Source organism: Acinetobacter sp. YH12201, assembly GCF_013418145.1.
GTDB lineage: Bacteria > Pseudomonadota > Gammaproteobacteria > Pseudomonadales > Moraxellaceae > Acinetobacter.
In genome coordinates this window covers 1-50,122 of record NZ_VPCP01000013.1, presented here as the reverse complement: position 1 = coordinate 50,122, position 50,122 = coordinate 1, and the positions used below count along the sequence as shown (strand labels likewise).

The 50,122-nt window shown below is 41.1% G+C and carries 48 protein-coding genes, 5 tRNA genes and 6 pseudogenes; 32 read left to right on the top strand and 27 right to left on the bottom strand.

Going from position 1 to position 50,122, the window contains the following annotated elements; genetic code table 11:
• Positions 1 to 96 (top strand): transposase domain-containing protein (locus FTU91_RS04625; RefSeq protein WP_141192730.1); only part of this gene is annotated, 96 nt, incomplete at its 5' end.
• A 149-nt stretch (positions 97 to 245) separates the two neighbouring features.
• On the opposite strand, the gene FTU91_RS04620 is transcribed toward FTU91_RS04625, so the two are convergent.
• Positions 246 to 1,571, bottom strand: a complete 1,326-nt coding sequence (locus FTU91_RS04620) for an integrase arm-type DNA-binding domain-containing protein (RefSeq protein ID WP_180044596.1) — start codon at positions 1,569 to 1,571, stop codon at positions 246 to 248.
• A 169-nt stretch (positions 1,572 to 1,740) separates the two neighbouring features.
• Positions 1,741 to 1,816: transfer RNA gene (locus FTU91_RS04615), tRNA-Arg, on the bottom strand.
• Between the two features lie 179 nt (positions 1,817 to 1,995).
• Between FTU91_RS04615 and FTU91_RS04610 the strand changes: the two genes are divergently transcribed.
• From FTU91_RS04610 to FTU91_RS16545, 7 genes and pseudogenes are all read left to right on the top strand, one after another.
• Positions 1,996 to 2,931, top strand: a complete 936-nt coding sequence (locus FTU91_RS04610; RefSeq protein ID WP_180044597.1) for an ABC transporter ATP-binding protein — start codon at positions 1,996 to 1,998, stop codon at positions 2,929 to 2,931.
• The gene (locus FTU91_RS04605) at positions 2,928 to 3,701 is read left to right on the top strand and encodes an ABC transporter permease (protein WP_086195004.1); all 774 of its coding nucleotides are present in this window, start codon (positions 2,928 to 2,930) and stop codon (positions 3,699 to 3,701) included. The genes FTU91_RS04610 and FTU91_RS04605 overlap by 4 nt, the downstream gene beginning before the upstream one ends.
• Entirely contained in the window at positions 3,701 to 4,516 is an 816-nt protein-coding gene (queF, locus tag FTU91_RS04600) for an NADPH-dependent 7-cyano-7-deazaguanine reductase QueF (RefSeq protein ID WP_180044598.1), read from the top strand. Before FTU91_RS04605 ends, queF begins: the two co-directional genes overlap by 1 nt.
• Before the next feature lie 26 nt (positions 4,517 to 4,542).
• Entirely contained in the window at positions 4,543 to 5,193 is a 651-nt protein-coding gene (locus FTU91_RS04595; protein WP_180044599.1) for a hypothetical protein, read from the top strand.
• Between the two features lie 922 nt (positions 5,194 to 6,115).
• The gene (mltB, locus tag FTU91_RS04590; RefSeq protein ID WP_180044552.1) at positions 6,116 to 7,117 is read left to right on the top strand and encodes a lytic murein transglycosylase B; all 1,002 of its coding nucleotides are present in this window, start codon (positions 6,116 to 6,118) and stop codon (positions 7,115 to 7,117) included.
• 285 nt (positions 7,118 to 7,402) lie between these two features.
• A complete protein-coding gene (locus FTU91_RS04585; protein WP_200224315.1) occupies positions 7,403 to 8,011 on the top strand; it encodes a septal ring lytic transglycosylase RlpA family protein in 609 nt (202 codons plus the stop codon).
• Positions 8,012 to 8,258: 247 nt separating this feature from the next.
• Positions 8,259 to 8,626 (top strand): annotated as a pseudogene (locus FTU91_RS16545) (Mpo1-like protein).
• 156 nt (positions 8,627 to 8,782) lie between these two features.
• On the opposite strand, the pseudogene FTU91_RS04580 reads toward FTU91_RS16545, so the two are convergent.
• The 3 genes and pseudogenes from FTU91_RS04580 to rpsB form a co-directional block, all read right to left on the bottom strand.
• Positions 8,783 to 9,250, bottom strand: a pseudogene (locus tag FTU91_RS04580) (DUF3465 domain-containing protein).
• Between the two features lie 96 nt (positions 9,251 to 9,346).
• On the bottom strand, positions 9,347 to 10,222 hold the full coding sequence (tsf, locus tag FTU91_RS04575; RefSeq protein WP_086194999.1) for a translation elongation factor Ts: 876 nt from the start codon (positions 10,220 to 10,222) through the stop codon (positions 9,347 to 9,349).
• 140 nt (positions 10,223 to 10,362) lie between these two features.
• Entirely contained in the window at positions 10,363 to 11,115 is a 753-nt protein-coding gene (gene rpsB, locus FTU91_RS04570) for a 30S ribosomal protein S2 (protein WP_086175302.1), read from the bottom strand.
• A 207-nt stretch (positions 11,116 to 11,322) separates the two neighbouring features.
• Here rpsB and map point away from each other — a divergent pair, with 207 nt between their 5' ends.
• The 3 genes from map (at position 11,323) to FTU91_RS04555 (ending at position 14,267) form a co-directional block, all read left to right on the top strand.
• Positions 11,323 to 12,150 carry a type I methionyl aminopeptidase gene (map, locus tag FTU91_RS04565; protein WP_180044554.1) on the top strand — a complete coding sequence of 276 codons (828 nt, stop codon included), beginning with the start codon at positions 11,323 to 11,325 and terminating at the stop codon, positions 12,148 to 12,150.
• Between the two features lie 162 nt (positions 12,151 to 12,312).
• Positions 12,313 to 12,732 (top strand): hypothetical protein, encoded by a 420-nt coding sequence (locus FTU91_RS04560; RefSeq protein ID WP_180081151.1) that lies wholly within the window; start codon positions 12,313 to 12,315, stop codon positions 12,730 to 12,732.
• A gap of 308 nt (positions 12,733 to 13,040) precedes the next feature.
• Entirely contained in the window at positions 13,041 to 14,267 is a 1,227-nt protein-coding gene (locus tag FTU91_RS04555) for a pyridoxal phosphate-dependent aminotransferase (protein ID WP_086194996.1), read from the top strand.
• Between the two features lie 125 nt (positions 14,268 to 14,392).
• Here the strand turns inward: FTU91_RS04555 and FTU91_RS04550 are convergent, their stop codons facing one another.
• The gene (locus tag FTU91_RS04550; RefSeq protein ID WP_180042696.1) at positions 14,393 to 15,244 is read right to left on the bottom strand and encodes a DMT family transporter; all 852 of its coding nucleotides are present in this window, start codon (positions 15,242 to 15,244) and stop codon (positions 14,393 to 14,395) included.
• 387 nt (positions 15,245 to 15,631) lie between these two features.
• Between FTU91_RS04550 and FTU91_RS04545 the strand changes: the two are divergent.
• Positions 15,632 to 16,026, top strand: a pseudogene (locus tag FTU91_RS04545) (PaaI family thioesterase).
• Positions 16,027 to 16,122: 96 nt separating this feature from the next.
• Here FTU91_RS04545 and FTU91_RS04540 read toward each other — a convergent pair.
• On the bottom strand, positions 16,123 to 16,581 hold the full coding sequence (locus FTU91_RS04540) for a hypothetical protein (protein ID WP_180042697.1): 459 nt from the start codon (positions 16,579 to 16,581) through the stop codon (positions 16,123 to 16,125).
• A gap of 238 nt (positions 16,582 to 16,819) precedes the next feature.
• On the opposite strand from FTU91_RS04540, the gene FTU91_RS04535 reads away from it, so the two are divergent.
• Positions 16,820 to 16,895, top strand: a tRNA-Asn gene (locus FTU91_RS04535).
• 165 nt (positions 16,896 to 17,060) lie between these two features.
• On the opposite strand, the gene FTU91_RS04530 is transcribed toward FTU91_RS04535, so the two are convergent.
• Positions 17,061 to 18,242 carry a S1C family serine protease gene (locus FTU91_RS04530; protein WP_180042741.1) on the bottom strand — a complete coding sequence of 394 codons (1,182 nt, stop codon included), beginning with the start codon at positions 18,240 to 18,242 and terminating at the stop codon, positions 17,061 to 17,063.
• A 170-nt stretch (positions 18,243 to 18,412) separates the two neighbouring features.
• On the opposite strand from FTU91_RS04530, the gene FTU91_RS04525 reads away from it, so the two are divergent.
• The 7 genes from FTU91_RS04525 to FTU91_RS04495 all read left to right on the top strand — a co-directional run bounded on the left by FTU91_RS04525 (position 18,413) and on the right by FTU91_RS04495 (position 21,447).
• Positions 18,413 to 19,171 (top strand): Nif3-like dinuclear metal center hexameric protein, encoded by a 759-nt coding sequence (locus FTU91_RS04525; RefSeq protein ID WP_180042698.1) that lies wholly within the window; start codon positions 18,413 to 18,415, stop codon positions 19,169 to 19,171.
• Between the two features lie 150 nt (positions 19,172 to 19,321).
• Entirely contained in the window at positions 19,322 to 19,948 is a 627-nt protein-coding gene (locus FTU91_RS04520) for a superoxide dismutase (RefSeq protein WP_086195136.1), read from the top strand.
• A 158-nt stretch (positions 19,949 to 20,106) separates the two neighbouring features.
• Positions 20,107 to 20,182, top strand: a tRNA-Asn gene (locus FTU91_RS04515).
• A 5-nt stretch (positions 20,183 to 20,187) separates the two neighbouring features.
• A tRNA-Asn gene (locus FTU91_RS04510) sits at positions 20,188 to 20,263 on the top strand.
• Between the two features lie 198 nt (positions 20,264 to 20,461).
• Complete coding sequence (locus FTU91_RS04505; protein WP_180042699.1) at positions 20,462 to 20,767, top strand: hypothetical protein; 306 nt, start codon at positions 20,462 to 20,464, stop codon at positions 20,765 to 20,767.
• A 103-nt stretch (positions 20,768 to 20,870) separates the two neighbouring features.
• A tRNA-Asn gene (locus FTU91_RS04500) sits at positions 20,871 to 20,946 on the top strand.
• A 54-nt stretch (positions 20,947 to 21,000) separates the two neighbouring features.
• A complete protein-coding gene (locus FTU91_RS04495) occupies positions 21,001 to 21,447 on the top strand; it encodes a DUF2726 domain-containing protein (protein WP_086195135.1) in 447 nt (148 codons plus the stop codon).
• Positions 21,448 to 21,505: 58 nt separating this feature from the next.
• Here FTU91_RS04495 and FTU91_RS04490 read toward each other — a convergent pair whose 3' ends face one another.
• Positions 21,506 to 21,751, bottom strand: a complete 246-nt coding sequence (locus FTU91_RS04490; protein ID WP_086194990.1) for a hypothetical protein — start codon at positions 21,749 to 21,751, stop codon at positions 21,506 to 21,508.
• 141 nt (positions 21,752 to 21,892) lie between these two features.
• Positions 21,893 to 23,635, bottom strand: coding sequence for an FAD-dependent monooxygenase (locus FTU91_RS04485; RefSeq protein ID WP_180042700.1), 1,743 nt, complete (start codon positions 23,633 to 23,635; stop codon positions 21,893 to 21,895).
• A 188-nt stretch (positions 23,636 to 23,823) separates the two neighbouring features.
• Here FTU91_RS04485 and FTU91_RS04480 point away from each other — a divergent pair, with 188 nt between their 5' ends.
• Positions 23,824 to 24,708, top strand: a complete 885-nt coding sequence (locus FTU91_RS04480) for a LysR family transcriptional regulator (RefSeq protein ID WP_180042701.1) — start codon at positions 23,824 to 23,826, stop codon at positions 24,706 to 24,708.
• 80 nt (positions 24,709 to 24,788) lie between these two features.
• On the opposite strand, the gene ubiA is transcribed toward FTU91_RS04480, so the two are convergent.
• The 4 genes from ubiA to glnA form a co-directional block, all read right to left on the bottom strand.
• Entirely contained in the window at positions 24,789 to 25,667 is an 879-nt protein-coding gene (gene ubiA / locus FTU91_RS04475) for a 4-hydroxybenzoate octaprenyltransferase (protein ID WP_180042702.1), read from the bottom strand.
• A gap of 17 nt (positions 25,668 to 25,684) precedes the next feature.
• Complete coding sequence (locus tag FTU91_RS04470) at positions 25,685 to 26,185, bottom strand: chorismate lyase (protein ID WP_086194986.1); 501 nt, start codon at positions 26,183 to 26,185, stop codon at positions 25,685 to 25,687.
• A gap of 103 nt (positions 26,186 to 26,288) precedes the next feature.
• Positions 26,289 to 26,564 carry a hypothetical protein gene (locus FTU91_RS04465; protein ID WP_180042703.1) on the bottom strand — a complete coding sequence of 92 codons (276 nt, stop codon included), beginning with the start codon at positions 26,562 to 26,564 and terminating at the stop codon, positions 26,289 to 26,291.
• Between the two features lie 92 nt (positions 26,565 to 26,656).
• Complete coding sequence (gene glnA, locus FTU91_RS04460) at positions 26,657 to 28,072, bottom strand: type I glutamate--ammonia ligase (protein WP_171263131.1); 1,416 nt, start codon at positions 28,070 to 28,072, stop codon at positions 26,657 to 26,659.
• A 965-nt stretch (positions 28,073 to 29,037) separates the two neighbouring features.
• On the opposite strand from glnA, the gene FTU91_RS04455 reads away from it, so the two are divergent.
• From FTU91_RS04455 to FTU91_RS04430, 6 genes are all read left to right on the top strand, one after another.
• Positions 29,038 to 29,622 carry an aminodeoxychorismate/anthranilate synthase component II gene (locus FTU91_RS04455; protein WP_218944725.1) on the top strand — a complete coding sequence of 195 codons (585 nt, stop codon included), beginning with the start codon at positions 29,038 to 29,040 and terminating at the stop codon, positions 29,620 to 29,622.
• Positions 29,623 to 29,639: 17 nt separating this feature from the next.
• Positions 29,640 to 30,686: an anthranilate phosphoribosyltransferase gene (trpD, locus tag FTU91_RS04450; protein ID WP_180081149.1), complete on the top strand. Its 1,047-nt coding sequence runs from the start codon at positions 29,640 to 29,642 to the stop codon at positions 30,684 to 30,686.
• An 18-nt stretch (positions 30,687 to 30,704) separates the two neighbouring features.
• Positions 30,705 to 31,511, top strand: coding sequence for an indole-3-glycerol phosphate synthase TrpC (gene trpC, locus FTU91_RS04445; RefSeq protein WP_180081147.1), 807 nt, complete (start codon positions 30,705 to 30,707; stop codon positions 31,509 to 31,511).
• 15 nt (positions 31,512 to 31,526) lie between these two features.
• A complete protein-coding gene (locus tag FTU91_RS04440; RefSeq protein WP_180081145.1) occupies positions 31,527 to 32,216 on the top strand; it encodes a Smr/MutS family protein in 690 nt (229 codons plus the stop codon).
• 94 nt (positions 32,217 to 32,310) lie between these two features.
• Positions 32,311 to 32,859 (top strand): GTP cyclohydrolase I FolE, encoded by a 549-nt coding sequence (gene folE, locus FTU91_RS04435; protein WP_171522021.1) that lies wholly within the window; start codon positions 32,311 to 32,313, stop codon positions 32,857 to 32,859.
• A gap of 116 nt (positions 32,860 to 32,975) precedes the next feature.
• On the top strand, positions 32,976 to 33,335 hold the full coding sequence (locus FTU91_RS04430) for a cupin domain-containing protein (RefSeq protein ID WP_180081143.1): 360 nt from the start codon (positions 32,976 to 32,978) through the stop codon (positions 33,333 to 33,335).
• An 89-nt stretch (positions 33,336 to 33,424) separates the two neighbouring features.
• Here FTU91_RS04430 and FTU91_RS04425 read toward each other — a convergent pair whose 3' ends face one another.
• The 5 genes from FTU91_RS04425 to hemE form a co-directional block, all read right to left on the bottom strand.
• Positions 33,425 to 34,801 carry a diguanylate cyclase gene (locus FTU91_RS04425; protein WP_180081141.1) on the bottom strand — a complete coding sequence of 459 codons (1,377 nt, stop codon included), beginning with the start codon at positions 34,799 to 34,801 and terminating at the stop codon, positions 33,425 to 33,427.
• Between the two features lie 140 nt (positions 34,802 to 34,941).
• Positions 34,942 to 36,843: a DUF4105 domain-containing protein gene (locus tag FTU91_RS04420; RefSeq protein WP_180081139.1), complete on the bottom strand. Its 1,902-nt coding sequence runs from the start codon at positions 36,841 to 36,843 to the stop codon at positions 34,942 to 34,944.
• 86 nt (positions 36,844 to 36,929) lie between these two features.
• Positions 36,930 to 37,400, bottom strand: coding sequence for a DUF3015 family protein (locus FTU91_RS04415; protein ID WP_180081138.1), 471 nt, complete (start codon positions 37,398 to 37,400; stop codon positions 36,930 to 36,932).
• A 146-nt stretch (positions 37,401 to 37,546) separates the two neighbouring features.
• A complete protein-coding gene (locus tag FTU91_RS04410) occupies positions 37,547 to 38,347 on the bottom strand; it encodes a DUF817 family protein (RefSeq protein ID WP_227609596.1) in 801 nt (266 codons plus the stop codon).
• 38 nt (positions 38,348 to 38,385) lie between these two features.
• Positions 38,386 to 39,456, bottom strand: coding sequence for a uroporphyrinogen decarboxylase (gene hemE, locus FTU91_RS04405; protein ID WP_180081134.1), 1,071 nt, complete (start codon positions 39,454 to 39,456; stop codon positions 38,386 to 38,388).
• A 203-nt stretch (positions 39,457 to 39,659) separates the two neighbouring features.
• Between hemE and FTU91_RS04400 the strand changes: the two genes are divergently transcribed.
• The 3 genes from FTU91_RS04400 (at position 39,660) to FTU91_RS04390 (ending at position 43,087) form a co-directional block, all read left to right on the top strand.
• Positions 39,660 to 40,895, top strand: a complete 1,236-nt coding sequence (locus FTU91_RS04400; RefSeq protein ID WP_180081132.1) for a L,D-transpeptidase — start codon at positions 39,660 to 39,662, stop codon at positions 40,893 to 40,895.
• 182 nt (positions 40,896 to 41,077) lie between these two features.
• Positions 41,078 to 41,776, top strand: coding sequence for a pirin-like bicupin family protein (locus FTU91_RS04395; RefSeq protein ID WP_180081130.1), 699 nt, complete (start codon positions 41,078 to 41,080; stop codon positions 41,774 to 41,776).
• A 339-nt stretch (positions 41,777 to 42,115) separates the two neighbouring features.
• Positions 42,116 to 43,087, top strand: coding sequence for a methyltransferase (locus tag FTU91_RS04390; RefSeq protein WP_180081122.1), 972 nt, complete (start codon positions 42,116 to 42,118; stop codon positions 43,085 to 43,087).
• Between the two features lie 225 nt (positions 43,088 to 43,312).
• Here FTU91_RS04390 and FTU91_RS04385 read toward each other — a convergent pair whose 3' ends face one another.
• On the bottom strand, positions 43,313 to 43,762 hold the full coding sequence (locus FTU91_RS04385) for a LysR substrate-binding domain-containing protein (RefSeq protein WP_180081120.1): 450 nt from the start codon (positions 43,760 to 43,762) through the stop codon (positions 43,313 to 43,315).
• 39 nt (positions 43,763 to 43,801) lie between these two features.
• Between FTU91_RS04385 and FTU91_RS16540 the strand changes: the two are divergent.
• Positions 43,802 to 43,948 (top strand): annotated as a pseudogene (locus FTU91_RS16540) (MFS transporter); the annotation flags it as partial.
• Between the two features lie 395 nt (positions 43,949 to 44,343).
• Here the strand turns inward: FTU91_RS16540 and FTU91_RS04380 are convergent.
• The 5 genes and pseudogenes from FTU91_RS04380 to FTU91_RS04360 form a co-directional block, all read right to left on the bottom strand.
• The gene (locus tag FTU91_RS04380; protein ID WP_086194969.1) at positions 44,344 to 44,661 is read right to left on the bottom strand and encodes a hypothetical protein; all 318 of its coding nucleotides are present in this window, start codon (positions 44,659 to 44,661) and stop codon (positions 44,344 to 44,346) included.
• Between the two features lie 127 nt (positions 44,662 to 44,788).
• Positions 44,789 to 44,896: a DUF2474 family protein gene (locus FTU91_RS04375; protein WP_004973777.1), complete on the bottom strand. Its 108-nt coding sequence runs from the start codon at positions 44,894 to 44,896 to the stop codon at positions 44,789 to 44,791.
• A 9-nt stretch (positions 44,897 to 44,905) separates the two neighbouring features.
• A complete protein-coding gene (gene cydB, locus FTU91_RS04370; protein ID WP_180081118.1) occupies positions 44,906 to 45,910 on the bottom strand; it encodes a cytochrome d ubiquinol oxidase subunit II in 1,005 nt (334 codons plus the stop codon).
• Positions 45,907 to 47,352, bottom strand: a pseudogene (locus FTU91_RS04365) (cytochrome ubiquinol oxidase subunit I). The gene cydB and the pseudogene FTU91_RS04365 overlap by 4 nt, the downstream one beginning before the upstream one ends.
• Before the next feature lie 261 nt (positions 47,353 to 47,613).
• Positions 47,614 to 48,021, bottom strand: coding sequence for a DUF2946 domain-containing protein (locus tag FTU91_RS04360; protein WP_180081116.1), 408 nt, complete (start codon positions 48,019 to 48,021; stop codon positions 47,614 to 47,616).
• A gap of 495 nt (positions 48,022 to 48,516) precedes the next feature.
• Between FTU91_RS04360 and FTU91_RS04355 the strand changes: the two genes are divergently transcribed.
• Positions 48,517 to 49,464 (top strand): IS30 family transposase, encoded by a 948-nt coding sequence (locus tag FTU91_RS04355; protein ID WP_092818765.1) that lies wholly within the window; start codon positions 48,517 to 48,519, stop codon positions 49,462 to 49,464.
• Positions 49,465 to 49,500: 36 nt separating this feature from the next.
• Here the strand turns inward: FTU91_RS04355 and FTU91_RS04350 are convergent, their stop codons facing one another.
• Together FTU91_RS04350 and FTU91_RS04345 are read right to left on the bottom strand one after the other, a co-directional pair.
• Entirely contained in the window at positions 49,501 to 49,848 is a 348-nt protein-coding gene (locus FTU91_RS04350; RefSeq protein ID WP_180081115.1) for a rhodanese-like domain-containing protein, read from the bottom strand.
• Between the two features lie 77 nt (positions 49,849 to 49,925).
• A pseudogene (locus FTU91_RS04345) lies at positions 49,926 to 50,122 on the bottom strand (IS701 family transposase); the annotation flags it as partial.

The window sequence follows — 50,122 nt, the reverse complement described above, 5'->3', positions numbered from 1 at the left end:
GCCTATTTAAGCGATGTACTGAAAAGGTTGCCGACACATAAAGTGACCCAGATTGAAGAATTACTGCCACACCGCTGGAAATCCAACTCAAATTAAAAAATGGCGATGGGGTTCAGCGGACGCTTACGTATATTTTACTTTTTTCATCGGGACATTCTCTCAGAAAGTTTGGTCTCCGACAAACCCGGTACGGTTCAGAGTTTCTAGGGAAATATATTAAAATGCAGATTGAGCGATAAGGTTTATCACTTAGCCAGTTTTACGTATTTAAAATTAATCACATCATTGCTTAAAAGCTGCTGCGTGAAGTCATAAGGACTTATAAAGTTGTTCTGATTTGCTTCCAGGTAGTCACTCCACCAATTCAGCATAGCTTTTCGTTCTTCCATGTATTCAGCTTGGTGCGTATATGCTAAACGTACCTGGTCACGTTCTTGGTGGCTCATTTGCTTCTCTACTGCTTCTTTTTGAAATAGAGTGCTTTGCACCAATGCAGAACAAGCCATACCCCTAAAGCCATGCCCGCATATCTCATTATCAGTGTCATACCCTAAACGGCGCAAAGTATTATTAATTGTAGTTTCACTGATGAAGCCTTGAGGGTCGCCGTTTTTGGGAAAGACATTTTTAGTCATGTGGCTGTAGATATAAATCTCATTAAGAATAGAAATGACTTGAGGCGATAAAGGTATCAGATGCTCAGTTTTCATTTTGGCACCACGATTAGAATACTTCTGCCCTTCTATTAATTCCCGCTCTGGTGGTATGGTCCATATCCCCTTTTTAAGATCGAACTCAGTCCAACGAGCAAAACGTACTTCACTAGAACGCGCAAAAGTATGTAAAGTAAACGCCGTGCATAATCTTGTTAATGGATAACCAGTATCACTGTTTAATCGCTGTAATAGTTCAGGCAGTCGCTCAAGTGGCAACTGCGGATAGTGTTTTGCCTTATTGGTCTTAACAAATACATCCTTTAAAAAATAGGATGGGTTTTCTTCTAATAAACCTCTTGAGATTGCATAAGCAAAGATGGCACTAAATCTCTGTCTTGTTTTCTTAAGTACCTCTGTAAATCCTTTTTCCTCAATTGACCGCAAAACCATAACCAAATCTTTAGGCTTCACTTCATCAACAGACTTCTCTCCAATCAAAGGGAATACATACTCTTCTAAATTTCTTAATGCTTTGTTTGCTGTATCGGGTATCCATCTGCCTGTATTGCTGTATTCCTTGTGCCAGTCCCGGGCTATGGCTTCAAAACTAAATGAGTTGTCCTTTTTATACTTTTGGATTTCTTCATATTCGATTGGATCTGTACCCTGTGCCAATAACTTTTCATATTCGCGGCGTTTATCCCTTGCTGACTTTAGGCTTAGTGCTGGAAAGTTGCCCAATGTCATCAATCCATCTTTACCATTGGCTTTTTTATATTTATATCGCCATACCTTAGTGCCACTTTTTCTGACAAATAGAATTAAGCCCTGTCCATCGTATAAAGAATAGTCTTTATCTTGTGGCTTGGCGCTTGTGCATTTGGAATCTGAGAGCGGTGTTATGTGCTTGGCCATAGTCAGAATAAGGATACAAAAGTGGATAGAATCGAATATATCCTCATATATATCCTTATAACTTGCAACTATATCCTTATTTATTTTGTTATATTCTGCTATATTTTTATTATAAAGCCTTATATTTAAAGGCTTTCAGAATATATTTTTGTATGTTTAGCTATTGATTTGGTGCGCTCAGCGGGACTCGAACCCACGCCACAGGCTTCGGAGACCTGTACTCTATCCAGTTGAGCTATGAGCGCGCGATGCACATCATAACAAAAAAAACGGTAAGGTAAAGCAACTATATATAAGTCATCACTTTTTGTGCTTATACTTTGAGCAATGTTCCATTATTGCAACAGACAATTCCTGCTTATTTACTTGGTTTATTCAGCAAGATCACTCACAATACTCCTACTATTCACCAGGTGAGAATTTCATGACTGATGCATTGACCTTGAGGGACGTATCCAAAACCTATCGTAACGGTTTTCAAGCACTAAAAGGAATCAACCTAACGGTACCTGAAGGTGAGTTTTATGCCCTCCTTGGTCCAAATGGTGCGGGTAAATCAACCACCATTAGCATCATTAGCTCACTGACCAAAAAAACCTCCGGTACAGTGGAAATTTTTGGCCATAATCTGGATACCCACCCTTCAGAAGCCAAACAATGCCTGGGTGTCGTACCGCAAGAATTCAACTTTGGTCAGTTTGAAAAAACCTTTGATATTTTGGTGACTCAAGCCGGCTATTACGGTATTCCTAAAAAAATTGCAGAAAGCCGGGCTGAAGAATATTTGGAAAAATTAGGCCTATGGGAAAAACGTGGCATACAGGCACGCATGCTTTCTGGCGGAATGAAACGCCGTTTGATGATCGCCCGTGCCATGATGCATCAACCCCGGCTGCTCATTTTAGATGAACCGACTGCCGGTGTGGATATTGAATTACGTCGTTCCATGTGGGACTTCCTCACTGAAATGAACGAAAAAGGTACATCAATTATTCTGACTACGCATTATCTAGAAGAAGCTGAAATGCTATGCCGTCGCATTGCCATTATCGACCGTGGTGTGATTAAGGAAGATACTAGCATGAAATCTTTCTTAAACCAGCTGAGTGAAGAATCCTTTATTTTTGACCTGGTCGAACCGATTCAACCCATCCATCTGGATATTATTGGCGTGCGTTTTAATTTAATTGATCCAGTGACCTTAGAAGTCACCATGGACAAGGCACATACCTTGAATGAACTGTTCCAACTGCTGGAAGCACAAGGCATTCAAGTACGCAGTATGCGTAACAAGTCGAACCGTCTGGAAGAAATCTTTGTAAAAATGGTGGAAAAAAATCTTGAAGGAGCCGCGCAATGAACTTCAATCAACTCAGTGTTGCGCTCTATACCCTGGTACATAAAGAAGTGCGTCGCTTCATGCGCATCTGGCCACAAACCTTATTGCCACCTGCCATTACCATGAGTTTGTATTTCGTGATTTTTGGCAATTTGGTCGGTTCACGGATTGGCACAATGGGTGGCTTTAGCTACATGCAGTTTATTGTACCCGGCTTGATTATGATGGCGGTGATCACTAACAGTTATGCCAATGTCTCCTCCAGTTTCTTTAGTGCCAAATTCCAGAAAAGCATTGAAGAACTAATTATGAGTCCTGTACCGCTGCACATGATTTTGTGGGGCTATGTAATTGGTGGTGTTTGCCGTGGTGCCTTGGTTGGTATAATTGTCACTGCAATGAGCCTGTTCTTTACTGACTTATATATTACCAACTGGTTCGTCACTATATATACCGTGCTGATTACGTCATTCTTATTTTCATTAGGCGGTTTTATTAATGCTGTTTATGCAAAATCATTTGATGATATTTCGATTATCCCCACTTTTGTACTGACTCCACTGACCTATTTAGGTGGTGTATTCTATGCCATTAGTGCTTTAAGTCCATTTTGGCAAAATCTCTCTTTAATTAACCCGATTGTATATATGGTGAATGCCTTCCGTTTCGGCATTTTAGGTCATAGTGATGTCAATGTTTCCATTTCATTGACTGTAATTACCTTATGTTGTGCCGTACTTTACGGTATAGCTTACTATTTACTTTCTCGTGGTTCAGGAATGCGTGAATAATGAGTGTAGAACATTCTCTATTAGGTAAAGACACCAATTATCCAACAGAATATCAACCCGATATTCTGTTTCCAATTTCACGTGCCACTGCGCGTGAAAAATACGCCCATGTTGAAGGCATTCAACACGGCAAAGACTGGTGGCATGTTTTTGAAATTTCCTGGTTAAATGCGGCTGGCATTCCTCAGGTGGCGATTGGTCGTATCACTCTGCCGGCATCCTCACCCAACCTGATCGAATCAAAATCTCTCAAGCTCTACTTTAATAGTATGAACTTTACCCAATTCGATTCAAAAGAAGCATTTATTGCAACGGTCGAAAAAGATTTATCTGCTGCGGCAGGTGCACCGGTCACGCTGACTTTATTTCAGGTAGATGATCTGGATATTTCCAAACCTGAAGGAATCTGTATTGATGATTTAAGCCCTGAACGCCTGGAAAACCATCCAGATGCGAGTTTATTAACATTAGACACAGAAAATAGTGAACAAGTTGAAGTACAACTTTATTCACATTTACTCCGCAGTAACTGTCCAGTCACCGGCCAGCCAGACTGGGGCACAGTTTTTATACGTTATCAGGGTAAAAAACCTTGTTATCGCAGTATTTTAGCTTATATTATTTCCTACCGTCAGCATAACGGTTTCCACGAACAATGCGTGGAACAGATGTTTGCCGACATCTGGCAAAACCTTGCGCCGGAAAAACTGATGGTATATGCAACTTATACACGTCGTGGCGGATTAGACATCAACCCTTGCCGTGTATCCGATGCGACATGGATGCCTCGCCCCATTCGTTTGGCGCGACAATAAAATGAAGAATATTGAGGTTGTTTAACATGCCATTTTTTGGTTTTATTCCTTCTGCAGAATTATTAACAAGTATTCAAACAGGTCAGGAAAAGAAAAATTCCAGCGAACCGCTATACCCTTTACGCGACAAGACTGCATTGCTGATCAATGATGAAATCATTGATGCTATTTTGACTGAGCTTGTGCGTCGTTTCCCAGCCAGTGATAAACGTGATACCGCTGAAAAACTGGCCGGTTATGTCAAATCAACCGTTGCAGTTTTATTGAAACAGTTGTTGAGTAAATCCTCCAATGATGTAGTAAAACAATCCATTGAGTTTTCACAAAAAAGCCTGTTTAAAGATGCAGCTGGCAATTTCCGTGTAGGTGAACCATTAGATGCCAGTCTGGTGACCAATCTTAAAAATAGTTATGCGGAAATTAAAGCAGGCAATGAGGTAAATAAAGCAGTCTTAACTGAACTTTATAAGCAGTTTGCTGAAGCGACCGTGCGTCATTTCATGAATGACTTTAATAAAACCCTAGATTTGGGCATGATCAAGCGTAAAGCTGCCGATCTGGGTTCTGCTGCAGTGATTAAAGCCGTACATATTGCTGTGGAAAAAATCATTCCGCATCTAACTAAAGGTGAGTTATTGGTACTGGCTGAATATCACGATACCTTATTTCATTCTTGAGCACATTTAACATGATCTAAAACCTGGCAATCGCCAGGTTTTTTATTGCAAAATTTTATTCCCAAACCATAAGTGCAGCACTACTGTCTTTGTGGGTATTTGTCTTGATCAAATTTATAGATGTACTGGGTATTATATAAATTTCAGAAAAGACTTTATGATCTATTCCTCCATCATTTATACAAATAATTTCAATATAAAGTGTTGAGCAAAATTAAATCGTGATTAATTCACTTTTTATACTATTTTAGGGCTTAAATTTTTATCTCTTTCATGTTTTTTATAGCAACAATCATCAAGAAAAATTTCAATTTATGAACTTGTAAGATGGTTGTCTAGCAAGCAGATTCTTGCATGCTTGAATAAGAGATAAAAAAGCAGGAATTCTTCTAAATTTTGTTTTCAAATAGACTTTTTTAGCAATCTGATACAAAGAAGCCATAACAGAACATATTTTTAGCTGACTGGTAAATATTAGATGATTTATTACAATTAAGCATCCATCCAACCAGATACAATGTTCTGATGTTTTTTCAGACAAACACTTCCTGATAATGCAAAATCACTACTAAATTTCATATTCTGGGCTTATATAAAACGTATCATTGCAAACAATATAAAGAACCGAACTGGATCAGCTCAAGCAGACTGAACTTTAATTTGCAGTTCTTCTGCTGAGTATACACAGTACAGTTCAAAGAACTGGCATCAAATACATGGATTTATGCAACAAATAACGTTCTTTGTCTTTTTTTGTATATGAACTTGTGGATACAGCCTTGGTCAATGCTATCTTAACCACTTGAAAAATTCCGTTATCTTTCATGAAATGGATTTTTGGTCACTATATTTGTAATACCGTCTTTTAGCGTCGTGATGTCAATTTACACACACTGATTATGTTTTTGGAACTTTGAGTAATATGTTAAGTATCAACTTTTATAACAGCATTAAACGTCTTCCTTTACTTCTCGGTGCACTTTCCATCACCAGCTTCTGTCAAGCCAACGATTTTTATAATCACCCCGCATATAACAGCTTTAGACAACAAACCATGCAAACTTATAGCTTGAGTGCAGAACAGGTCGATTGGGCCATGAATGGCTCAAAAAACCTGCCTAATATCATCAATATCATGAACCGCCCTGGTGAAAGTAAACCCTGGTATGAATATAAAACCAATTTTATGGCGGAAAGCACCATTCAGCGTGGGGTACGTTTCAAAGCTCAGTATGCCGATACTTTAAACCGCGCTGAACAGCAGTTTGGTGTACCGCAATCGATCATTTTAGGGATTTTAGGGGTAGAAACCGGTTTTGGTGCCAATAAAGGTAATTTCATTACCCGTGATGCCCTAGCAACCTTAGGCTTCGGCTATGAGCGACGTGCCCAGTATTTCCAGGATGAGCTTGCTGCACTGATTGCATGGACCTATAAAGATGGAGTACCTGCCAGCTCAGTCGTTGGCTCTTATGCTGGAGCGATTGGTTATCCTCAATTCATGCCGAGCAACATTAGCAAAATGGGCGTGGACTATGATGGCAATGGACATATTGACTTAAGAAATTCTGCCGTAGATGCTATTGGTTCTATTGCCAACTACTTGGCACAATATGGATGGCAACGCAATCAACCCATCGGCTTTGCCGCCCGCTATACAGGGAATAATCCAGACTCAGTTATTGCAAAAGATTTGGAACAGCCAACACCATATGGCGCTTTAAAAAATCAAGGCATCACACCGATCAATCCGATTGTACAAATTGATGATCTGGATATGGTAAATATTATTCAACTTCAAGATAGTTATGGCCCGATTTATTATATTACCTATCCAAATTTTCAGGTCATTACGACCTACAACAAGAGTCGCATGTATGCTACAGCGGTATGGCAATTAGGTAACGAAATCGTCAGCCGTTAAGACTGGTTTTTACCAAATAATACTAAAGTCAAGATTTATTTTTACTAAATTGTTTATAAAATGGACGTTTTAAATATTATGTTACAATATTGATTAAATTTTAATCTAAAAATGATGATTTTCTGTACTTTTTGTAATTATTTTAATTAAAAAGTAGACAGCTTTAGCTTGGCATGAATATTATCCATCTCGTCAAATGTAGTTGCAAAAGAGAATTAACAGACTTGATCGCTTTTATTTCAATCGCTTAATTGAGATAAAAGAGCAGTCTTTAGGAGTTTAATAATGCATTCCTCGATAAAGTATATTTTAGCCTTAACCACCACCTTTGCCCTGAGTCAGTCTCAAGCAGAATTGGTGCAGTCATCATTTAATACCGATAGTGACAACTCCCGCTTGGCCACGCGTGTATTAAATAAAGATGCTCAAAATTTTAATTCTCACTTTTCAAATTTAAATAGTCTTTCAATCGCTGAACGTTCTGGTGATAAAATTCGTCGCCAAACGATTGCAGCAAAAATTGAAATCCCTACAGACGAGCCTTCAGTGATTGAAAAGCTAAATACTGTTGCATCGAATACAGTACGTAAATTTAGCCAAACTGGTGCAGCTTCTTGGTACGGTCGTCAGTTCCATGGCCGTAAAACTGCAAGTGGTGAAACTTTCGATATGAATGGTTTAACTGCAGCTCACCGTAGCCTGCCATTGAACTGCTATATTCGCGTAACCAATAAAAACAATGGTAAGAGCGTAGTGGTAAAAGTGAACGACCGTGGTCCATTCCATGGTAACCGTGTTCTAGACTTATCTTATGGTGCTGCAAAACAACTTGGTATTACTAATGCAGGTAGTGCAAAAGTAAACATCGAACGTGTGGATGGTCCAAATTCATAAGAGCTTGCCAGACTCCTGATACATTTGACACAAAAGCCACTTCTTGTGGCTTTTTTAATGCCTGACCAAAAGTACCCATCTCCTCAATCTTGTTCACAACACCCCAACATCACCCATCCTTTACAAACAAATATTACTAAGCCGCTCATGTGAGGACTGCTGTCTGGTTTATATTTTATCTTTACAAGAATAAAGCATGGATTGATGGATGTTCATCAACAAAAAGCCGGAGTAAACGAGGAAAGCTATAACAGAATGGTTGAATGAATATAGAGAAAACCATCAGAACAAAATTAACAAAGTCCTTCACTGAGCTTATGTGCTCGCTATTTTATTTTCGATCATTGCTCTTGCTCATTTCAGTGCGTTAATCACCGCCTTAATTTTGATCTTAAGCTTGGTCTTTTTACACGAATAAACTTAGTCCTTGCTGTCGCAATGGCTGCTCTCATTCTAATCATGGCGTGGCTGATTTTTATTTTGCCTATAGGAACAGGATTTTATATTGCGCTTTTCATTTTAGCCTGAATCGGGCAATTTTATAGCCATAAAGTCGAGAGAAAAAAGTCTTCCTTGTTTAAATATCTCGAATTCCTCCTGATTGGCCGCATATGATGCATGAATGCCTACATAATCGAACTACCACCAAAATTTTAAACCCGCCAAAAATCGCAAAACAACGCAATTTAAAAGCACTTATCGTTTTAGCCTTCTAAAGGACCTTTATTGATAGGTTCTCCCTTTTTATTTCAACCATCCTTCCGCATATCATTATTGTGGAGCGTGAGTAATCCAGTAAATTAACCCACCTTTTTCAGAGTACTCCTATTCTTCATAGAACCCGACCGTATCTCCCTTTTGCAATCCATCAATGCGGGGATTTAAATCAATATTATGAGCCACTAACACGGTTAGGCCATTCTGCAATTGTAGAATAAACTTTTGCTGACGTGAGCCGTTGTTATCATCCCCTAAAACCACTTTGACTGTTCCGCTTGACTGGAGCTGTATATTGTTTTTTTGTGTTTGAAAGACCTGTTGAATTTTTGCATCATCATTTGGAATTTGAAAATTTGATGCTTTCGAATCTAGAGAGGCTTTCTGAAATTGTGATTTCGATAAAATTTCAGTATGTGCTTTTGAATTGCGGAGCAATTGATTTAAAGGATTTTGCCGTTGTTGTAAATCAATACCAAAATAGACAGCAACTAAAACAAGAATAATGGCATCGATGCCCATCTAGGCTTTGTTCACCATCTTTATTGCTCTCTCATAATTCTAAACTCTGCATAAAAAAAGCCCCAAACGGGGCTTTTTTTTGCAAATAATCAGAGATTATTTTGCAGCAGCTTGAGCAGCAGCAACTTCTTCAGCGAAAGAAAGTTCAGCTTTTTTCTCAATACCTTCACCCACTTCAAAGCGAACGAATTGAGCAACTGTAGTCGCAGTTGATTTAAGAACATCAGCAACTTTCTTGTCGTTGTCGATTACGTACATTTGACGCTCAAGAACAACTTCGTTCAAGTATTTTTCAACTGAACCAGTTACCATTTTTTCAACGATGTTTGCAGGTTTACCTGATTCCAATGCTTTCGCTTCAGCAATTTCTTTTTCTTTAGCGATAAGATCAGCAGATACGCCTTCCGCAGTTACAGCAACTGGGTTGAACGCAGCAACGTGCATCGCAATACCTTTACCAGTAGCAGCATCACCGTTGTAAGATACAACAACACCAATTTTTAAACCGTGTTTGTAAACTGCAAGGTTTTCGCCTTCCACAATTTTCGCACGACGTACTTGGATGTTTTCACCGATTTTTTGAACAAGAGCAATACGCGCTTCTTCAACAGTTGAACCATCTTCAAGTTTCAATTCAGCAATTTTAGCAGCATCAGTTTCATTTGCAGCAAGCGCAGCAGCAGCAACTTTAGTCGAGAAACCAGCAAAGTTTTCGTCTTTAGCAACGAAGTCAGTTTGGCAGTTTACTTCTACAAGAATAGCTTTATTGCCTTCTTGAACGATAGTGATTGCACCATCAGCAGCAATGTTGCCAGCTTTTTTAGCTGCTTTTGCTTGACCAGATTTACGAAGGTTATCAATCGCTAATTCGATGTCACCGTTCGCTTCTGTTAATGCTTTTTTACATTCCATCATTGCTAAACCAGTACGGTCACGCAATTCTTTTACCATGCTCGCAGTAACTGCAGTCATGTTATTCTCCTAAATACGGTAGAAAAATGAATCTGTTCAACAAAAACGGCCCAAAGTGTTCTCTGGACCGTTTCGCTTTCTTGACGCTTAATTTGCCACGGTTACATGTCGCAAAAATGACAATTCTGCGTCAAAACGCATTAAGCCTCTGGAGCTTCTTTAGCAGCTTCTTCGCCTTTAGCTTGAGCATTTGCTTGTGATTGAGCGTACTCTTTACCAGCAAGGATAGCATCAGCCATAGCAGAAGCGTAAAGTGTAACCGCACGGATCGCATCGTCGTTACCAGGAATAACGTAATCTACGTTGTCTGGGTTAGAGTTTGTATCAACGATACCGATTACAGGAATACCCAAGTTTTTAGCTTCTTTAATCGCGATTGATTCGTGGTCAACGTCAATTACGAATAATGCGTCAGGTAAACCACCCATGTTTTTAACGCCGCCTAAAGCACGTTCAAGTTTTTCCATTTCACGAGTACGTTCTAAAGCTTCACGTTTAGTAAGTTTAGCAAAAGTACCGTCAGTAGATTGAGTTTGAAGATCTTTTAAACGGTTGATAGATTGGCGAAGTGTTTTCCAGTTCGTCAACATACCACCTAACCAGCGGTGGTCTACGTATGGTTGACCAGCGCGTTGAGCTTGTTCACGAATGATGTTAGAAGCAGCACGTTTAGTACCAACAAACAATACTTTGTTCTTTTTGCTTGCAAGATTGTTAACAAAGTTCAAAGCATCATTTAACGCAGGAACAGTGTGCTCAAGGTTGATGATGTGAATTTTGTTACGCGCACCAAAGATGTATTCGCGCATCTTTGGGTTCCAGAAACGAGTTTGGTGACCGAAGTGAGCGCCTGCTTGAAGAAGGTCGCGCATGCTTACGTTGTAATCTGCCATTTTCTTTACCTTAAAGTTTGGGTTAGGCCTCCATATATCCGCATTCTCCACTCTTGCGAGCACCCAGAGAAATGTGTCGATATATGTGCGGATTTTATTGCCCCATCGCACAAAGCCCGTGAAATTTATTCACGAAAAAGCATTTGATAAAATGGGCGGCTATTTATACCATAGTCACACACAAATTTCCAAAAGTTTTTAAAGATCATGAACAGTACTTACGAAGCTCCTCGTCGACTCATTAAAACCCCTGAAGAAATTGAAAAAATGCGTGTGGCGGGTCGACTGGCGGCAGAAGTTTTGGATATGATCAAACCGCATATCAAACCGGGTGTCTCTACACTCGAACTGGATACCATCTGCCACGATTATATCGTCAATAAACAGGATGCCATTCCTGCCTGTCTTGGTTATGGTGCAGCACCCGGCCGCCCGGCATTCCAGCATGTCATTTGTACTTCCGTCAACCACGTAGTGTGTCACGGCATTCCATCTGCAAGCAAAATCCTGAAAAAAGGCGATATTCTGAATATTGATGTCACTGTCATTAAAGACGGCTATCACGGCGACACCAATATGATGTATATCGTCGGCAGTGAAACTTCAATTCTTGCCGATCGTTTATGCAAAGTGGCTCAAGAAGCCATGTACCTCGGTATTGCGACGGTAAAACCAGGTTCTACCATTGGTGATATTGGCAATGCCATCCAGAAATATGTTGAATCAGAACGCTTTGGCGTCGTACGTGAATATTGTGGTCATGGTATTGGCACCGTATTCCACGACGAACCGCAAGTTTTGCATTATGGTCAACCCAATACCGGTATGGTGCTTGAAGAAGGCATGACCTTTACCATTGAACCGATGGTAAACGCTGGCGACTGGAAAACCAAAATCTTAGGTGACAAATGGACGGTGGTGACCAAAGATCATAGCTTGTCCGCACAATATGAACACACCCTTTTAGTGACAAAAACCGGTGTTGAAGTATTGACTGCCCGTCCTGAAGAAGACCTGTCCCGCTTTAATCAATAAGTTCATTTCAAATTAATTTAAATGGCTACTGTTTTTGTAGCCATTTTTATTTAAAGTGGTCTTTATTTGAACGTTTTGCTAAAAATCTGTACCACACTCAATTGATTTTCACTTTATTTTCCACATACTGCAGCACAGTTCAATTTAACACAGGGATTTTTCATGTCCGATTTTAGCAATGTCACCATAACCCAAAATGATGATGACACCGTTTCACTACTGATTGATCACAAGCCTATCTCTGAACGTTACGGCATGAAATTTAGTGCCAGCATTGTGGATGAACTCAAAGCTTTGGCTGATGGTCAAAATATGAAACTGTTTGATCAGTTTGTATTTTCACATACCGATTTAAACTTTGAGCATAGCTATCGGTATGTGACTTGCATTCTAAAAGAAGAAACAGGTTATAAAGTGACGCGTAATTTCGTTTATACCATTACTGCTCAAGGTCAGCAGCCGATTGAACATGTCATTACCAAACAGGGGCAACCAATGACCACTGCTGATGTACATGAGTTCATTAATACCCATCTGCAAAAATCCTTAAATGATTATACCGATCTGAATTATGCTTATTGATGTTTAGTTTTTGTGACAACTTGCTAACACTCCACACACTACAATTAAATAGTACACCATCTAATTGTAGTGTTCTTTTTCACTTAGTCATTCACATTTAATTATCACTTTTACCGCCATTTTTTAGTCATTCTCAGGCCTTTTATTCAGACTAAATATTTAATGATTAATTGTTAATGCTCAGCTGATTCAACCGGATTAAATACTTTTTTCCAATATTGCTATATTCGACCTCCCCTTTTTGGCGCAATTTAAGCTAAGATAGTGTGCTTTTTTATTTTTTAATCCCTATAAGAAGGAATACTGCCGTGGACGTACGTCTCTCTGATCGTGTAAATGCCATCAAACCGTCCCCTACACTTGCTGTTACCAACAAAGCTGCCGAACTTAAAGCTGCTGGTAAAAACGTAATTGGTTTGGGTGCAGGTGAACCAGATTTTGACACCCCACAACACATCAAAGATGCAGCAATTGCAGCTATTAACAACGGTTTCACCAAATACACCGCTGTTGACGGTACTCCAGGTCTTAAAAAAGCAATTATTGCGAAATTAAAACGTGATAATAATCTTGACTATGCAGCAAACCAGATTCTGGTTTCTTGCGGTGGTAAACAGTCATTCTTTAACTTGGCACTTGCTTTGTTAAATAAAGGTGATGAAGTGATCATCCCTGCGCCATACTGGGTAAGCTATCCAGACATGGTACTCATTGCTGAAGGCGTGCCTGTTGTAGTGAAATGTGGTGAAGAACAACGTTTCAAAATCACACCTGCTCAATTAGAAGCTGCTATCACTGACAAAACCCGTTTAGTGGTATTGAACAGCCCATCTAACCCGACTGGTATGATCTACACTAAAGCTGAACTTGAAGCTTTGGCTGAAGTACTTCGCAAATACCCAGAAGTTCTCGTGGCTTCTGATGACATGTACGAACCAATCCGTTGGGACGACGAATTCTACAACATCGCCACTATTGCTCCAGACCTTTACGACCGCGTAATTGTACTGAACGGTGTATCTAAAGCTTATGCAATGACTGGCTGGCGTATTGGCTATGCAGCGGGCCCTGCTAAACTGATTGGTGCGATGAAAAAAATCCAGTCTCAATCCACTTCTAACCCGACTTCCATTTCACAAGTTGCTGCTGAAGCTGCATTGAACGGTCCTCAAGACGTTCTTGAGCCAATGGTTGAAGCTTTCAAACGCCGTCATGACTTAGTTGTAAAAGGCTTGAATGACATCAACGGTATTACTTGCCTTCCAGCTGATGGTGCATTCTATGCCTATGCCAACATTCGTCCATTAATTCGTGCGAAAGGTTTAAAATCTTGCACAGAATTCTCTGCATGGTTATTGGAAGAAACTGGTGTTGCCGTTGTTCCTGGTGATGCATTCGGTCTGGGCGGTTACATGCGTATTTCTTATGCGACTGCTGACGAAGTACTGGTAGATGCGCTTGCACGTATCAAGAAAGCTGCTGATTCAATCGAAGGTGTTGACGCTGCGATTGCTTCAATTGCTGCTGAAAAATAATCTGCTTTTTCTAAAGTAAGATTTAAAAAAAAACCCGCGAATTTCGTGGGTTTTTTTCTATTTCAGGATTTATCTTTTTAAACTTAAAAAATATCCAGATTAATTCTGCTTTAAACATATTTTAATTATTTCAATGTGCTTGGCGCATGCGTCTGATCAGGCATAGTTCTAATCACCAAGGAAATTCCTGCTAAAACAATGATGGCAGACATGATCATCCGCCAACTTAAAGTCTCACCAATAAACAGCGCGCCACCCATTATCGCCAAACACGGCACAGAGAGCTGCACACTGCTGGCCGTCACACGGTCAATCTGTTTCACAATGACATACCACAACACATAGGCACCACTTGAGGCCAAACCGCCTGACAGCACTGCCAAAAGGACACCTTGAGGCTGTGTAAAGCTGTGTGCATAAAACGCAGCGTAAGCCAGCAAGACAAAAGGAATCGCCATGACAAAATTGGCTAATGTACTGGCCAAGGGGTTTTGCATATTTTTGCCCGCAATGCTGTACATCGCCCAGCCTATTCCTGAAAGCACCATAATGGCTGCATAAACCAAATTTGGAGCATCTGCACCCGGAAGCAAGAGAATGAAAATGCCGATAATCGCAATACACAACCCGGCACCACGGTGCAGATTGATTTTTTCACCATGACATAGACCATAACCGACCATACTGAGCTGAACAGTGCCAAATAACAGCAATGCCCCGACACCGGCATCTATATGTAAATAAGCCAGTGAAAAAGCGACTATATACAGCGCCAGAAAAAAACCGTTTTTAACACTCCACTCAATTTTGGCTTTTTGTGTAGAAAACAGGTAAAGCGCCAATAAAACGACAGCACCACTACAGACACGAATCAAGCTGAAACTCATCGGGTCGATTTGCTGGCCTGCCAATGCCAAACGGCATAAAACCGAATTGGCAGCAAAAGCCAGCATGGCAATCATGATTTTAAACAGCATGGTTGAGCGTCCCTATCAACAACCTGCTTTAGATATAGCCAATCTAGCTTTTTAAATCCATAGAGATTTGCTGATTCAATTTATAAAAAATACACATGAGCAAAATTCTGGAGATACATAACAATGATCCACACGCACTTGATGATCAACATTCAATCTTTACAAACCACTGCAAGTGACTCTCAACTTATCCTTTGGCAAATTTTTATAGCACGAGAGATAGTAGGCTTAGTTTTATGCTTCAATAATTTTCTATTCTTTTGCTCATTCAATAAATTTTATTTCCCTACAACCTGCTGAATGTTTCTTGACGGTTTTGATCAACACCGCTAATTCAAACATCAAGTTCCTTTTTGTAACTTATAAATCAATAAGGAAATAATAACAATGAATCCCAAAGAAATGACTGGACTGCAACTTTTACAAGCCATGTGTAATGGCAGAATTCCAGCACCCTCAATGAGTGAAACCGTTTCCATGCAACCTTATGAAGTTTCGGAAGGCACGATTCATTTCAAAGTGAAAGCGGATAACCGTCATTTAAACCCTTTAGGGGGCATACACGGCGGTTTTGCAGCAACCGTACTGGATTCCGTTACTGGTTGTGCCGTTCACAGTATGCTGGAAGCAGGTGTGGGTTATGGCACCATCGATTTAAATATCAAAATGTGCCACCCTACTCCTCAAGATCAACAACTGGTTGCCACAGGAACCATCATCAATATCCATAAAACCTGGAGATTACTGAAGGTAAAATTGTAGATAAAGAAGTCAAACTTTAAGCCGACGCCACTGCAACATGTATGATTATTCGTTAATAGACAATATGCCGCACTTAGAGCTTAAGTCATTTACTAAGCTCTTGTGCGAGTACATGATTAAACGGCCGATTTAAATGATTTTGTTAGAGCAGATAAAGCCACTTCCGGACGTGAAGTTCCCTTATAGATACATAAATATTTAAATACGCTATCGAGTGATATAGAGAGTTTCTTCTGTTCCGACACCGACCATACTTTAGAATTGTTACGTCCAGATAAAGCGCTACCATTCAGCTGATACAAATACAGATCACGATCACGTTGCAAAGGCTGCTTGCGACCATTCGAATAACTATCCAGCAGCAATTGACAAGGTGAATTAATCAACCATTTATCGCTAAACCAAAGCTGCAACAAGTCACCCAGATATAAGACTTGAGTTCCGACAGGCCAGACCTGGATATAAGCATCCTCAACAGCGGTCTGATAGCACTGCGGGTCTTGAATAATAGAAAGGTAATTATCTTGATAAAAAGATAAATTTGAAAAAATTTCGGCAATCGTCAGCGTATGCATTCGCTTTCTCCTGTTTAGCCATTTTAGTGCTGGCAAGTTGGTTTAAATCCACACTGTTTGAACTTACATTCAAACGCTCTGTTATGTATTTAATCTAACAAGCCAGTTTTGGCTGTGCAAGTTTTTTTAGGATTTTTAATTGAGTTGTTTAAATAAAAAGCATACGGCATAAAAATTAAGGAATCATGACACTTTTAGCTTGACCCCCTGTAAAATCTGCTTATAATCGCATGCAGATTCTCCAATAGCTCAGTCGGTAGAGCGACGGACTGTTAATCCGCAGGTCCCTGGTTCGAGCCCAGGTTGGAGAGCCAAATACGAAAAAGCCCGCAGCATTAAAGCGGGCTTTTTTATTGCCTAAATAATCTATAGTTATCTAGTCATCAGATAAGCCCTAAGCTAGGCCATAAAAAAAGCGCATCGAAATGCGCTTTTTCTCTGCTCATTCACCTCAACGTGGATCAATAGCAGGATTGTTTTTATTGTTGAGGTAAAGGAATATATTGTGAATTATTATTCTGTGCTTTACGTTCAGTCACCACCACATTCAGGGTTAATGGCTGCTCATCTCGCACCACTTCAACTTTAATGGTGCTATTCGGTGCTTGCAAGGCTACATAATTAATCAAGTGGGAAGCAGAAGTGATCGGTTCACCATTGACCTGGATAATTTTATCACCCTTTTTAATTCCTGCCTTGGCTGCAGGACCACGAGGAAGTACGTCAGCAACGACTACGCCAGTTTGCTTAGGTTCAAGAATATTGTCCTGTTGTACTGGCATGAGGCTAATGCCCAACCAGCCGCGAACTACACGACCGTCTTTCAGAATTGAATTTAGAATTTGCTGACACACTTTCGCAGGAATGGCAAAACCAATCCCCAGTGAACCACCGGATTGCGAGAAAATAGCCGTATTCACACCAATCAGATTACCAGCCACGTCAATCAGTGCTCCACCCGAATTCCCCGGATTAATCGCCGCATCGGTTTGAATGAAGTCTTCATAAGTATTAATGCCCAAATCTGAACGGTTGGTGGCAGAAATAATCCCCTGAGTGACTGTTTGTCCCACACCGAATGGGTTACCAATGGCAAGCACCACATCCCCAACTTCATTGCCGCTGAGTTTAAAAGGCAAAACCGGCAGCTTGTCGAGTTCAATCTTAATTACCGCCAGATCAGAATCTGGGTCTGTGCCAATCACTTTAGCGACTGCACGGCGTCCATCATTCAGACCCACCACAATTTGTTCAGCCTGAGCAATTACATGATTGTTGGTCAAGATATAGCCATCTGAACGTACAATAACACCCGACCCCAGACTGTTTTCATTTTGCTCCTGATCAAACTGTTCAGGGACCTGATCACCAAAAAACTCGCGAAATGCAGGGTCATTTAACAAAGGGTGCTCTGCTTTATTCACTTTTTGGGTTGTGAAAATATTCACCACCGCAGGAGCCGCCACCTTCACGGCATTACTGTAAGATTCGACTGCACCCGCCCTGTTGGTATTAACTAAAGGCTCGACTTTTTCTCTTGGCATTTTTATACCGTCAGATGCAACAGGGGCTTGCGGCTTCTGAGAATGTTGCCAGACAAGAAAACCGAGAGTGACTAAAACAAGTAAAACCCAAGGTAACCATGAAAAGGTGCGGCGCACGGTAATTTCCTCTAACAATATTTTAATTCGTTGATGACTAAGTAATTTATCGGCCATTGTAAAATGAAATACAGCAGGAAACTTAAAAATAATTCAGAGTTTTGTGCTGCTTTAGTTACAATTCAAAATATGTTTTGATGATATTCAATATTAAGGCTTTTGAGAAATTTATGGCAAAGCTCAGCGAGATTATTCAGTGGTGTGATCAAACCCTGAAATCACACGAATTTAAAGACTATGCACCAAATGGCTTGCAAATAGAAGGCAAACCGGAGATTAGCAGAATTTTGTGTGCTGTTACGGCATCTCAGGATGCGATTGAAGCTGCAATTGAACAAGGTGCCGACTTACTGCTGGTGCATCATGGTTATTTCTGGAAAGGTGAACCCTACCCGATTACAGGTATGCGCGGTAAACGTATTAAAAGCCTGATTCAGCATGATATCTCACTGGTCGGCTATCACTTACCTTTAGATAGTCACCCTACTTTAGGTAATAATGCCGCGATTACCGAGATGTTAGCATTAGAAAATATTGAAGCTTTAGATCCAGCTGAACGCAACCCGATTGGCAATATTGGTTATTTAAAAAACGCCATGTCTGCTGAAGACTTTAAACAGTATGTGTCTGAACGTTTAAATTTTAACGCCATCCATCTTCCCGCGGAAAAAACCAGCATTCAGAAAGTGGCTTATTGTACTGGTGGCGCGCAAGATTTTATTGGCAAAGCTGCGGAGCAAAACTGTGATGCCTACATTTCCGGCGAGGTCAGTGAACGGACTTTTTACGAAGCCAAAGAACTGAATGTGCACTACTATGCCTGCGGGCATCATGCCACCGAACGTTATGGAGTACAACGTCTGGCAAAAGCTATTTCAGAACAGTTCGATATTGAGTATAGTTACTTTGAATTAAACAATCCGATTTAATTTAATGACGGTTTAACATTTTCTTTATACGTATAAATTGAGGCTTTATTCTGTATTGTTATTTATAAGCAATGCGCAATTTTCCTCAAGAATCTATTACAATAAAGCGACTTAATGTTAAAACCCAGCAAAATGCAAGGAATTGAAGACATGACAACGATTACTTTACCGGCACTTCCATACGGTTATGAAGATCTTGCTCCGCACATCAGCAAAGAAACTTTAGAATACCATCACGACAAACACCACAACACTTACGTTGTAAACTTGAATAACCTGATCAAAGGCACAGACCTTGAAGGTAAAACTTTAGAAGAAATCATTAAAGCATCTGCTGGTGATGCTGCTAAAGTTGGCGTGTTCAACAACGCGGCTCAAGTTTGGAACCATACATTCTACTGGAACTGTATGGCTAAAAATGGTGGTGGTAAAGCGACTGGTGCTTTAGCGGCTAAAATTGATGAAGCTTTCGGTTCTTATGAAAAATTTGCTGAAGAATTCGCTGCTGCTGCAACCACTCAATTCGGTTCAGGCTGGGCTTGGTTGGTTGCGGATGAAGTAAATGGCAACCTTTCTATCCTTAAAACTTCAAATGCCGACACTCCACTTGCTCATGGTAAAGTTGCTGTGTTGACTATTGACGTTTGGGAACACGCTTACTACATCGACTTCCGCAATGCACGTCCTGCTTATATCAAAACTTTCCTGGAAAGCTTGGTAAACTGGGATTACGCAAATGCTAAATATGCTGGTCAAGCTGCTGGCGTTGAAAAATAAGAAATAAAATATTTTTTATTTTTTGCTTAAAAAATCACCCTTTATGGGTGATTTTTTTATTTTCAGAACCCAAACGCATATTAATAAAGCAAATAATTCATTTCTTTACATTATCTTGTTGACGACTTTAGTTTTCATCCCTAAAATGCGCATCAGATTCTCCAATAGCTCAGTCGGTAGAGCGACGGACTGTTAATCCGCAGGTCCCTGGTTCGAGCCCAGGTTGGAGAGCCATCTATTCTTCCATAGCTCAGTCGGTAGAGCGACGGACTGTTAATCCGCAGGTCCCTGGTTCGAGCCCAGGTGGAAGAGCCAAAATTCTAAAAAGCCCACTCATTGCGAAGTGGGCTTTTTTTTATTCAGCAGATTTACATTTCCTGCAATCTGCACTTTTACGATCTCTACTTTTGAGTCATCACTTTTTATTAAAATTGTAGATCATTCTCCTATCTCTTGTTCGCTGATTAAAATTTGGTTATTTTCATTCTAATAACAATATTCTAATAAACTGCTATGAATGCCACCTGGTTAAAATCTCTCATTTTCTGGATTATTTTGATTGTTGTGATGTTCGCCGTGTTTCAATGTAGTCAAAATTCTGAAAATAAAAAGCAGGCTTCCGCGCTCATGTATGAACGCCTGTTTCATTGCACCCGTAATTTAGTCAAAAAGAACCCGGAGGTTTTAAAACACATTCAGCAGCAACTCAAACCTGAGCTTACCCAAGCTGAAGTGATGAAATTGCTGGACGAATGCCGTCAAGCCCACCCATTACAAAGCAAAGAAAACTATATAGACCTAATAAAATCACTTAAATAACCAGCAATAAGTTTATTTTTAAAACATTCAATTCATTTTCATGGCTTTTTTAACACTAAACTCTTGACCCTGTAAGCCGAGATACATAGAATGCGTACCAGATTCTCCAATAGCTCAGTCGGTAGAGCGACGGACTGTTAATCCGCAGGTCCCTGGTTCGAGCCCAGGTTGGAGAGCCAAATTCTAAAAACCCACTCAACAGAGTGGGTTTTTTCTTATATCAAGATTTTATTGTGTTCGACTCAAGCCAAGCCACTTTTTTTATTATTGGTTGCATTGCCACTCTTGCCTTGCTGACCCTTGTTTTTCAGCAACTGTTCAAACCACAGCAGAAATTTTTCCCTAAACGTGTGATCACGCCTTTTGAAAGTAAAATGTTTATCCGGCTGAAAGAAGCCTTTCCACAACATCATATTTTGGCTCAAGTTGCTTTTAGCGCATTAATCACCAATGACAACTTTAAGATCCGTAACAAGTTTAACCGTAAAGTCACCGACTTCGTTTTACTGAATCAAAAGCTCGAAGTGGTCGCGATTATTGAACTGGATGATCCCAGCCATATAGGTAAGGAACAGGAAGATGCCGAGCGTGATGCCATGCTGAACGAAGCAGGCTATCAGGTCTATCGCTATACCGATATTCCAAGTACCCACAACTTAAAAAAAGACATTTTAAATTAACTCCATTTCGACATAAAAAAGCCACCGTATGATGCGGTGGCTGAATTCAGTATCGATCTCAATTATTTCTGGCTTGCTGTTCAGATAGCTCTACAGTGGGCTTAGAAGCAGCCTGTTCAGCTGCTTCACGGGCTTTGATCCGTTCCAGCATTTCAGCCTGCTGCTGTTGATATTTTTGCTGGTTTTTCTCGTCGCTACTGACTGCCAGATAGGCCATAGAGACCAGAAAAATCGGGATAAGTAAACCAAGACTCATCAGAATAATCATCTTCTTGGGATTGGGCTTCGCGCCTGACTGCGACATAATCAATACCTGTCAATCTATATACACACTAAATTTGCCTGTCCAATATAACAAAACCCTGTGCTGTCTCAACAGATCATTCACCTGCTTTGTAAACTCGCATCAAAAAAGCCGGTCGAAACCGGCTTTTTATCTCTACAGTCAGACAGCAAGCTGAATTTGCTGCAATACCTCTTGCAAGGTTTTAAGATAATCAAAGTCTGCTTCAGGCTTGTCTTGCATTCGCCAAGCCACATAACCATCCGGACGTACCAGTACCGCACCCGCTTCATGGATTTCAGATTTCTGGTTCCAGGTTCCGTAAACATCGCGGTATTCGCGGGAACCAATCTGAATCACATCCAGATAAGGTAAATTCATAGCATGCACCGCATTTTTCCAGCCTGTACCAGACAGCCCGGTCAACAAGGTAAAGCGGCCCTGTCCTACGATATCTAAGGTCGATTGCTTCTGTCCTTTGGCATTAATCAGCCAGGTATGCGGCACTTTTGCCCCCGGGCGTGTCGTTGCCTGCAAGTAAAGCTGCGAATCTTGCATAAAGGTTTCCGCTGTCGCCTCGGCAATCACAGCATTTGAATCATAACGCTGATTCAGCTCTACCCCTTGGGCATTAAATTCGAAATGCTTAATCTCGAGCGCCTGGAATAATTTTTGACGAATCTCGGCACCCGCGTCATCTTCAGCGAAAATTCGCTGCAACATTTCTACCTGTGTTGTTACACCATGATCAAAACCAAAGACTTCTTTGAGATGCTTATAATCGAAGCGGGATTGATTAGCACGGGCGACTATCTGCTTGCCTACAGGTGCACGCTCACGAGTATAAGAATCCAACAAGCTTTCTTTGGCCCAGCCTTTCACCGCATAGGCCAGTTTCCAGCCGAGGTTAAAGGCATCCTGCATGCAGGTATTCGAGCCTAAACCACTGGATGGTGGATGACGGTGTACTGCATCACCACCACAGAACACACGACCTTTGGAATACTCTGTCACCCAAGTCTGATTTACATACCAATACGACAGTTTTTGAATTTCTACTTCTTCAACTTCAGTCCCAACAAAGGCATTCAGGCGAGCACGAACCTGCTCCTCAGTCACCTGCGGCTCACCTTTGGAAATATCAAAGCCCCAACCCATAATCCACTCATTCCATGGGGTAATAGCGCGCAGTAGCCCCATACCCAAATCACCAAAACTGGCTTCGGGGTTAACAATCCATTGCAGGATTGCTGGACGATGCTGCACATATTGGCTTAAATCCGCCTTAAATGTCACATACACAGTACCGGCACGCGCCATGACGCCTTCAAGCGGCAGATTTAACTGCTCGACAATTTTAGAGCGTGCACCATCCATACCCACCAGATATTTGGCACGTAAGCTAAACTCGGTATTGGTAATCCGGTTTAGAAAGGTTGCCGTCACACCGTGTTCATCCTGAGTATGAGACAGATATTCTGTATTAAAGTTATAAATCGCACCACGTTCGGCGGCATTCTTTGCTAACAATGCTTCCATTTTCGGCTGGATCAGATCCACCAATGGACAGGGACTGCCCTTGACATAATCACCATGTCGTTCATCACCAGTACCCCAGGCACTTAAACGGGCAATTTCTTCCCCGACCAGACTGGTGGTAATCAGGCTTTCCCCCATCTGTTCCCAGGGCGTGGCAATCTGCTTGACCTGTTCTTCTACGCCGAGATCACGCAACACTTCCATGGCCCGCTGATTGGTAATATGTGCACGTGGACTGTTGGCTAGCCAGCTAAACTGGGTAAAAAGCTGGACTTTAATACCATAATTGGCCAGTGCCAGTCCCAAGGTTGATCCCGCAGGACCTGTTCCCACCACCAGCACATCCGTATCAAATTGCTCAGACATCAGCTACTCCTTTTCAATGTCACCCTTCAGCTGTCTGATCTCAGTGTATGCAACCACGTTATTTTGCAGAACACCCATAGACTTAAACTATGGTTGCATAGTTTTTAGGTCTGCCACATTTCATAATCTGATTTGCGGCATCAGCTCAGAAAGAGACTGTGCAATCGGGTTTATAGGTGTGGTGAATTATGGAATTACGTCATTTAAGATATTTTGTCAGCGTGGTTCAGCAAGGCAGTTTTACCAAGGCTGCTGAAAAAATGTTTACTGCACAACCTTCATTAAGCCAGCAGATTAAAGACCTGGAAGAAGAAATCGGCGTGTTACTGTTTGACCGCTCTGCTAAAAAAATCCGTCTGACCGATGAAGGTGAAGCCTTTTTACCTTATGCACAGAATGCGCTGGAAAATGCCCAGCTGGCCATATCCGCTGCACGACAGGTGGCTTATAACAAAAACAACCAGATTTATATCGGCTTTTTAAATGTGGCAGAACTGAAGGTCATGCCCTTAATTCTGGATAAACTCAAACAGCAAATTCCGGATCTACAGATCCATGTGCAAAGTCTGACCTGCCTTGAACAAATTCAGCGCCTCAAGAATGCTGAACTCGACCTGACCTTTACCCGTTATGCTGTGCAGCATGATGATTATGAGAACCTGTGCTTGCTGACTGAAAAAATCTATGTCGTGGCAGCAAAGAAACTTCATCCTTCTAAACATCAGATTAACCGTGAATACTTGAGCAAACAGAACATCATCATGTGTGAACAAAGCGCCTCACCGGTTTTCTATGAAAAGATCAATAAACAATTACAGCTCAAACATCTACCACATCATCAGATGCACTGGGTGACCAATGTTCTGCAACATATCAACATGATCAATATGGGCTTGGGCTTTAGTTTCGTTCCGGAATACCTGCTAAAATTTCTCGGCGATCATGTGCAAGTGATTGCGACCGATTTTGAACTTCCAACCTTGCAGCTGTATGCCAGTTTTAGAAAAAATTCAAAAAATGCCGCATTACAGTTCATTACTCAGGAACTAAAGATACAAAGTCAGTTGAACTGATGTCGCAGCCTACATTTAACCCATAATAAAAAGTATCCATACGGATAATTTTTTATGACGATTTTTACTTCAAATAATCATTAAAACAAAGCGAGAAAAATTCCGGCAAAAATCATAACACCTACCCAGCGATTATGACGGAATGCCCAAAAACAGCGCTGCGGATCACGGTCATGGGTTTTGCTCCATTGGTAGATAAAATCTGCAGCAACGCATAGCAATGCGATTAAACCAAATGGCATCAACAGACTTTCCAAATACAGAGCACTGCCAATCAATATAAGGCTGATGACTTGCAATAAAGAAATAATTTCAATGTCATATTTGCCAAATAAAATCGCTGTGGATTTTACCCCGATCTTCAAATCATATTCACGGTCAGTAATGGCATATTGAGTATCATAAGCCACTGTCCAGGCCAGATTACCAAAGTACAGAAGCCAGCAGGTTAAATCCGGTATCTGTCCAACTGCGGTATAGGCCATTGGAATGGACCATGAAAATGCCGCGCCAAGAAAGACTTGTGGCAAGTGGGTATAGCGTTTCATAAACGGATAGATAAATGCCAGAAACAACGCCCCAAATGACCAGTAAAAGGTTTCAATCGGCAAAAAGAACAACATACAGGCACTAGCAGCAACCAGAGCTAAAAATACATATATTGCTTCTTGAGCACTGATAATTCCGGTCGCCAGTGGACGGGTTTTAGTCCGTTCCACATATGCATCTACTTTCCGGTCAGCAAAATCATTAATGGCACAGCCTGCCGCACGCATAAAAATCGTGCCCAAAATCATGGGAATCAAAATGCTGATGGATGGCATACCCTGATTGGCAATCCATAACGCCCACATGGTTGGCCAAAACACCAGTTCCGTACCAATCGGCTTATCAAAACGACAGAGATAATAATAAGCTTCCAGGCGTTCACGCCAGGTAATTTGATGCGCAGTTGCCATGACCATCCTTAACCAGATTACTGTTTAATTTTTTGTTGAATAAATTGCTCAAATGCAGGTAAAAAAGTTTCCTGCACAATAAATTTACAACCATGCCAAGTATAGCAACTTTGCCGTGTCCAGCCATCTTCCAGCAGAATGACACGACGCTGACATATAGGGTTTGTGCGTTGAAATAAAAACCATCCTATAGGTTTTTTACCAATATGCTTAAAAAGGCGTGCCCGACGCTGCAAGCTTAGGATTGGAAAAATGCTTTTCGCTTTGACCCACGGCTCTGCATCACAACCATATAAATAGCTTTCACGTACCCAAGATGTATGCTGATGCGGCATATTCATCCATTGTGCATCGGCACGTAGAAGCCGCTGATAGTGCTCTTCAATAGGCTGGACCTTGAATACCCCACCCGCAAAATCGGTTAATTGTTGTGTCAGTGAACCTGAAGCATATAACCACGATTTTAATGCAGGTAAAATAGTTGAATTTTGATTTGCGTATGCAAGCGGTTCACGCATAACCATAAAGCTCTTAAAAATATGAAAATTTATACATAGTTTAAATGATATTCAGAAGACTGGAGCTTACTTGTTATCATTTAATTTAAAATGAAATTTTGGTTTAACTGTTGTCTGTTTTGGCGATGACTTCAAATTTTCCCTGCGGAGTTTTAATTAAAATCATGCCTTCGGCAGTTAAATAAAAACTTTTAGGATAAGCATAATCCAGAGCCAGTTCAGGATTTTTCAGAGCAACGAACTCAGCTTGCTTATAGCCTTCCACTGTTCGCCCAACCTCAATATAAGTCACTTCTGAAAAGTTCAGTTTAAATCCTTTTTCATGATCCTTTGGATCAATCCAAGGAAAGAAACCGATGTGCTTTTTACGCTGCGCCATAGTCGTGTACATACTTCAAGTAATTGAATAGATCATACAAAAAAAACCCGCGACAAGCGCGGGTTTTTCTTGAACCTAAATTCGAATATGAATTACAGGCTGTAATACATATCAAATTCAACTGGGTGAGTAGTCGTGTTCAGACGACGTACTTCTTCAGTTTTAAGTTCGATATAGGCTTCAAGCATTTCTTTAGTGAACACGCCACCTTTAAGCAGGTAATCATGATCCGCTGCAAGAGCTTCAAGCGCCATATCCAGGCTGTGAGCCACTGTAGGGATTTTAGCTTCTTCTTCAGGAGGAAGATCATACAAGTTCTTGTCAGCAGCTTCACCTGGGTGAATCTTGTTTTGAATACCGTCAAGACCAGCCATCAACAATGCAGCGAAACCTAAGTACGGGTTCATCATTGGATCTGGGAAACGTGCTTCAATACGTTTGCCTTTAGGGCTAGAAACGTAAGGAATACGGATAGAAGCAGAACGGTTACGTGCTGAGTAAGCAAGCATGATTGGCGCTTCAAAATGCGGAACTAAACGTTTGTACGAGTTAGTAGATGGGTTAGTGATTGCATTCAATGAACGAGCATGCTTGATCACACCGCCGATGAAGTACAATGCCATTTCAGAAAGGCCTGCATATTCGTCACCAGCAAACAGGTTCTTGCCATCTTTAGAGATTGACATATGCACGTGCATACCAGAACCGTTGTCACCTACCATTGGTTTAGGCATGAAAGTCGCAGTTTTAGCATATTGGTGTGCAACGTTCCAAACTGCATATTTAAACTGTTGAACTTCGTCAGCTTTACGCACCATAGTATTGAAGCTCACACCAATTTCTAACTGGCAAGATGCAACTTCATGGTGATGTACTTCTACACGACCTGGACCCATGATGTCTTCAATACGGGCACACATATCAGCACGCATATCTTGTGAAGAATCTACAGGAGGAACTGGGAAATAACCGCCTTTAACACGTGGACGGTGACCAGAGTTACCAGCTTCGTAATCTTTACCAGTAGACCAAGCAGCTTCTTCAGCGATCAATGTGTGGCGTGCGCCAGACATGTCGATGTCCCATTTTACTTCGTCAAAAACGAAGAATTCTGGTTCTGGACCGAAGAATGCAGTATCACCGATACCTGTTGATTTTAAGTATTCTTCTGCACGGCGAGCGATAGAGCGTGGGTCACGTTCATAACCTTGACCAGTAGATGGCTCGATTACGTCACAAGTTACCACAACTGTAGCTTCAGCGAAGAACGGGTCAAGGAAACATGTTTCAGCGTCTGGACGCAAGATCATGTCAGATGCTTCAATGCCTTTCCAACCAGCAATTGAAGAACCGTCAAACATTTTACCGTCTTCAAAAGTATCTTCGTCGATTGTATCTGCAGGGTAAGTTACGTGCTGCTCTTTACCCTTAGTATCAGTAAAGCGAAAATCGACCCATTTTGCGCCACTTTCTTGGATGAGTTGAAGGACCTTGTTCGCCATGCTCATTTTGCTCCGATGATTTTTTGTTGCACCTGCTAAGTGCGTGTTAGTAGTTGGTGTCTATAAAGCAATTCTCGTACCAACTTTTAAAAAGCAAAGCTAAAATATTGAATTCTTTATCAGAATAGAAGATTTGAGCCTTTTGCTTTGTTGCTATTATACTGTGTGTAAATCTAAATGCACCATATTCAAACACTCATAATCACATTTACTTGAAAAGTAGCTTTTAGTGTATCAAATTGGTGCATATTTATTTTTCCCTTTTATAAGAGTCCTATTTTTCTTGCGATTTGCCTGAATATCCATCAGTTCTGCTTAAAATAAATTCTTAATAATTTATTTTCTGTCATGTTAATGATTTCATTATTGAATATTTTCAGCATTTTCTATTTCAAGCTAAAACTCACCTAAAGCATAAATACAAGCTATCTTATTATTATAGATATGTTTTTTATTTTTGGCCCTTAAATTGCAGATATTTCAAACAGTCGAAAGCGTGAAATACTCTGCGCCATTTTGGTGACAAGCTGCCAATCTGATTGCAACAGTTTTATGAACCTTTATGAAGCCAAACTTCAATCACATTAATTTAACTAGCGCCATACTTACTTAAAAATAGTTTATTACTAATACAAACTAAGTATCTTATATTAAGCTTTTAAATGGAGGTAGTACTTGTAGCGTATTTTCAAAATAACATAAGATGATTAACCTCATCTTCGATGAATTTTCTTCAACATAAAATGCAAATAAATCAGCTTATTCTCATGTAGTGATTTCTATAAAATCATTATCATGGAAATAGTTCAGCCGAAAATGTTTATTTTTTGCTATGATGATTCGCACTCCATTTTTTTAGCCGTTTTACTGCCTTTAGTTTCAGTTGGACCAGGCAGTGAAAATCTGAATCATGCGAGTATTCTTGGACTATTCGAGCACATATATGTGCGCAAATTTCAATAGGTTAGCTCATGCTTTTAATGATCGACAACTATGACTCTTTTACCTACAACATCGTGCAGTATTTTGGCGAGTTAAATCAGGAAGTAAAAGTAGTCCGTAATGATGCCGTGACATTGGAAGATATCGAGCGATGGCAACCGAAGTATATCGTCATTGGTCCTGGCCCTTGTTCTCCTTCCGAAGCTGGTATTTCCATTCCAGCAATCCAGCACTTTGCCGGTAAAATCCCCCTATTGGGCGTATGCCTGGGACATCAAAGTATTGGACAAGCTTTTGGTGGAAATGTGATTCGGGCTAAAAAAGTCATGCATGGCCGTTTATCGGACATGTATCACAGCAATAAAGGGATTTTCAGTAATCTCCCTTCCCCATTTTCTGCAACGCGCTATCACTCACTGGTGATTGATCAGGCGACATTGCCAGAATGCCTGGAAGTGACCTGCTGGACCAATGAAGAAGATGGCTCTATGGAAGAGATCATGGGTGTGAAACATAAGACATTGCCGGTCGAAGGCGTGCAGTTCCATCCTGAATCCATTCTGAGTGAGCACGGTCATCAGATCTTTAAAAACTTTTTAGAAATTTACGCATAATGAGCGCTACAAAGATTATGAATATTCAACAAGCTTTAAATAACATCACTAAAAATATCGAACTCACTCAACCGCAAATGGAAGACGTGATGCGTACCATCATGAATGGTCAGGCCACTGATGCCCAGATTGGTGCCTTGATGATGGGACTGCGCTTAAAAGGCGAAAGTATTGATGAAATTACTGCCGCTGCACGTGTCATGCGTGAATTTGCAATTAAAATTGATGTCAGCGATCTTCCACATTTAGTTGATATTGTGGGTACAGGGGGTGACGGCCAAAACCTGTTTAACGTATCGACTGCATCAAGCTTTGTCATTGCAGCTGCTGGTGCCACCATTGCCAAACATGGTGGCCGTGGTGTGTCATCCAAATCAGGTTCTTCTGATTTGCTTGAACAGGCAGGAATTAATCTTGACCTGAACATGCAACAAACTGAACGCTGCATCCGTGAAATGGGGGTTGGCTTCCTGTTTGCACCGAATCACCATAAAGCGATGAAATATGCTGCTGGTCCGCGTAAAGAACTCGGCTTTCGCAGTATTTTCAACCTGCTTGGCCCGCTCACCAATCCGGCCGGTGTGAAACGCTTTGTGATTGGCGTATTTTCCACTGAACTTTGTCTCCCAATGGCTGAAGTATTGAAACAGCTGGGCGCAGAACATGCCATGGTAGTGCATTCTAAAGATGGCTTAGATGAAATCAGTCTTGCCTCTTCAACTTATGTGGCTGAACTGAAAGATGGTGAAATCACGGAATGGGAAATTCAGCCTGAAGCAGTCGACATTGAATCGCAAACTTTAACCGGCCTTTCTGTAGACAGTGCAGCTGAAAGCCTGGCTTTAATTAAAGATGCTTTAGGCAAGAAAAAATCTGCAATCGGTGAAAAGGCGGCAAATATGATTGCACTCAATGCCGGTGCAGGTATCTACGTTTCAGGCTTGACCCATAGCTATAAGCAAGGTGTCGCTTTGGCACATGACATTATCTATGGCGGCCAAGCTTTAGAAAAAATGGGCATTTTGTCTGAATTCACCAAAACTTTAAAAGAATACGAAGCTTAAGACGGTAGGACAAAGATCATGGTAGATATCGCAAATACAATTTTAGGCAAAATTGTCGACCGTAAGCAGGAAGAATTTGCTGTCCGTCTTAAGCAACGCAGCTATAAAGATGTGGAAGAACTGGCACAAGCAGCAACGCCTGTGCGTGGTTTTGCACAGTCTTTACAACACAAGCGCCCAGGTGTGATTGCAGAAATCAAAAAAGCATCTCCATCTAAAGGCGTGATTCGTGAGAACTTTAATCCTGCTGAAATTGCCCAGCAGTATGAGCAAGCTGGCGCAGCCTGCCTGTCTGTACTGACAGATGTGGACTTTTTTCAGGGTGCCGACGAAAATATCCAGATTGCCCGTTCGCACTGTGCCCTGCCGGCATTACGCAAGGATTTCCTGATTGACCCTTATGGCGTGATTGAAGCCCGTGCCCTGCATGCAGACTGTATTCTTTTAATTGTGGCATGTCTGTCTGACCAGCAACTGGAAGAAATGTCTAAAACCGCATTCGAACATGATCTGGATGTACTGGTTGAAGTACATGATGAAAATGAGCTGGAACGTGCACTGAAACTTTCAGAACGTTGCTTGCTGGGTGTAAACAACCGCAATTTAAAAACCTTTGATGTCGATTTAAATACATCGCTGCGTTTGAAAAAATTGCTCGAACCCTCACGTTTATTGGTGACTGAAAGCGGCATTGCCACACCAGATGATGTCCACATGATGCAAGAACATGATATTCATGCCTTCCTTGTGGGTGAAAGTTTTATGAAACAGCCTCGTCCAGATCATGCCTTTACGGCATTATTTGGTCAGCCTGAAACTGTTTGATGAATAATTAAGATTATGAGTAAGCATGATTCTTCGCTTTCGAAAGATCAGTACAATTTACTGAAATCTTTTAAAAAGCAAATCACTAATCCGCATTCCTCGAAGATTACGAAGCAGCCTGAGCCTGTGCAAAAGACTGCTGAACAAGAGCAGGAAGATGACTTCGCGCTTTTTCAAAAGCAAATGCAAGGTGTCAAAAAGATGGACACTAGCAATATTGCAAAACTTGAAAAAGCGTCAAAGAAAAAACCGGATGCACAAACTTTAGCGAAACGTGCAGCTGCGACCGGCCCGATGCAAACCGATCAGGCAGAGTTGTCTGATACACAGGCCATACTCAATCCGGTAGCCAGCCAGGCGACATTAAGCTATCGCATTGCAACTTTGCAGCATAAAGTATTTGAAGATTTAAAAGCAGGTAACCTGCGCTGGTTTGAAGCGGTTGATTTGCATGGCTGTACGGTGGAAGAAGCCCGTGTTGCGGTGCTCCAGATTATTCAAATGGCCAAAGATGAAAATCAGAATGTCATTAAAATTGTGCACGGCAAAGGTCCTGAAGCCATTTTAAAGACCTATGTCAATGGCTGGCTGCGTCAGCACCGTGATGTTTTAGCCTTTGTCAGTGCACCTGAAAAGCAAGGTGGTACCGGTGCTGTTCTGGTTCTGCTAAAACGTGCAGAAAAAAACCCAAAATTCAAACAGTAATCGGAATTTTTCTCTAAAACAGGGCATTGTAGCGGTTTTCTGCTACAATGCCGTCCTTGTTCAATATCAGTGTAAGTGAACACGTCTTATGTCTATGCAGCAATCCTACGCCAACATTTTAACTGCCGTTGGTGAAGATCTTAATCGTCCTGGTCTTAAAGATACGCCAATGCGTGCTGCTAAAGCTTTTTCGTATTTAACGTCTGGATATAGCAAAACTTTGGAAGAAGTGACCAATAATGCGGTCTTCCCTTCTGACAACCGTGAAATGGTCCTGGTCAAAAATATTGAATTCTATTCACTTTGCGAACATCATTTATTACCGTTCTATGGCCGTGTGCATATTGCCTATTTACCTGAAGGGCAGGTTTTGGGTTTATCCAAATTTGCCCGTATTACTGAAATGTTTGCACGCCGTTTGCAAATTCAGGAAAATCTGACCCAACAAATTGCTGAGGCGGTGGCTGAAGTGACTCAAGCACGTGGTGTTGCGGTAATGATTGATTCTGCGCATATGTGCATGATGATGCGCGGTGTAGGCAAACAGGAATCGACTACCCGTACTGTGTCTTTTGTGGGTGATTTCAAAACCAATAAAGATGAACGTCGTGAATTTTTGGCTGCCTTGCCTGAAAGCTATTAATTTAATTCTAAAAAAAAAAGCCTCAATCGCTATTGAGTCTTTTTTTGTGTGTGGTTAAATAACACCGTACAAAAATTGATATCTCCTGATTGAAGCACATATATCAAGGACCGATCATGTCGCAAATTCTGTTAGCTGGACAAGGTTTAACGCACGCTGAAAAATCAATTGATTACCCCCGCCCTGACCGTTTGATTCAAGGCAATCCTCAACGTGAAACGTATAGCCTGTATGAACATCCCAATATGGACTGTGGCATCTGGCATTGTGAAGTCGGTTGCTGGAATATTCAGTTTGCCGACAACAAACAGGAGTTCTTTCAGGTGATTGAAGGTGTAGTTCGCATCCACGACCAAGCGACCGGAACTTATATTGAAGTGACTGCTGGAAATGCTGGGATTATTCCGCCCGGCTTTAAGGGAAGCTTTGAAGTGCTTGAAGCTGTGAAAAAATACTACGTGATTGTCGAAGCCTAACTTTTAAAAATATAACTCACCATAAATTTTCAAATAAAAAACTCCCTGAATATGAGGAGTTTTTTATTCATCGATTTGATTTTTCCAGATTAAGAACTCGCAACTTGCTTGGTGACTTGAATGCAGTTTCGGCCATTATTTTTTGCTGCATAGAGTGCTGCATCTGCTGCATCCAGAAAACGCTGATAGTCTGGATGACCATCATATAATGCACAGCCGATACTGACTGTAAAATTAAAACTGATGCCTATGCTGGTACGAATAGTGGTTTCCTGAATCCGGCTACGGACCTTTTCTGCAATTTCTTGTGCCCGAACCAAATCGCTGTCTACCAGCAGCAATAAAAACTCTTCCCCACCTGCACGGAATGCATAATCACTGCCCTTAATGGAACCGAGCAGCACTTCACCAATAAACTTTAAAGCTGAATCACCCGCTGCATGGCCGAATTTGTCATTAATCCGTTTAAAGTAATCGGCATCTATGGCCAGTAAAGACAAGGGGGCATTATTTTTACGGGAAAAATTAATTTCACGCGAAACAATGGTATGTAAATAGCGCCGATTCAGCAGTTGAGTGAGGGAATCACTGCCCGAGTCGATATAGTCAGCCACCTGAAACAGCTGATCGACCAGATGCTGAATCTCCCTGTTGTTTTCACGAATATGCTGGATCAGCTGAATGGCCTGCTCTCTTTCAGTGGCATTTAAAACTTGCTGGCTCAGCAGATCAATCTGGTGAATACGGTCAATAATGGTCGAGACCTGCTCGGTCCCGGTAAATGCATAAGCAGCTTTATGGATAAACCATAAGCCAAATTCAGATTTTGACAGCAAGGGATGTGTAAATTTCGGCTCATCCGAAAATACCTTAAACATCAGTTCATTTTCCCAGTCTAATAATGAGCTGCGTTGCTTGTCCTTTTGCGCCGACACATCCTGCATGGCAGAAAATAAACGATAGGTATGTTTTGTGTCATTATTTTTTTCCAGATTGACTTCATAGGAGCGACACATAATTTCCGAAGCAAAACCCAGTATCTGCACAATATACGCTGCAATGGTCAGACGGTTTTCTTGCGTCTGCTTGGTCTGAAGCAAAAAGACTTTCTTTTCAATTTCACCGATACCCCGCATAATCAGCCAGGATGGAATGCCGATACGCGCATGGACTTTACCCACCATCAGCTGCTTTTCGACAATCTCGATAAAGTTCTGCTGCAAGGGTACATTAAAGCAATCGATTAACCATTGATTCAGCGTGGTTTTTAAGCGGTTCTGGACCATATCATCAGATAAGAAATAGGATGCTTCCTTTTCCTGCATGATATCTTTATAAAACTCATCGACTAGGGTCTGGGAATGTGCTTGAATAAATTGAAAAGTATCGTTTAAATCAGTTGTTGAAAAGTCCTGGCAAACCGACTTCCATTGTGCGGCAAGCACAGCAATACTTTCAGTATTCATACAATTGATTCCAACAGCTTTTGAATATGAGGGAGATGTTTAGATGACTAATATAACAAATTTTAATAAAAATAACTTTGTGAACTATTCGATGTTTTTTCATAAGTAATGAGAAAAAATAAATTTATTTTTATAAAGTATTAAAAAAAACATACATAGCCCAGACTGGTTTTCATCCAGTCCTTATGATCTTGTTGCTGGTATTGCCAATTAAAACGAATGACATTTTGCGGATTCAGGACATATTGCCACTGGGTGTTCAGTTTAAGTTGCCATTGCTTGGAATCTCCCCAATAGGGTAATTCCAGCTGTAGCAGACTATTGATGTGATCTGACCAGATATTTTGACAACCTATAGTCGGTCCCATCCCGACACGCCAGCCCTGATCTAAAGCCTTGCCGGCCTGTATATGATTTTGCAGTTGCATATAGCACAAATGTTCACGTGCCGGGTTTGCATAGCTATAGCCCATCTGAACCTGTAAATTGGCAATCCCGTGCTGTTCCTGCTCACTAAACTGACCATTTTGTTCCAAAGCTTCCTGCTTCCAGCCCAAATTAAAACCCCAACTCAGTGGTGTTTTAAACGGCGTAATCGGATTATAGGAATTCACCGAAAGAAAGTCGAAATGATTCAGCTTTAACTTATCTTCACGATATTGAATTGAACCCTCCCAAAACAATAACTGGGTGCCAGTTCGGAAGCCACCTTGCGGATCAATCAGGTCATGATAAGCCTGACGATGTCCCAGCTCGACAAACTTCTCCCCCTGCACTTTCCCCATAGTGAGCGAAAAATGACGGGCATCATGCGCCTGTGTCGGATCCATTTTCGGGCGTTGTGGTTGCTGGCGTTGTTTTTCCAGATCTATTTCACTGCGCATACTCAATAGCTGGCGCAAGCGTGGCTGGGCAAAACCTGGTTCAACTTTACGTCCAATCAAATGCAAGTATAAATCGTCATAGGCCATTTCCAGAATTTTTCCGCGATCCATATCCTGATACTTTTCCAGAATTCTTGGCATGTCCTGAATTTCAGCAAAAGCGACTTGATGCGCCACTTTAGCCAGGCGTTTACCATGCTGTCTGACTTGTGATAGCAACTGGGTTTCTAAGGCAGGCCGGTATATCGTTTCCTTGACCAGACCTTGCTGCTCAATGGCTTTAATGGTTTCAACCGGAATGGCGGCCACTTTAAATTGCTGTTTTAAATCCAGCTGTGGACGAACCAGATCAATCAGCCCCAATAAACGATAGGCACAGTTATCACTAACAAAGTAATAAGGGAAACTCACATGTTTCATTTCCCAAATGTGCTGCACTAAAAATCGGGTTTCGTCAGGAGTTAAGCTAAGTTCATATTCCCACAAATCCCGACTTTCCAGATCCCCATATTCCTTGACCTTACGGTAATAAGGCACTAAGGAATATTCCCCCGGATACTGCCCGGTGAGACCATTCCATGCAAAAGACCAGCCATCTCCCCCGGCGACTGTGGCCGCATAATTCACGGCGTAGGATACCAAATTCAGCTGTTTCTGATCTTGGGGATCCAGGCGCAGCAAGGTATGCCCAAACATCGAACTGGGATTACCCATAAAGTCGGTTGCATAAATCAGTGTGGCTTTATAAGGCTTGATCTGACCAATCCAGTCGTCCAGTTCCGGGCAAGCGACCTCAGGTAATTGTTGCTCTGAAATATTGAGTTGTTGCATTAACCACTGACTGCGTGCCGGAAAGCGGCAACGTACTGACTGATTCGGCTCTGCGGGTTGAAATAAGGCCTGAATATTGGCCTGCAATTCTTGTTTTAAATCAACTTGACCATTTGGCGATAAGAAATAACCTGCATAGCTGACTTCACTTTGTCCTTGTTTATCGGCATACATGAGTCTGAGCCAGGTGATGTCTTGGTCTAGTTTTTGTTGTGCTGCACGTTCTATGTAGGGCTGAGTGATATGAGCTTCAATGCTTTCAACAGCTGTTGCCGAGTAGGTCATTGTGGAAAAGGTTAAAGTAAGAACGAACGCAAGTGATTTCATGCAAATTGGGTATTTATCTTTTATTCAAGAAGAAATGTAAAATAAGAAAAAACCCCGTCAGAATGACAGGGTTTTGAGATATTCAATTATACGTAGGCTTTCAAGACTTCATCTTTAGCCATCACTGCTTGCAAAGAAGCAAGTACCTGAAGTGAATCGTGATTTTCTGCAGCATAAATTTTAGCGAAGTTCTGTTTAGAAACCGCAAAAAAACGGGCTTTGTCTTGTGCTCTGATATTTAAAAGTTCAGCCAGTACATTTAGGCTTTCCCCTTCTCCAACGGCCATATCACGTGCCAAAGATTCAGCATTTTCATTGGTAAAAGTCACTGCTTGAGCAGTCACTGTCCCTGTGCCGCTACAACCTAGCGTACCAAAGGTAATACCGAATAACTGGTTGGCAAAAAGTCCATTGGTTGTTGCAGCAAGAATTTTAGGTACTTTACCGGATTGACCTGCCCAGACTTGAGAACCGATACCACAACCTGCATCTCGATCTGCAAATGCTGCTGTAGAACCGAGGGCTACAACTGCAGCTAAAGCTAATTTTTTCAACATGGTTATTCTCCAAAATTTATTATTCAAGTGTTCTAATTCTTCACCATTGTGTAAATTTTATTACACCTCTGTAAGATAGCGGCAACTTTCTTATAAGGCAAAACAATTTACACCAAAGTCATCACCCACCACATAAAACATTGAAGTTATTTGTTTTTTAAAGTCCAGACCCCGTCTTTGCTGCGATTACCCAATATTTTTAACACCAACACCAGACTCAGAAGCAGCAATAAATACCAGGAACCCATCTTGCCCCAGCCGACCATATGCCAGGCATCGACCTGACTGGGGTACAGCCAGATTCTGTAAAAAGTACTGATATTTTCTGCAATCCAGATCAGAAACGCTAAAACAATCAGTACGGGTAACATCGGGAGTTGTAGCTGATGCTGTTGCAACTGGAAGCGAATTTTAGTTTTCCAGAAAATGATCACACTCCAGACGAAGAGAAACAGGCGGATATCGGGAACAAAAAATTTACTCATGAAGTTGATATAGGAAAAAACAGCCAAAACCAGCATATTGGGAAAGCTTGGCAGTTTCTCAAAGGACACCTGATACAGTCTGAGTGAGCGTGCAAAAAAACTGCCCACTGCCGAATACATAAATCCGGCAAATAAGGGGACAGTCAGTATTTTAAACACTGCCGGCTGTGGATATTGCCAGGATGCAATCTGTGGATGGGTCAGAAAAATTTCCATGCCCATCGCCATGATATGAAACAAGGCAATGACTTTGGCTTCGGCCCACGATTCTAATTTTAAATACAGCAAACAGGCCTGAATAATCAGAGCATAGAACAGCAGATAGTCATAACGGAACAAGCCGTAAAACTCCTGACTCCCCATAGAGGCGGTCAGTGCAAAAGCAATCAGCAGCAATATCCCAAATAAGGCAGCCGAAGCTGCCTTAAATGAGAACTCAAAACATGATTTAAAAAAACTGATCAAGGTTGAATCCTAATAATGAATTAACTCATACAGATTTAAAGATATTTAGCGCTGTATTCATGCACCGTATCAATAAACACTTTAGGATTAGCAGGATCAACCCACTGGGTAATACCATGGCCCAAATTGGCCACATAACCTGTTTTTTCACCACCTGCATAAGCATCATCCAGCATGGCTTTGGTAGCTTTTTCAATCGATGCAGCATTACCATATAAAGTGGCCGGATCGAGGTTGCCCTGTAATGCAGCACGGCCATTCACGGTTTGACGTGCCATGTTCAAAGATGTAGTCCAGTCCAGTCCAAAGGCATCAGCACCAGTTGCCACCATAGGCTCTAGCCACTGTCCGCCGCCTTTGGTGAATAAAATCACCGGAACTTTACGTCCGTCTTTTTCACGTTTTAAACCGGCAACAATTTTTTGCATGTAATTCAGTGAAAATTCGATATATTCACGATGTGCCAGCGCACCACCCCAGCTGTCAAAAATCTGTATCGCTTGCGCTCCAGCATCAATTTGCGCATTTAAATAATCAATCACAGCAATCGCCAAGCGGTCCAGCAAAGCATGTAACACTTCAGGCTGTGCATACATCATCTGTTTGGTATAGCGAAATTCCTTGCTGGAACCGCCTTCCACCATATAAGTGGCCAATGTCCACGGGCTACCCGAGAAACCGATTAACGGCACTTGACCACCCAAGGCTGAACGGATGGTGCTTACAGCATTCATCACATAATCAAGATCGGATTTGGCATTAAAATTGGGTAAATTCGCCACATCTTGCTCGGTACGGATAGTCTTATGGAATTTTGGACCTTCTCCCGCTTCAAAATACAAACCCAACCCCAAAGCATCTGGCACGGTTAAAATATCTGAAAATAGAATGGCAGCGTCCAGGTCATAACGACGCAAAGGCTGTAAGGTCACTTCACAGGCAAAATCATTATTTTTGCACAGGGAAAGGAAATCACCTGCTTTGGCACGTGTTTCACGATATTCAGGCAAATAACGTCCTGCTTGACGCATCATCCAAACTGGTGTGGTATCTACCGGCTCACGCAATAAGGCCCGCAGAAAACGATCGTTTTTTAGCGTCGTCATTTACTTTCCCATCTCATTTTTAATCTTCGAACCATCATAACAAAAAGGTCGAAAATTTAGTAACTTCTCTTGCAGCTAAAAATCGATCACGTTAAATGTAAAATTTTTTTTACACAAAACAAATACTGCATCTCCTCATTTTTTCTGCAATACTTGCCTAGTTTTGTCACATAGTTAATGAATAATTCTTAAGGTTGAATTACATGTACGTTCGCACATTACTCGCCATGAGTTTAAGTTGCATTTTTGCGGGTACAGCGTTTGCCGCATCTACTGCTGAACAACCATTAAATCCTCAAAAGATTGCGAATACGGTGGTTCAAGATCCGATTGACCCACTGGCAACCGATGCCGCATCTGGTGCTGCAAGCACTGCGAATGCACAGATTACCCCACAAGAACAAAATGACCTGAACAAGGCCTCGCAAACCCTGCAAGATCTTCAAAATACTGAAGATAATAATGCTGCGATTGGTGCTGCACCGACTACAAAAACACTGAGCACGCCAACTACTACTCCTGCTTCTGCGAAAGCCTCTTGGACCTTAGAAGGTTTAAATAACGCTACATGGTATGACAATATTGGTAAAGGCCAATTCCCTGTTTATGCACGTGCCCATGTGATGCTCAACAATGCCCATGCTTCTCCGGGTGCAATTGATGGTGCAAGTGGTAAAAATACCCTGAAAGCCATTGCATCCTTCCAGCAAATCAACGGCATTAAACCGACAGGTATTTTAACTCAGGAAACTTGGGATGCTTTGATTGCTCGCCAAGGTGCTAAGCCTGCATTTATTGAATATACGATTACCGATGCAGACCTGAAAGGTCCTTATGCACAAACCATTCCGCACGATTATGCCCTGCAAGCCAAAATGAAAGGCCTGTATTACACGCGCGTAACCGAAATGCTGGGTGAAAAATTCCATATGGATGAAGACTTTTTGAAAAAGTTAAATCCTAAGGCAACCTTCAAAAAAGCTGGTGAAAAAATTATTGTGGCCAATATCCGCAATGAAGTTCCAGAAGATATTCATCTGATCGTTGCGCATAAAGGTGCGAAACAACTGTATTTATTTAATAGTCGTAACCAGATGATTGGCTCATTCCCTGCCACAATTGGTAGCTCAGATACACCATCCCCTACAGGTACTTATAAAATTACCGGTGTAGCGCAAAACCCATGGTACAGCTATTCACCAAGTAACTTTATTCAAGGCAATAATACAAAACCGCTTTCTTTACCACCAGGTCCAAATGCTCCTGTCGGAAACATTTGGATCGGTTTAAGTAAAAAATCATTTGGTATCCACGGTACACCAAATCCATCTGCAATTTCTAAAACTGCATCGCATGGCTGTATCCGTTTAACCAACTGGGATGCTAATGATTTGGGTAAAAAAGTCAAATCGGGTGTCACAGTTAAATTCCTGGAATAATCCCTGCACCCTGTATGAAGAAAAGCCTGCATCTGTTGCAGGCTTTTTTATAAACTGCTGCCTCAACAATATAAACATCATCGTTTCAAAAACAGGATGACTTGTTGCCGTTTTATGATTTCTATGTCATTTTCAAACCATTAAAATAAGTTCATGTTTAAAATAATGATAGGAGCATCAATATGAATGCTTTTTTACACCCCAGTGACAACCGCGGTCATGTAAAAATGGGCTGGCTTGAGTCTAAACATAGCTTCTCCTTTGGTAGCTGGTATAATCCCAAACTCATGGGTATCAGCGCCTTGCGTGTAATTAATGATGACTTGATCGCAGCGCATAATGGTTTTGGCACCCATCCACATGACAATATGGAAATCTTGACCTGTGTGCTTAAGGGAACGATTTCTCATAAAGACAGCATGGGTAATGAAGGTGGAATTTCTGCCGGTGAATGGCAGCTGATGAGTGCCGGCACAGGTGTTCAGCACAGTGAAATTAACCAGGGTGATGAGCTGGTTCATTTATTGCAGATCTGGATTATTCCAAATGAACGTAATGCAGAACCAAACTATCAACAAATCAAATGTGACCCACATGAACAGCCGAATCAATGGCATTTGATTGTTGGCCCTAACGAAAATGCACCGATGCATATTCGTCAGCAAGCCGAAGTTAAAACTGCAGTGATTAACCAGGGTCAAAGCCTAAACATTGAAGCGACCCAATATATTAATTATGTGCATGTTATTTCGGGTTCAATCAAGATTGCAGAGCATACGGTAGAAGCTGGCGGCGCCATTGCCTTTTTAGAGGCAAGTCAGATTGAAGCTTTGCAAGATGCTCAAGTCATCTGGTTTGATTTGCCTGAACTGCAAGATTAAAGTCATTTTATACCTCCAATTTCGAGATGATTACTGTCAGGTAGTCATCTCGATATATTTAAATAAAATAATAAAATTAATGATTTACTCAAATTTAATTGTTGTTTATAGCCTGTCTTATCGATCTATACAAAAATATAAATCTAACCAATCAGCAGCACTTTTTTACCCAAATCAACTGCTTTTTAGGCGAAAATCAAGCTTGTCGTTTGTATGCAATTACACGATAAAAAGCCCTTTAATCAGTCAGGACTCGTCTGGCCACACCATTTCAAAAACTTAAATAAGGTCCAAAATCTTTGGAATTGGTTTTTAATAATCCTATTAGAGAACATCCATATGAACCAAATTTTGAATGTCGATACCGCTCAACAACAGGCTTTGCTTTTTTTATTAGATTTCTTAAAACAACGACACTATCAGTTTACCGCCATTACCCCACTTTCCCATCAACGTATTCTGAGCCGAAAAAGACAAGAAAAGAACACCCTAATTACGCTTCGAGATATATTTGGCTGGAATTTGGCATTTGCCGAAACCGATCTTGATCCAGCACTTTTTGAAATTCTAAAAGAAAATCGGCTCATCCATTTTCAGGATCATCAATGGCTGAGTGATATACGTGTCGCTTCGCTTGATCGTGAATTATTTATTCATTCAAGTTTCCCAACCCTTCAACACGATTCGGTATTTTTTGGTCCCGATACTTACCGCTTTGCATACCATCTTAAACAATATTTAGCAGCTCGGCCCCATTCACTTAAACGTGCTGTGGAAATGTGCTGTGGCAGTTCGGCTGCTGCTATTAGTATGACTAAACATTATCCCGACTTTAGTGAAATAACCGTGTCGGATCTTAATCCGAAAGCATTATTGTATAGTCAAATCAATGCCAGCTTTGCAGGTTTAAATAATATCACTCCGGTTTACAGCAATTTATTTACTCATCTTGCAGGACAGTTCGATCTTATTTTGGCCAATCCACCTTATTTAATGGATGCAGATCAGCGTCAATATCGTCATGGTGGAAATCAACTCGATGGTAGTGAACTCGCCTTCAATATTGTAAAAGAAGGCATTCAGCGGCTTAATCCTCAAGGATGTTTATTTTTATATACGGGTGTAGCTATTCGTCCAAACGGTAATCCTTTTTTACAACAGCTTGAAAAATTAATGCTGTCTCAACCGAGTATCCATTGGTGTTATGAAGAAATTGATCCCGATGTTTTTGGTGAAGAACTGGATCAGCCTGCTTATCAGCAGATTGAAAGGATTGCTTTGGTTTTGGTGAAGGTGGAATTGATGGATTAAAAGCGGCTGCAATATTGAAAAACTTTAAAAGGCGTTTAGCTAAAATCGAAACTATTAAAAAATAAAGCGACTACAGTTAAATCAGTCGCCGCTTTTCCACCTATTCTATTTTAGGATGAATTAGGAAGCTATAGCTGAACCGCATCAATGACAGTCGGCTCTGCAATATCATCGACACGTTTTTTAAAATGGGGGACCCGGCGGGACTTATTCATCAGCGCATCATCAAATTAACTCCAAAATATCAGCCTGTTGAGCCTGCTGTATCAGCCAGTCTTTAAATGCATTCAGCTTGGGTAAAGTCCGGCATTCTTCTCTGTAAACAACATAATAAGCCAAAGAGGAAGGACAGTTTATTTCTGGATACAGGCGGACCAGACGCCCTGCTCTTAAATCATCATAGACCATGGCACTTCTCGCGAGTGCTACTCCTTGACCATTAATTGCAGCCTGTAATACCGCAACTGAATTATTGATTTTGAGACCCCGTGGATTATCTTCATTAGTTATTTGATGAAAATGCAGCCATGTATCCCAAGTCGTGAAACCAGAGTGATGATCCATTGAGAGATCATGAATTAGAGGTAAATTTAACAATCCTTCAGGAGACTTTAATTGTTCTAAATGTGCTTGATAAAAGGTGGGTGAACAGACGGGAAACGTTTCTTCTCCCATTAATTTTTCAGCGACAAGTCCAGACCAACTTCCACTCCCATTGTCGGGTTAGCCTGTTCTTTCAGTGCTGGAGCTTTATTGGATATTTGGAGATGGCAAATCATGAATATTGCTCTCCTACCTTGGATTATTCTCTCGGCCTTATCTCTGTTATGGCTACATAAAAAAGATGCAAAAGCAATTTAACTGCTGGAAGGAAAAAATATACCCCCTTCATATTTTATGAGGTCTGTGAATATAGAAACTTCTACATGACAAAAACAGTTTGAAATTTACATCTCAACTGCAATTTACGATTTTCAGCGTAATTCCGATAAGATTGGAATAGCTTTTATGCTAAGACTCTGATGAGTTCTAGCGAACAAGGATTGCTTTTCTTGTTATTCTTTTTAGTATTCTTCAAACTCTTTGTAAATACTTTTCACTACTAGGATGTAATCAGCATTATCCACAGCTATTTGACTTAGATGATGTTCTGTCTGTTACCGAGTATAATTCCTGTTCATCACTGACCATACATGGACTGGGATAAAGCACGATACATCAGAAAGAAAAAACCAACTGATGCATCGCTCACGAAATTAGTATTCGTAGTTATTATCGATAGACCATTCCTGTAACTTTCCAAACAAGATCTGGTCATTAAAGAGCAAGTCATTTTTTGCAAGTACTTTACTCTCATCTGTTGGACAGAAACCATCATCACAGTCTGAATCGACGACCCAACAACCACGGACAAACAGGATTTCATTTCCTTCTTGCTCCAGCTGTTTTTTCACCCGTTGAATTGCTTCATCGATGTTTTTTGCGCCTAAATAAGCTGTCACATACGCATAAGATTCCGATGGATCTGATGCTTTTTTAAATTCAATGCCTACACAAAAAAGATATTTTTTCATTATCGACTCCTGATTGATATGAATTGTCTGATTCAATTGGTTCAATTCCATGAACAGCTTCATGATTAACATACCGTATCTTGATTCAGCAGACCAGTGAGAACTCCCACTGATCTGTGTTTAAAACTTAATACGCCAATTTCAACAGCAATCTAAATAGCCCTGCAACCAAGGCCAAGCTTAAAAAACCAGCCAGCCATAAGCCAATAAACCATTTCAATTCAGAAATTTTCATTTAGCCTCCTTAATGATAACCTTCATCACCCACACGCACTTTATCCCTGAAAACCCAATACGATAATCCGGTATAAATAAGAATGATCGGAATTAAGATAAGTGCGCCAATAAGGGCAAATAATTGACTACTGGCAGGTGCTGCAGCCTCCCAGATAGTAATGGATGGTGGAATGACATAAGGCCATAAACTAATCAGAAAACCGCTATAAGCGAGAATTACCAAAGCCAAAGTATAAATGAATGGCAGGAACTCTTTGCGCTGCTTACAGGCTTTGATTGCCAGGAAAGTAAACAGCAGAACCAGTACGGGAACCGGGCTAAAATAAAAGAGTTGTGGTTGACTGAACCAGCGCACTGCAATTTCATGATGAAGCAAAGGCGTATAAATACTGACACAGGCAAAAATCAGCAATAATGCGATGAGCAGTTTTGGCATCAGTTCAAACATGCGATTCTGCAGCATTTTTTCGGTTTTAAAGATCAACCAGCCACATCCCAGCGTTGCATACAGTACGACCACACTTAGACCGGTAAACAGGGAAAAAGGTGTTAACCAGTCCAGACCACCGCCAGTATAAATGCCATTCGTGGTTTTAATGCCCTGAATGTAGGCTCCCAAAATCACGCCCTGAAAAAAAGAACTGAGGATCGATCCCCAAATAAAAGCTTGATCCCAAAGATATTTGGTTTTATTGGCCTTAAACCGGAATTCGAAGGCAACTCCCCGGAAAATCAGCGCGATCAGCATCAGAATAATGGGTATATACAGAGCCGATAACACAGTGGAATACACCAAGGGAAATGCAGCAAATAATCCTGCACCACCCAGTACCATCCAGGTTTCATTACCATCCCAGACAGGCGCGACGGTATTCATCATAACATCACGTTCCTGGCGATCGGAAATAAAAGGAAATAGGATACCGATACCGAGGTCAAAGCCATCCAGCACGACATAGATCAGCACTCCTAATCCAATAATTAGAATCCAAATTAATGATAAATCGATCATTTTTGATTCTCCTGAGATTGTGTAGAACTTACTTGATCCCGATCGCTCTCCTCATCAATCGTACTTAAAGGACGTTTTGATGCCTGTATGACCGCCTGCTCACTATGGGGTGCCGAATGTATAAACTCCGGACCTTTACGCATCAGTTTCAGCATGTAGAAAATGCCAACACCAAACACAATAAAGTAGACCATTACAAAAATGATCAGGGTTAAACCCACCTGCTCTGCTGAAACGGGAGAAAGAGTATCTTTGGTCCGTAAAATGCCATAAACCACCCAGGGTTGACGACCGACTTCAGTGGTAAACCAACCGGCGAGTAAAGCGATAAATCCAGATGAACCCATGTACAAAGAAAATTTATGGAACCATGGTGTTTCATAAAATTTTCCGGTTTTTCTTAACCATAAACCGATGATGGCCATCAGCATCATCAGTACACCCAGTCCGACCATAATCCGGAAACTCCAGAATATGACCAGTGAGTTTGGACGGTCTACAGGAGCAAATTCCTTTAAGCCTTTGACTTCACCATTTAAGCTATGCGTCATAATCAGACTGCCCAGATTCGGAATACCGATCGCATACTTGGTTTCTTCAGCCTGCATATCGGGAATACCAAATAGATATAAAGGCATGCCATGATCTTTATTGGTTTCCCAGTGTCCTTCTATGGCTGCCAGTTTGGCCGGTTGATGTTCAAGCGTATTCAGGCCATGCATATCTCCCACAAACATTTGTAGAGGTGCCAATGCCACAATCATCCACATGGCCATGGAAAATGATTTTTTTACCAAGGCATCACGACGGCCTTTTAATAAATGAAATGCGGCTGTGGCAGCGACGAGCAAAGCAGAAACCAGAAAAGAGGCCATTGCCATATGTGCTAATCGATAGGGGAAAGATGGATTAAAGACAATGGCAAACCAGTCTTGCGGGACAATAATGCCATTTTCTACAGTAAAGCCCTGAGGGGTTTGCATCCAGCTATTCGAGGACAGAATCCAGAACATTGAAATACAGGTACCTATAGCCACCATCAATGTTGCGAAAAAATGGGTTTTCAGTCCCACTCGCCCTCAACCAAATAGCATAATCCCCAGAAAACCGGCTTCAAGGAAAAACGCACTTAAAACCTCATAAGCGAGTAATGGTCCTGTGACACTGCCGGAAATCCGTGCAAACTCACTCCAGTTGGTGCCAAATTGATAGCTCATCACCACACCGGAGACTACGCCCATACCAAAGGACAGGGCAAAAACCTTGATCCAGAACTTGAATAAGTCCCGGTATACCGGATCATTGGTTTTAAGCCAACGCCATTCAAGAACAGCCAGAAAACTGGCTAAACCAATAGAAATTGCCGGAAAAATAATATGAAATGATACGGTAAATGCAAATTGGATACGCGACAGTTCCAGCGCGGTTAGCCCTAAATTCATGCTGCCTCCTACTGATCAATTGAATACAGGGAGGACATCAACGGCGCTGATTGATGCAGTGAAACTGACACCCCTTGCCGGACATTGATCCCCTGGTATAGAGATGAAACCCGTATACCGGATACGCTATAGACTTTTTTGAGGGCGAACGAAACCATTACGCTGTTAGCGAACAGCGAAAACTGAATTTTCATGATTAAAACTCTTTAAGATGTTGTGTAGTGCAAACAAAAACAACTGTTTGACGTGACCAATCGTGTCCTAAAAAGTCAGAGGTGGCGCTCTGCCCTGTGGCAGCAAATACAGCTTCTGCAAGCTGAAATAGACATGCCGGAAGAACGACTGATAGAAATTTAGTCGAACCTGAATCCGGTCCAGAACTTCATCAATTCCCAGTTTAAATGGCAGTACCAAATCACCATAAACAGTGCAGTATTGGCACTGGTGATTATGCTGACTGTGATCTTGGGATTGCTGAGGAATCAAATCCTTGAGCAGCTCATGATGAGCAGAGTGGGCATGATGATCAGCAGACGAAAGAAGATTGTGGGTAATCGACATACAGACCGGAGCAATGTGAAATTTTTCCGGCAGCAGAGGCTGTAAATATACTGCGATTTGCAGAAGTAAGACTGCAAATGCAATAAAAAATCCACTTCGCTTCAGCAAACTTTCTCTCGACTGGAATCGAATTAAGAGGGATAAATTGAATAAAAACATGAAATTTCAGAATAAATCCCTACGTATTTACTCGACTTTTCACTTTATAAATATATAACATATAGCCAGTTTTGAAAAGCAAAAAAATTAAACAAAAGGTGAATTAAATTAAAGACTTAAAATAAAAAATAAACTAGTTCTATATAAACTGCCGAATAAGTTTATTTATTGGCTAAAGAGTGTCCACAAAAAACTTTACTGAATTGAAATGCGTGAAAGGAAATTTTAAATAAGAGACGCTATTTTTTGTTCTAGCCAGGAAAAGCGTTATGCATTCCTAATAGATGTGTTTGAGGATTAAAAAATTTTGCCCTCTCGGACCAGCCAAACTTGTTTTATTTAAATCTTAGATTCTCAAATGAAGTGCAACAGAGATTAAATTATTGGAAGGAAGCAAGATGAGCTAGTATTTTGCTTCCGACCGACCAAAGTCAAAGTTGCATCATGAACTACACTCATCTTACCCAAGAAGAAAGATATCAGATTTATACCTTGTTACGTGAAGGTTTTTCTAAACGTTATATCGCTTGGAGACTGAATCGCTCACCTTCAACCATTTCTAGAGAAATCAAACGTAATCGAGCGAGAAATGGCTATTTTGCTAAACATGCCAATAAAGTAGCTCGAAGACGGCATTGTCCTAATCCTAAAAGAATCCCTTGTGAAATATGGGCACATGTCATCTCTTATCTTGATCTTCAATGGAGCCCTGAACAGATTGCTTCTCGTGTTCCAGTCAGTTTGCATTCAATTTATCGCTTTATACGGCAGGATAAAAATAAGGGCGGTACACTCTTTCATAACCTACGTTTCAGAAATCAAAGAAAGAGGAAATACGGCTCTCCTGAAACCCGTGGTCAGCTGAGTAATCGTAAAAGCATTCATGACAGACCTATTGAGATTGAGCAGCGGACTCGCTTTGGTGATTTGGAAATAGATACGATTGTTGGTAAGAAGCATCAGCAATCATTGGTCTCTATTGTAGATAGGAAGACAGGTTATTTATGGCTGAAAAAGTGTAGCTCACGCAAGGCAGAGGAAATTTGCCAAACAACCATCAGCCTTCTTGAGCCGATCAAAGATCAGCTCAAGACGATTACTGCAGATAATGGTAAAGAGTTCAGCCTGCATGAGTATACTGCTCAAGAATTAGAAATAGACTGGTATTTCGCTGATCCTTATAGCGCTTGGCAACGAGGCACGAATGAAAATACCAATGGCTTAATCAGGCAATATATTAAAAAAGGCAGTAATTTAAATGCCTATACGGATGAATATATTGCAGAAATCACTCAACGTTTGAATCATCGCCCAAGAAAAAGACTCGGCTTTAAAAGTCCGAGTCAGGTATTATGGCAACAACATGGTGTTGCACTTCAAATGCTAATCTAAGAATAAATAAAACATCTCTTACTGCAGATTTAGCCTTTAGTTTTCGATACACGGCAAGTCATTTTTCCACCAGGATTTCATGCCACCTTTTAACTGTGAGACTGAATAACCCATCTTGGCCAGTTTACGTGTCGCAGGAATGCTCCGGTGTGCTGATAAACAGATCGTTACTACAGGTTGATCTGTTTTGAGACCTAATGAGCATATTGCAGATTCTGTAAACCGGGTAATCGGCAAATTGACGGCACCTTCTATATGGCTGTGTTTAAATTCTTGCTCAGTTCGAACATCCACAATTTGTACATTTTCCCGTTGCCCCCATAATTTCTTTGCCGGGGTTTCAGGCACCTTGCCCCAAGGGACATACATCAGAATGTTAAACATGATTTCCCTCTATCAAAACAATTCTTATCTATAATTTATAAGAATATAGAATAAAAATAACTAGGACTTACGCACTATCATTTATAGATTCTCTGTGGTAGCAGATGATTTTTATCGAGAATAAAGTCATCAATGAAGTCTTTGATGATTGGTCTAAATAATTTCTTCTGCCAACGATATACATTTTCAAAGATCCGCTCAAACTGGTTCTTTTGTATCTCGACGTAGGCCATCAAGGCTGAAAAAATATGATTCAAAATCAGTTTAGATCGTC

What these genes read in the sequence shown, in the direction of transcription:
- ubiA (WP_180042702.1), bottom strand. Translation starts at nt 25,667, where the DNA reads ATGGCAACTGCGCATCAAATTACCTGGCGTGAACGCCTGGAAGCTTAT.
- FTU91_RS04465 (WP_180042703.1), bottom strand. Translation starts at nt 26,564, where the DNA reads ATGGCGCAGCGTAAAAAGCACATCGGTTTCTTTCCTTGGATTGATCCA.
- map (WP_180044554.1), top strand. Translation starts at nt 11,323, where the DNA reads ATGAACAGTACTTACGAAGCTCCTCGTCGACTCATTAAAACCCCTGAA.
- FTU91_RS04505 (WP_180042699.1), top strand. Translation starts at nt 20,462, where the DNA reads ATGAATGCCACCTGGTTAAAATCTCTCATTTTCTGGATTATTTTGATT.
- FTU91_RS04375 (WP_004973777.1), bottom strand. Translation starts at nt 44,896, where the DNA reads ATGAAAATTTCTGAATTGAAATGGTTTATTGGCTTATGGCTGGCTGGT.
- FTU91_RS04355 (WP_092818765.1), top strand. Translation starts at nt 48,517, where the DNA reads ATGAACTACACTCATCTTACCCAAGAAGAAAGATATCAGATTTATACC.
- FTU91_RS04610 (WP_180044597.1), top strand. Translation starts at nt 1,996, where the DNA reads ATGACTGATGCATTGACCTTGAGGGACGTATCCAAAACCTATCGTAAC.
- FTU91_RS04380 (WP_086194969.1), bottom strand. Translation starts at nt 44,661, where the DNA reads ATGAAAAAATATCTTTTTTGTGTAGGCATTGAATTTAAAAAAGCATCA.
- FTU91_RS04440 (WP_180081145.1), top strand. Translation starts at nt 31,527, where the DNA reads ATGAGTAAGCATGATTCTTCGCTTTCGAAAGATCAGTACAATTTACTG.
- cydB (WP_180081118.1), bottom strand. Translation starts at nt 45,910, where the DNA reads ATGATCGATTTATCATTAATTTGGATTCTAATTATTGGATTAGGAGTG.
- queF (WP_180044598.1), top strand. Translation starts at nt 3,701, where the DNA reads ATGAGTGTAGAACATTCTCTATTAGGTAAAGACACCAATTATCCAACA.
- tsf (WP_086194999.1), bottom strand. Translation starts at nt 10,222, where the DNA reads ATGACTGCAGTTACTGCGAGCATGGTAAAAGAATTGCGTGACCGTACT.
- FTU91_RS04350 (WP_180081115.1), bottom strand. Translation starts at nt 49,848, where the DNA reads ATGTTTAACATTCTGATGTATGTCCCTTGGGGCAAGGTGCCTGAAACC.
- folE (WP_171522021.1), top strand. Translation starts at nt 32,311, where the DNA reads ATGCAGCAATCCTACGCCAACATTTTAACTGCCGTTGGTGAAGATCTT.
- mltB (WP_180044552.1), top strand. Translation starts at nt 6,116, where the DNA reads ATGTTAAGTATCAACTTTTATAACAGCATTAAACGTCTTCCTTTACTT.
- FTU91_RS04470 (WP_086194986.1), bottom strand. Translation starts at nt 26,185, where the DNA reads ATGCGTGAACCGCTTGCATACGCAAATCAAAATTCAACTATTTTACCT.
- FTU91_RS04560 (WP_180081151.1), top strand. Translation starts at nt 12,313, where the DNA reads ATGTCCGATTTTAGCAATGTCACCATAACCCAAAATGATGATGACACC.
- rpsB (WP_086175302.1), bottom strand. Translation starts at nt 11,115, where the DNA reads ATGGCAGATTACAACGTAAGCATGCGCGACCTTCTTCAAGCAGGCGCT.
- FTU91_RS04485 (WP_180042700.1), bottom strand. Translation starts at nt 23,635, where the DNA reads ATGTCTGAGCAATTTGATACGGATGTGCTGGTGGTGGGAACAGGTCCT.
- FTU91_RS04455 (WP_218944725.1), top strand. Translation starts at nt 29,038, where the DNA reads ATGCTTTTAATGATCGACAACTATGACTCTTTTACCTACAACATCGTG.
- FTU91_RS04390 (WP_180081122.1), top strand. Translation starts at nt 42,116, where the DNA reads ATGAACCAAATTTTGAATGTCGATACCGCTCAACAACAGGCTTTGCTT.
- hemE (WP_180081134.1), bottom strand. Translation starts at nt 39,456, where the DNA reads ATGACGACGCTAAAAAACGATCGTTTTCTGCGGGCCTTATTGCGTGAG.
- FTU91_RS04430 (WP_180081143.1), top strand. Translation starts at nt 32,976, where the DNA reads ATGTCGCAAATTCTGTTAGCTGGACAAGGTTTAACGCACGCTGAAAAA.
- FTU91_RS04525 (WP_180042698.1), top strand. Translation starts at nt 18,413, where the DNA reads ATGGCAAAGCTCAGCGAGATTATTCAGTGGTGTGATCAAACCCTGAAA.
- FTU91_RS04415 (WP_180081138.1), bottom strand. Translation starts at nt 37,400, where the DNA reads ATGTTGAAAAAATTAGCTTTAGCTGCAGTTGTAGCCCTCGGTTCTACA.
- trpD (WP_180081149.1), top strand. Translation starts at nt 29,640, where the DNA reads ATGAATATTCAACAAGCTTTAAATAACATCACTAAAAATATCGAACTC.
- FTU91_RS04420 (WP_180081139.1), bottom strand. Translation starts at nt 36,843, where the DNA reads ATGAAATCACTTGCGTTCGTTCTTACTTTAACCTTTTCCACAATGACC.
- FTU91_RS04595 (WP_180044599.1), top strand. Translation starts at nt 4,543, where the DNA reads ATGCCATTTTTTGGTTTTATTCCTTCTGCAGAATTATTAACAAGTATT.
- FTU91_RS04540 (WP_180042697.1), bottom strand. Translation starts at nt 16,581, where the DNA reads ATGCATACGCTGACGATTGCCGAAATTTTTTCAAATTTATCTTTTTAT.
- FTU91_RS04400 (WP_180081132.1), top strand. Translation starts at nt 39,660, where the DNA reads ATGTACGTTCGCACATTACTCGCCATGAGTTTAAGTTGCATTTTTGCG.
- FTU91_RS04620 (WP_180044596.1), bottom strand. Translation starts at nt 1,571, where the DNA reads ATGGCCAAGCACATAACACCGCTCTCAGATTCCAAATGCACAAGCGCC.
- FTU91_RS04395 (WP_180081130.1), top strand. Translation starts at nt 41,078, where the DNA reads ATGAATGCTTTTTTACACCCCAGTGACAACCGCGGTCATGTAAAAATG.
- FTU91_RS04480 (WP_180042701.1), top strand. Translation starts at nt 23,824, where the DNA reads ATGGAATTACGTCATTTAAGATATTTTGTCAGCGTGGTTCAGCAAGGC.
- FTU91_RS04490 (WP_086194990.1), bottom strand. Translation starts at nt 21,751, where the DNA reads ATGTCGCAGTCAGGCGCGAAGCCCAATCCCAAGAAGATGATTATTCTG.
- FTU91_RS04585 (WP_200224315.1), top strand. Translation starts at nt 7,403, where the DNA reads ATGCATTCCTCGATAAAGTATATTTTAGCCTTAACCACCACCTTTGCC.
- trpC (WP_180081147.1), top strand. Translation starts at nt 30,705, where the DNA reads ATGGTAGATATCGCAAATACAATTTTAGGCAAAATTGTCGACCGTAAG.
- FTU91_RS04385 (WP_180081120.1), bottom strand. Translation starts at nt 43,762, where the DNA reads ATGGGAGAAGAAACGTTTCCCGTCTGTTCACCCACCTTTTATCAAGCA.
- FTU91_RS04605 (WP_086195004.1), top strand. Translation starts at nt 2,928, where the DNA reads ATGAACTTCAATCAACTCAGTGTTGCGCTCTATACCCTGGTACATAAA.
- FTU91_RS04425 (WP_180081141.1), bottom strand. Translation starts at nt 34,801, where the DNA reads ATGAATACTGAAAGTATTGCTGTGCTTGCCGCACAATGGAAGTCGGTT.
- FTU91_RS04550 (WP_180042696.1), bottom strand. Translation starts at nt 15,244, where the DNA reads ATGCTGTTTAAAATCATGATTGCCATGCTGGCTTTTGCTGCCAATTCG.
- glnA (WP_171263131.1), bottom strand. Translation starts at nt 28,072, where the DNA reads ATGAGCATGGCGAACAAGGTCCTTCAACTCATCCAAGAAAGTGGCGCA.
- FTU91_RS04520 (WP_086195136.1), top strand. Translation starts at nt 19,322, where the DNA reads ATGACAACGATTACTTTACCGGCACTTCCATACGGTTATGAAGATCTT.